Below are 57,671 nucleotides of genomic sequence, written 5' to 3' on the forward strand. Positions count from 1 at the left end.
GCCCATGTCGCCGCCGCCGAAGTCGCCGCCGCCGAACCCACCCGAGTCGAACCCACCAGAGTCGAACCCACCAGCGTCGAAGCCACCAGCGTCGTACCCGCCCGAGTCGTAACCGGAGTCTGTCGCGCCAGCGTCGCCGGTCGAGTCGGCCGCGACCTCGCCGCCTGCGCCTCCCCCGTCGGACTGCGACCCGTCAGACCCGGACCCGTCCGACCCGGACCCGTCCGAGCCAGAGGTGTCCGAGCCGTCGGCCGCCGAGGTGTCGCCCGCCTCGGCGGCCTCCGGCGAGGAGTCGTAGCCGTCGAACAGCGAGTCGGCGATGGCGGAGCCGATGACGACCCCGGCGATGGTGCCCATCATCGAGCCCATGATCGTGCCGCCCATCCCGATCCCTCCGCCGGCCATCCCGCCGCCGAACCGGCCGCGGCTGAAGGTCTGCTCGAGGTAGCCCGGCTGCCGCAGCTCGGCGCGGGTTGCCGCCCGGGCCATCGACTGCGGGTCAGCCGTGGGCGGGGCCTCCCCGGCCGGCAGCCCCGAGGACAGCTCGGCCAGCACCTGCTGGCGCTGCTCTGGGGTCAGGCGCGCGAACGCCTCGGCGTGCACCTGCTCCAACGACTCCGGCGGCGCGGTGCGCAGGAGGTAGCGGTAGCGCGCGATGGCGCGGTCATCTTCGGACGCCGGGCCGGTGGGCGAGGGCCCGGTGGGCGAGGGGGCTGGGCGCGTGGACGGCGACTGGCCGGCATACCCGCCCTGGGTCTGGAGCGGTTCGCGGCCGAGCAGTCGGTCGAGGAAGCCCATGGCACTCTCCGTCGGGAGGTGGGCAGCTGGTTGCCCACGGTCCCACCACCCTGCAACGCGCGGGGGGCGAAAAGCAATCAGGCGCGACCGCGGCCTGAGTGCAGTCAGGAGGTCAGCGGGCTGATCGAGCCTTCGAAGGAGGAGCGGCCACGGCCACTGGCCCGCGACGCGTCGGCGGTGCGGGCCTGGACCGTCGAGACCATTCCGAGGGAGGCGCCCACGCCGTCACGCTGGTCGAGCGCGGAGGCGTCGCCATCCATCAGGGGGACGAAGCGATCGAGCAGCTGCTGCCACATGTCCATCCGGCCCTTCTGTGCCCAGGCCGATCGTTCGTGGAGCCGATCGGCGACCTTGCCGTCTTCTGACGCGCAGCATGAACGATGCCGGACGCCAGGTGGTGGTGGCGCGCCGCAGCATGCCGTCTCATTCGTTGGTCAGGGACCACTGGCCGAACGGCTGACCGGACAGTCCGGGACGAAGCGGGGCGAGTCGGGCACCAGCCGTCGACCGGACGCCGATCTGCGCAGGTCAGCGGGTTCAGGTCGTCCATCCGCCGGTCGCCGCGCTGCTCTCGACGAGCTCCACCGCCACCTCGAACCACACCGTCGCGCCCGCCGACGTGCGGTGCGCCCCGAACGCGTCGGCGATGGCCTTCACGAGGGACAGCCCGCGTCCCCGGACCGCCATGGTGTCGGCGCCGGTGAGCAGCGGCTCCCCGCGGTTGCCGCTGTCTGCCACGGTGACTGCCACGATCCCCGTGTCGAGGTCCATGGTGAGGTGCGACTCGGTGCCGGCGTGGAGCACGGCGTTCGTGATCAGCTCGGAGATCCCGGTCACGATGGTGTGCTGGTCGCCGTCGCCGACCTCCCAGTCGGTCAGCTGCTCACGTGCCCAGTCGCGAGCGGCGCGCACCGACTCGGGCATCGGGGGCACGACGATCGCGGACCTGCGGTGTCCCTCCGGCGAGCGACCGACCGCGATCACCGCACAGTCGTCCTCCTGCCCGGAGGCCTGCACCATGGCGTCCATGATGTGGTGCGCCACGCTCCGGGGACTGCCGGGCGGGAGGTCGGCCAGCACGGCGAGCAGACGGTCCTCGCCCTGGTCAAACGCCTCGCCCCGGCGTTCGAGCAAGCCGTCGGTGAACCCGACGAGCATGTCGCCGATCCCCAGGGTCAGGTGGTGGGCCGGTCGCACGCCCTCGATCCCGAGCGGCGGACCGACCGGCATCTCGACCAGCGTCCCGCGCGGGCGGCCGTCCTGCCGCGAGGCCCGCCCGAAGAGCAGTGCCGGCAGCGGGTGACCGGCGCTGGCCAGCACCACCTCGCCCGTGCCGGGGTCGACCGCGCCGTAGAGCATCGTCACGAAGAGCTCGCCACCGAACGCCATGCCCGGTCGGGCGCGGGGGCTGCCCAGCGGCATGGACGCCGGCCACAGGGCGTCGAGGTCCGAAACCACCCGGTCGAGGGCGGCCATCACCGACGCCGGGTCGCTGTTGGTCAGCGCAGCGCCGCGGACCGCGGCCCGCACCTGTCCCATCACCGTCGCGGCCATCACCCCACGGCCGACGACATCCCCGATGACGATCGCCAACCGGCCGTCTGGGAGGAAGAACGAGTCGTAGAAGTCGCCTCCGGCCACGGTCCCCTCGGAGACCGGCTCGTAGCGGGCGGCGATGCTGATGGCGTCCGACTGCGGGAGGTTCGGCGGGAGCAGGGTCCGCTGCAACAGCTCGGCCGTCGTGCGCTCCGCGTCGTAGACGACAGCGCGACCGAGCGCATCGCCGACCAGCTCGCGGAACGGCACGAGCACCGCCACCACGTCGTGCGGCAGCGGCGCCGCCTCACGCTGGATCACGAGGGCGGCCTGGCTCCTGCCGGTGCGGAACGGGACAGCCACGATCTCGCCGTTGTCCGACAGGTACGGCTCGCCCCGGGCGATGGCCTGGGCGATGAGGGCAGCCATGTCCTCCCCGAGCTCGGACCAGATCAGGGGCAGCCGCTCCTCGTCCGGGGACAGCTGTTCGATGCGGTGCCGCCGGGCCATCCGCCACGACGACGGCGACGGCGACGGCAGGCAGATCGAGACCGACAGACCGTCGAAGGCCACCATGGCCTGGCGCAGCACCACCTTGCACACGTCGTCGACCGTGACCGCCACGGCCAGGAGCGCCGCGAGCTTGGCGACGGCGCGGGCGCGGCCGATCGCATTCGTGGTCTCGACGATGACGTGCAGCACCGCGAGGACCTCACCATCGGATCCCAGGACCGGCGACCCGCTCCTCAGGTAGTAGCCGACGTCGCTGCTGTCGGCGGCACCGAGGGCTCCCGCCCTGGTGCCCGGCCACGCACCACGCCCGCGGTCGAGCCGCAGCTCGACCCCATCGTCGAGGAAGGACTCGGCCTCGCTGAAGGCCCGCTCGAGAAGGGGCCCGACCTTGGGGTCGTCCCAGACCTCGGCGACGACCTTGCGGGCCGACTGGCCGAACGCCGACGGGTGCTTCGTCCCCAGCAGCTCCCGGAACGCGTCGTTGTAGAGCATCGTGAAGTCGGCACCGCACAACAGGGCCACCGGCAGGGGGCACTCGAGTGCGATCTCCCACGCGGCCTCGAGCTGGGTCGGCCACTGCTCCCGCGGACCGAGCGGCGTGGCCGCCCAGTCGCTGTGCGCAGCGAGGCGCCTCGCCTCTCGCGTCCGGCCCTCACCCACGCAGTCCGCCTCTGTCCGCCGCTCGCGCCGCTCCACGTGCCACCAGCGGTTCGCCCTATCCGAAAGGGTATGGCCCCGACCCCGGGTAGAACACGGTCAAACCGCACTCAATCGTGAGAGATCTTCTGCCCGGCCTGCGCCTGGTCGACGAGGAAGGCCCACTCCCAGGCCACCTGGCGCCACGCGTCGTAACGGCCGCTCTTGCCGCCGTGACCAGCGACCATCTCGGTGCGCAGCAGGACGGGCCGGGCGGCGGGGTCGCTCGCGGTGTGCTCGCGCAGCCGCGCGACCCACTTGGCGGGCTCGGTGAAGAACACCCGGGTGTCGTTCAGCGACGTCGTCGCCAACACTGCCGGGTATGCCGCGTCGCGCACGTTCTCGTACGGCGAGTAGGCCTTCATGTAGGCATAGACCTCGGGATCGGCCAGCGGGTTGCCCCACTCCTCCCACTCGACGACGGTCAGCGGCAGCGTCGGGTCGAGGATGGTGGTGAGGGCGTCGACGAAGGGCACCGCGGCGTGGACCGCACGGAAGCGTTCGGGCGCGAGGTTGACGGCAGCGCCGATGAGCAGGCCACCAGCCGAACCCCCTTCTGCCACAAGACGATCCGGCGCGACCCAGCCGCTGTCGACGAGGTGCGCCGCGCAGGTGACGAAGTCGGTGAAGGTGTTCTGCTTCGCCTTGAGCTTGCCCTGGTCGTACCAGGACCGCCCCAGCTCGCCCCCGCCACGGACGTGCGCGATGGCGTAGACGAAACCCCGCTCGAGCAGCGACAGCCTGGCCACCGAGAAGTAGGGGTCGGACGAGATCTCGTAGGAGCCGTAGGCGCTGAGCAGACCCGGGTGGCTGCCGTCCGGCTCCGAGCCGGCCGGAAAGACCAGCGACAGCGGGATCCGGGTGCCGTCGGCAGCGGTCGCCCACTCCCGGCGCTGCTGGTACTGCGACGGGTCGTAGCCGCCGAGCACCGGCTGGCGCTTGAGCAGCTCGAAGTCGCGGGTGGCCACGTCGTAGTCGAAGACCGTCTTCGGCGTCACCATCGACTCGAAGACGACCTGGAGCCGGGTCGTGGCGGTCTCCGGGTTGTCGCCGAGGCCGACCGAGTAGACCGGCTCGTCGAACTCGAGGTCGTGGTGCCCACCGAATCCCGAGCCCTCTGACGCGTCGCGGGCCAGGACCCGCAGGGCGGTGAGCCCGTCGCGGCGCAGGGACAGGACCGCGACGTCGTCGAAGGCGTCGATGCCTTGGAACCGCTCCCCTGGCTGGGACCGCATCATCGTCTGCCACTGGTCGGCCGAGGTGGCGTCGATCGGAGCCCAGGCGAGGTCGGAGTCGAGCGAGTCTGCGTTGTGCACGATGAGGAGACGGTCGCCGGCCGGCTCGACGTCGTACTCGACTCCTTCGCGCCGCGGTGCCACGACCCGGAACTCGCCGGTCGGGTCGGCGGCGTCGAGGATGCGGACCTCCGAGGTCGTCTTCGACCCGAGGCCGATCATGACCCAGCGGTCGTCTCGGGAGGACCCGACGCCCATCCAGAAGCGCTCGTCGTCCTCCTGGTGGACGAGCACGTCGCCCTCCACGGAGGTCCCGACCTGGTGGCGCCAGACCTGGTGGGGGCGCCAGGTCTCGTCGACCCGCGTGTAGAAGACGTGCTTCCCATCAAGGGAGAACACGCAGCCGTAGCCGACCTGGTCGACCGCGGTGTCGATGACCTCGCCGGTGCGAAGGTCCTTGACCCGCAAGGAGAATCGTTCGTCACCCTCGGTGTCCACGGCATACGCGAGCTGCTGGTGGTCAGGGCTCACGGTCAGGGCTCCCAGCGCGAAGAACTCGTGGCCCTCGGCCTCCACGTTGCCGTCGAGGAGGACCTGCTCGCCCTCGACCACCACGTCGGCCGCCGGCATCGGCCGCGGCGCGCCCTCGACCCGTGGAGTGCGGCACTCGACCGAGTACTGCGCTCCCTCGAAGCTGCGGGAGTAGTACCACCACGCCCCGCTCGCCACCGGTACCGACAGGTCGGTCTCCTGGGTGCGCGAACGGATCTCCTCGAAGATCGCGTCCCGCAGCGGCTGCAGGTCGGCCGTCACGGCCTCGGCGTAGGCGTTCTCGGCCTCGAGGTGGGCCCGCACCGCCGGGTCCTCCTTGTCGCGCAGCCACTCGAAGGGGTCGACGACCACGTCACCGTGGTGCTCGCGCACGGTCTCGCGACGCTCGGCGAGTGGCGGGGTCGGCAGGGTTGCCTCAGGCGTGCTCACGCTCGCACCCTACGTGGTGGCTCAGCCCGCGAGGCAGCGCGGGCCGAGGATCACCTTGAGGTCGCCGAAGAGCGCCTCCGTCGCGTTGACCCGGTAGGAGTCCTCGAGCTTCATCAGCACCGACCGGCCGGGCTGGCTCAGCCGCACGTGCACCTCGGTCGAGCCGGGGTGCGAGGAGAGCACCGACTTGAGCTCCTCGACCTTGGTCTGGGTGGCGCGGTTGGTGTCGATGGTGACGACGACCGGGCCCCGAGGACCCTCGGAGATGTCGGGCAGGGTCAGGTCGGACGCGAAGATCGTGGGGGTGTCGTCGCGCCGGTTGACCCGCCCCTTCACCACGACGACCGCGTCATGGGTCAGTGCGTGCTGCACGGTGAGGTAGGCGCTGGGGAAGAACAGGCACTCGATGGCGCCCTCGAGGTCCTCGACGGTCACGATCGCCCAGAGGTCGCCCTTCTTGGTGCGCTTGACCTGGAGCCCGGTGATCAGCCCGGCGATGGTGACGTTGGCCCCTTCGGGTTTGCCGTCCTCGCCCATCAGGCTCGCGATCGAGGTGTCGGCGTGCGAGCTGAGCACGTGCTCGATGCCGAACAGCGGGTGGTCGGAGACGTAGAGCCCCAACATCTCGCGCTCGAACTGCAGCAGCGTCTTCTTGTCCCACTCGACCCCGGGGATGGTCGGGAGCACCGAGAAGTCGACCGACTCACCAGCCGCGTCGTCACCGAACGAGCCGAACAACGAGTCCTGGCCGATCGCCTCCTGCCGCTTGATGTCGACGAAGTTGTCGACGAAGTCCTCGTGGACGCGGTAGAGGCCCTGGCGCGACTCCTGCAGCCCGTCGAAGGCACCGGCCTTGATCAGTGACTCGATGGTGCGCTTGTTGCAGACCACCGCTGGGCACTTGGACAGGAAGTCCTTGAAGGACGTGAACCGGCCCTTGTCCTCGCGTGCTGCCACGATCGCCTCGACGACGTTGTGGCCGACGTTGCGGATCGCCTGCATGCCGAACCGGATGTCGGTGCCGACCGCCGCGAACCGGGCCACCGAGTCGTTGACGTCCGGAGGGAGCACCTTGATGCCCATCCGCCGGCACTCGCCCAGGTAGAGGGCGGACTTGTCCTTGTCGTCGCCGACGCTGGTCAGCAGGGCGGCCATGTACTCGGCGGGGTAGTTGGCCTTGAGGTAGCCGGTCCAGTAGGACACCAGGCCGTAGGCAGCGGTGTGCGCCTTGTTGAAGGCGTAGTCGGAGAACGGGACGAGCACGCCCCACAGGGCCGCGATCGACGCCTCGTTGAAGCCCTTGGCCTTCATGCCCTGGGAGAAGGGGACGTACTCGGCGTCGAGGACCTCCTTCTTCTTCTTGCCCATGGCCCGGCGCAGCAGGTCGGCGTTGCCGAGGGTGTAGCCGGCGAGCTTCTGGGCGATCTCCATGACCTGCTCCTGGTAGATCACCAGGCCGTGCGTGGTGCCGAGGATCGGCAGGAGGGCGTCCACCATCTCCTGCTGGAGCTTGCCAGCCAGCTGCGGGTCGAGGGGGGTGAGCTCCTGCTTGCCGTTCTTGCGCAGCGCGAAGTTGGTGTGGGCGTTGACGCCCATCGGCCCGGGCCGGTAGAGCGCGAGGGCGGCGGAGATGTCCTCGAAGTTGTCGGGCTGCATGAGCTTGAGCAGGGTGCGCATGCCACCACCGTCGAGCTGGAAGACGCCCAGGGTGTCGCCGCGCGCGAGGAGGTCGAAGGTCGCCTTGTCGGTCATGTCCTTGGACAGCGCGTCGAGGTCGATGTCCTCGCCGCGGTTGGCCTTCACGTTGTCGATGGCGTCGTCGAGGATGGTGAGGTTGCGCAGCCCCAGGAAGTCCATCTTGACCAGCCCGAGTGCCTCACAGCTCGGGTAGTCGAACTGGGTGATGACCTGGCCGTCCTGCAGCCGTCGCATGATCGGGATGACGTCGATGAGCGGCTCGCTCGACATGATGACGCCAGCGGCGTGCACACCCCACTGCCGCTTGAGCCCCTCGAGGCCGAGCGCGGTGTCGACGATCTCCTTGAAGTGCGGCTCGGTCTCGACCAGGGCGCGGAAGTCGCCGCCCTCGTTGTAGCGCTTGTGCTCCGTGTTGTAGATCTCGGCCAGCGGCACGCCCTTGCCCATGACGTCAGGGGGCATCGCCTTGGTGAGCTGCTCGCCCACCACGAAGGGGTGGCCCATGACCCGGGCGGCGTCCTTGACGGCCTGCTTGGCCTTGATGGTGCCGTAGGTGACGATCTGGGCGACGCGGTCGGCGCCGTACTTGTCGGTGACGTACTTGATGACCTCACCGCGACGGCGCTCGTCGAAGTCGACGTCGAAGTCGGGCAGCGACGGTCGCTCGGGGTTGAGGAACCGCTCGAAGATCAGGCCATGTGGGATCGGGTCGAGGTCGGTGATCTTCATGGCGTAGGCGCACATCGACCCCGCACCGGACCCACGACCGGGGCCGACCCGGATGCCGTTGGCCTTGGCCCAGTTGATGAAGTCGGCGACGACGAGGAAGTAGCCGGCATAGCCCTTGGAGACGATGACGTCGGTCTCGAAGGCGGCCTGCTTGGTGGCGTAGTCGGGGATCCCGCCGGGGAACCGCTCGACCAGCCCGCGCTGGACCTCCTTGATGAACCACGACTCTTCGTTCTCGCCCGGGGGGCAGGGGAACCGCGGCATGTAGCGGCCCTCGTCCTCGGTGAACGAGATGTCGCACATCTCGGCGATGAGCAGGGTGTTGTCGCACGCCTCGGGCAGCTCGCGCCAGGTGTGGCGCATCTCGGCCGGGCTCTTGAGGTAGAAGTCGTCGGCGTCGAACTTGAACCGGTTGGGGTCCATCAGGGTCGAGCCGGACTGCACGCAGAGCAGGGCGGAGTGCGCCTTGGCGTCCTCCTGCGTCGTGTAGTGCAGGTCGTTGGTGGCCACCAGCGGCAGCCCGAGCTCGCGGGCCAGGCGGAGCAGGTCCTTCTGGACGCGGCGCTCGATGTCGAGGCCGTGGTCCATCAGCTCGGCGAAGTAGTAGTCCTTGCCGAAGATGTCGCGGAAGTCGGAGGCGGCTTGCAGCGCCTCGCGGTACTGGCCGAGCCGCAGCCGGGTCTGCACCTCGCCCGAGGGACACCCGGTGGTCGCGATGAGCCCCTGGCCGTACTGGCCGAGCAGCTCGCGGTCGATCCGCGGCCACTTGGCGTAGACCTGGTCGAGGCTGGCCTGTGAGTCGAGCCGGAAGAGGTTGTGCAGGCCGTTGTTGTTGCGGGCCAGGAGGGTCATGTGGGTGTAGGCGCCGGACCCGGAGACGTCGTCGCCGGACTGGTGGTCCTCACCCCACTTGACCCTCGTCTTGTCGGTGCGGTGGGTGCCGGGCGTGACGTAGGCCTCGACCCCGATGATCGGCTTGACCCCCGTGCCCTGGGCCTTCTTCCAGAACTCGTAGGCACCGAAGACGTAGCCGTGGTCGGTCGTCGCCAGCGCGGGCATGCCCATCTCGGCGGCCTTGGTGAACAGGTCACCGATCCGCGCCGCCCCGTCGAGCATGGAGTACTCGGTGTGCACGTGGAGGTGGACGAACGAGTCGCTTGTGGAGGTGCCTGAGGCGATCTGGGGGGACATCAGAAGTGATCTTAGGTCGGGGGTCCGACGAGACCTAAGGGACGCGCCTGCCTGTGACGGATGAGGTGGGTGGTATGCCGCGAAGTCGGCTTCGCGGCATACCCCACGGCTCGCGCGGGCCGCTCAGAGGCGGTCGAGCGCCTGCGCGAGGTCGGGCGGGTAGGGGCTCTCGAAGGTGACGTACTTGCCCGTGCCCGGGTGGTCGAACCCGAGGCCCACGGCGTGCAGCCACTGCCGGTCCAGGCCCAGCCGGGCTGCCAGCTTCGGGTCCGCGCCGTAGGTGAGGTCACCGGCGCACGGGTGGTGCAGCGCCGAGAAGTGCACCCGGATCTGGTGGGTGCGGCCGGTCTCGAGGTGGATGTCGAGCAGGGAGACCGCCCGGAAGGCCTCGATCACCTCGTAGTGCGTGACGCTCGGCTTGCCCTTCTCCATGACCGCGAACTTGTAGTCGTGGTTGGGGTGCCGACCGATGGGGGCGTCGATGGTGCCGACCACCGGGTCCGGCAGGCCCTGCACCAGCGCGTGGTACTTCTTGTCGACCGAGCGGCTGCGGAACGCCTGCTTGAGGACGCTGTAGGCGTACTCGGACTTCGCGACCACCATGAGCCCGCTCGTGCCGACGTCGAGCCGGGACACGATGCCCTGCCGCTCGCTCGCACCACTCGTCGCGATCCGGTAGCCCGCGGCAGCAAGGCCGCCCACGACGGTGGGGCCGGTCCAGCCGACGCTGGGGTGGGCCGCGACCCCGACGGGCTTGTCGACGACGACGAGGTCGTCGTCGTCGTGGATGATGCTCATCCCCGGCACGGGCTCGGCGATCACCTTGAGGGTCGGGCTCTGCTCGCTGGCCGGCAGCGCGACCTCGAGGAGGTCGCCGGCACTGACCCGGTCGGACTTGCCGGCCTGCTTGTGGTTGACCTGCACGTCGCCCGCGGAGGCCAGGTCGGCGGCCTTCGTGCGCGAGACCCCGAACAGGCGGGCCAAGGCAGCGTCGACCCGCTCCCCCTCGAGGCCGTCGGGGACGAACAGGGTCCTGGCGTCGGTCAGGGAATCGCTCATTCTGCGGCCTCGTGTCGTCCGTGGTGGGGGCGCCGGCCGTCGACACCGATGCCGCGCAGGGCCAGCAGCCCGATCAGCAAGGCGGCGCCGACGATGGCGATGTCGGCGACGTTGCCGATGAACAAGCCGAAGTAGTCGATGAAGTCCACGACGTGGCCCCGACCGGGGCCCGGCTCACGGGTCATCCGGTCGGTGAGGTTGCCCAGCGAGCCGCCGAGCAGCAGGCCGAGCGCCCAGGCCCACCCGCGACTGCCGATCCTGCGGGCTGTGCGGACGATGACCACGAGCACGCCGAAGGCGATCAGGGTCAGCACCCAGGTGGCGTTGTCACCGATCGAGAAGGCGGCGCCGGCGTTGCGGATCAGGTTGAGCCGGATCAGCTCGCCGACCACGTTGACGGGCGACCCGACGTCGAGGGCGGACAGTGCCCAGGCCTTCGTGACCTGGTCGAGGGCGTAGGCCACGACGGCCGAGCCCACGAGCAGGGCGAAGAGGCCGCGGCGGTCGGTGGGGTGTTGAGGGGTGGAGGGGGATTCGTCGGCCGCGATCAGCGGCGCTCCTGCTTCGTCTTGCATGTCACGCATAGGGTCGCACGAGGAGCGGCCTGAAGGCGAAGTTTGCCGATGGGGTTGCCGCAGGACTCGCAGATCCCGTAGCTGCCGTCGTCCAGGCGCTCGATGGCGTGGAGGTTCTGGTCGAGCATCTCGCGGGCGTTGTTGGCCAGCGAGATCTCCTGCTCGCGCTCGAAGGTCTTGGCCCCGGCGTCCGCCTGGTCGTCGCCGGCGCCGTCACCGGCGTCGCGCATCAGGCCGACCAGGTCGGCCTCGGCCACGGTGATCTCCTGGCGCAGGTGCGCGACGTCCGCCTCGATCTCGGTGCGGATCTCACGCAGCTCCTTGGCGGTCCAGGGCGACTCGTCGTCACGGACGCGCAGCGAGCGCGGCGCGGCCTTGGTGGCTGCGCTGGTCCGCTTCACCGGCGCGGCCTTCTTGGCCGGTGCGGCCTTCCTGGCGGGGGCGGCGTTCTTCGCGGGTGCCGCCTTCTTCGCGGGGGCGGCCTTCTTCGCGGGTGCGGCCTTCTTCGCCGGCGCGGCCTTCTTCGCGGGCGCGGCCTTCTTCGCCGGTGCGGCCTTCTTCGCCGGCGCGGCCTTCTTCGCCGGCGCGGCCTTCTTCGCCGGCGCGGCCGTCTTCGCGGGCGCGGCCGTCTTCGCGGGCGCGGCCTTCTTCGCGGGCGCGGCCTTCTTGACTGGTGCGGCCTTCTTCACGGGTGCGGCCTTCTTGGCCGGTGCGGCCGTCTTCGCCGGTGCGGCCTTCTTCGCCGGTGCCGCCTTCTTCGCCGGCGCAGCCTTCTTCGCCGGCGCAGCCTTCTTCGCGGGGGTGGTCCTGGTGGCGCTGGAAGCCTTGCTGGCTGGTGCAGACTTCGTTGCGGCTCTCGCCTTTTGAACCATGATGTGCCCGGCCCCTCGGTCGCATGGCGCTCCTAGACGAGCGCTCACAGGTGCGGTGAGGATAAGCGCTGGACGCTGCGTACTCAACGCCAAAACGCGATTGGTGCCGAATCCGTTGCAGCGGCGGGGCCGATGGACGACGAAGGGCGCCCACCGCGATGCGGTGAGCGCCCTTGGTCAGGCCCTGCTGCCAGTGACCGACCGGCTGACTACTGCTGGTCGGAGTGCTGCTCCTCGTCGCCCTGCGACTCGTCGTCGCCGGCCTCCGCGGGCTCCACACCGGTCTGCTCGAGGTCCGCGAGCTGCTCCTCGATGTAGTGCTTGAGCCGCGCGCGGTAGTCGCGCTCGAAGGTGCGCAGCTCGTCGATCTTCTTCTCGAGCAGGTTGCGCTCGCGGGAGAGCTCCTCGAGGATCTGCGCCTTCTTCTGCTGCGCCTCGTGGACCATCCCCGTCGACCGCTCGCGCGCCTCGGTGATCATCTGCTCGTGCTTGGTCGTGGCCTCGCTGACGAGCTCGTCGTGACGGTTCTGCGCGGTGGCGAGCAGCTCGTCGTGACGGTTCTGACCGACCGAGAGGAGCTCGTCGTGCTTGTTCTGCCCCTCGCCGACCAGCTCGTCGTGCCGTGCCTGGGCCTCGGAGATGAGCCGGTCACGGGTGGACTCACCCTGGCCGACGTGCTCGTCGTGCAGTCGCTGGGCCATCTCGAGCAGGGCCGCCGCACTGGCGCCCCCGCCGGCCGCAGCCGCGCCGAGGGCCACGGGGGCGCTCTGCTCGACCGGGGCCGCCTGCTCCTGCGATGCCTGCTGGGCCGCCTGCGTTGCCTGCTGGGCCGCTTGCGCTGCTGCCTGCTCCGCCTGCGCTGCTGCCTGCGCTGCTGCCTGCTCCGCCTCCTGCTGGGCGGCCTGAGCTGCCGCGACCTGCTCGGCGCTGACCCGCTGGGCCTCCTCGGCCTGCTGGCGGGCCTCGTCAGCCTGGCGCTGGGCCTCCTCGGCCTGACGCTGCACCTCCTCGGCCTGCTGCTGGGCCTCGGTGAGGCGCTGCTCCGCGGCTGCGGCGCGCTCCTCGGCCTCCTTGGCGCGGGCCTCCACGGCCTTGGCGCGCTCCTGCGCACCCTTCTCCGTGTCGGAGATCCGGCCCTGGGCGGCCTGCTCTGCCTCGTCGGCGCGCGCCTGCGCGATCTTCTCGGCCTCCTCCGCCTTCGCGGTGGCCGCGGCGATACGCGCCTGGGCTGCCTTCTCGGCCTCCTCGGCCTTGGCGGCGATCGCGGCGAGCCGGTCCTGCGCCTCGCGGTTCGCCTTGGCCTCGGCCTCCTCGGCCGCCTTCGCGTCCGCGGCCTTGGTGGCGGCGGCGTTCGGGTCGGCCTTGGCGACGGTGGGCATGCCCTTGGTCTGGCGGCAGTCGTTGAGCTGGTCTCGGAGGTCGTCGCCCTCCTTGACGATGCGGCGCATCTCGGCGACCACCTCGTCGAGGAAGTCGTCCACCTCGCGCTCGTCGTAACCACGCCGGAACTGCGTCGGCGTGAAGTTCTTGTTGAGGACGTCCTCAGGCGTGAGCGTCATGTAGTCACCTCGGTTGGCTGGCATGAGCAGAGCAGGTCAAGCAACAGTGCGGGTCGAACAGCAGCACACCGGAACAGCGGTGCGCGTCAAGCATCCCAGAGTCTGGGTCAGGGGCCAGCCTAGAGGATTCGGCGACGACTAGAGGATGGTCATCAGCAGAGAGGTCCCGACCATCAGGACGAGGAAGGCCAGGTCCAGCCGAAGGGTGCCGAGGGTCAGGGGCGGGATGACCCGGCGCAGCGCCTTGAGGGGCGGGTCCGTGATCGTGTAGATGAACTCCGCGACGACCAGCAGCGGGCCACGCGGCCGCCAGTCACGGGCGAACGCCTGCACCCAGTCAAGAACCAGGCGCCCGAGCAGGATGACGAAGAAGAGGAAGACGGCGAAGCGAAGGACGCTCGCGATGATGTTGTCACCCAGCAGCTGCATGGGTTCACCCTGTCATGGCGGGCTGGGCGCGGGCGGTGCGGGTCAGCTCTGGTTGAACAGGCCGCGCGCGGCCGTGGGAGCCGCCGGGCCCTCCTCGGCCGAGACCTCGACGTGGGCCGGCGACAGCAGGAAGACCTTCGAGGTGACCCGCTCGATCTGGCCATGCAGACCGAACACGAGACCCGCGGCGAAGTCGACGAGGCGCTTGGCGTCGGAGTCGTCCATGTCGGAGAGGTTCATGATGACGGGGGTGCCGTCACGGAAGCTCTCGCCGATGTTCTTGGCCTCGTTGTAGGTGCGCGGGTGGATGGTGGTGATGCGGTTCAGGGCACCCACCTCGACATCGCGGACGACCCTGGCCACGGGCGTGCGCTGCGGCAGCGGCGTGACGGCGGCCGAGCGCTCGGCCGGTGCCTCCTGCCGGGCAGGCTCGTCGTAGTCGTACTCGTCGTACCCGTCATAGCGCTCGTCATCCTCGGCGAGCCCGAGGTACACCATCGTCTTGCGCAGCGCCCCAGCCATGTGCGAGCTCCCTTTGGTTTGCGTGCCTACCGTTGTCAGCGTTTCCCCGTGCGACGGACATCGATCCGCGAGGTCACCTTCGTCGGGACTGAAGTTACCGGTGTGACTGGCGAGAACCGAGGATTGCGCTTCCGACACGCAGGTGTGTCGCGCCGTGCGCGACTGCCGCCTCGAGGTCGCCACTCATGCCCGCCGAGACCCACGTCGCCTCGGGATACGCCTCTCGTATGCCGCGGGCCACCTCGGCGAGGCGGGCGAAGGCCGCGTCGGGGTCACCCCCGAGGGGTGCCACCGCCATCACCCCCCGCAGCTCGAGGTGCTCGCAGGCGGCCACCTGGTCGGCGAGGGCCAACGCTCCCCCGGGCTCGACCCCACCCCGCTCGGGTGGTTCGTCGAGCGAGACCTGCACCAGGACGGCAGGCCGGACCCCTCGCGACGCCGCGGCGCGGTCGAGGGCCGCGACGAGCTTGGGGCGGTCGACCGACTCGACGACATCGGCATACGACACGACCGAGGTCGCCTTGTTGGTCTGGAGCTGACCGATGAAGTGCACCTCGAGGTCGGCCCGTCGTCGCAGCTCGGCGACCTTGGCCGAGGCCTCCTGGTCACGGTTCTCGCCGATCGCGGTGACCCCGAGCTCGGCGAGGAGGTCTGCGTCGCGGGCCGGGAAGAACTTGGTCACGGCGACCAGCGACACCTCGGCGGGGTCGCGTCCCGCGAGGTCGCAGGCGGCCTTGATGCGGGCGTGCACGGTGGCGAGGTTGCGCTCGAGCTCGGCGCGGCGACCCGCGTCCGAGCTCACCGCGCACCAGCCACGACGACACCGGCGTACCGTCCCGTGCGACCTTCGCGACGATAGGAGAACAGCCTCTGGTCCTCGCGTGCACATCCCGGAACCCATTGCACCGCAACGTTGTTCGCGACAAGCTGGGCGACCACCCCTGCGGCCACGTCGATCGCGGGCGTGCCCGACCACGAGCGCGCCGAGGCCTCCGGCGCCACGGCCGTGGCCGCTGCCCGCAGCTCTTCCGGCACCTCGTAGCAGCGGGCGCAGATGGACGGCCCGACGACGGCACTCAGGGCTCGGGCGCCGAGCCCACGCATGCGCTCGACCGCGACGTCGACGATCCCCGCCGTCATCCCCGGGCGACCCGCGTGCACCGCACCGACGACTCCGGCGTCGACGTCGGCGAGCAGGACAGGGGTGCAGTCGGCGACCAGCACGGCCAGGGCCAGCCCGGCCGTGGCGGTGACCACCCCGTCGGCGGGAGGCGGACCACCGGCGTCCCATGGTCCGTCGGCCACGACGACGTCCGCCCCGTGACACTGGTGCATGAAGAGCAGGTGGTCGCGTCGCACGCCGGTCGCCGTGGCCACCGCAGCTCGGTTGGCCTCCACCGCCGCCGCGTCGTCACCCACGTGGCCGCCGAGGTTGAGGGAGTCGAAGTCGCCGGCGCTGCGGCCACCCTCACGGTCGGTGAAGGCCCACGACACACGACCAGTCTGCTGGCGCCAGTAGAACACCGGCCCAACCTACGACAGGGGCGCCGGACCAGCTCGGTCCGGCGCCCCTGTCGGCGAGAATGGTGCCTGACTACTTCAGGCTCTGCTCACTTCAAGAAGTCGGGGACGTCGAGGTCGTCGCCCTCGTCGAAGGTGACGGTCCGCGGCGGTCGACCGGCGGGCTCGCGCGGTGCCACCGGCTCGACCCCGTTGGGCTGAGACGTCGTCACCGGGCCGTCCTCGACCGCGCGGGCCGGGGCGGCAGGCTGGGGGGCAGCCTGGGCAGCTTGGGGGGCAGGCGCGGCAGCCGCTGCGGCCGCCGCGGAATGGCCGGCGGTCTCCTGGGCGGCGCGCTGCGAGCCCTGGATCTGGCCGATGGCGCGGTCGTTCTCGCGCTTGAGCGGGGCGCCGCCGTCGAAGCCGGCGGCGATCACGGTCACGCGCACCTCGTCACCGAGGGCGTCGTCGATGACCGCACCGAAGATGATGTTGGCCTCGGGGTGGGCGGCCTCCTGCACCAGTCGGGCCGCCTCGTTGATCTCGAACAGACCGAGGTCGCTGCCACCCTGGATCGAGAGCAGGACGCCGTGGGCGCCGTCGATGCTCGCCTCGAGCAGCGGGCTCGAGATGGCGAGCTCGGCGGCCTGGACCGCCCGGTCGTCACCGCGGGACGAGCCGATGCCCATGAGGGCCGACCCGGCTCCCTGCATGACCGACTTGACGTCGGCGAAGTCGAGGTTGATCAGGCCCGGCGTCGTGATCAGGTCGGTGATGCCCTGGACACCCGAGAGCAGGACCTGGTCGGCGGAGCGGAAGGCGTCGAGCATGCTGACCGTGCGGTCGCTGATCGACAGCAGTCGGTCGTTGGGGATGACGATGAGGGTGTCGACCTCCTCGCGCAGGTTCGCGATGCCGGTCTCGGCCTGGTTGGCCCGCCGACGACCCTCGAAGGTGAACGGTCGCGTGACGACACCGATCGTCAGGGCGCCCAGACCCTTGGCGATCTTGGCGACGACGGGCGCACCACCGGTGCCCGTGCCACCACCCTCACCGGCGGTGACGAAGACCATGTCGGCGCCCTTGAGCACCTCCTCGATCTCCTCCGCGTGGTCCTCGGCGGCCTTCTTGCCGACCTCGGGGTCGGCACCGGCACCGAGGCCACGGGTGAGCTCGCGACCCACGTCGAGCTTGACGTCCGCGTCACTCATCAACAGCGCCTGCGCGTCGGTGTTGATGGCGATGAATTCGACGCCCTTCAGGCCGACCTCGATCATGCGGTTGATGGCGTTGACGCCACCACCGCCGATGCCGACGACCTTGATGACGGCCAGGTAGTTCTGCGGTGCTGCCACGGCGGTGGGCCTTCCTGAATGCGGTGCTGGTGGTGGTCGTCCCTGCGGACGAAGTCCGTGGTGGGGCTGGTGGTGGGGCTAGTGGTGGGGCTGGTGGTGGAGCGATGGGGTGGAACAGTGCGGCGGTGGTGCGAGATCGTGCAGTCGTGGGCGGGTCGCGTTGCCTCGACGTCTAGTTGAGGGTTACCTTGCGTTGAGGTCGGGCCCACCATTCGACGCCGCCGACGCTATGCGCCGCATGGGGTGCAGGCAACAAGGTCGACCGCGTGTCGCAGCACGGATTCACCCGATTTCGCGGTTTCTTCCGACGCGGTCCGGACTGGTCGTCACACCCGTCACACCAGCCTCATTCGCACCATTCTGACACGCCGAGCCGGGCCTGGTTGACGCCCTCCCCCACTGGCCCCTCAGCGGGTCACGGGCGTGCTCGGAGCGCTGACGTCGATGAGCTTCGGGTTGCCCTTGAGCAACGCCGTCATGATGGCCAGCTTGCGCTCGGGCTCGTTCACCCCGCCCCAGACGATCGAGGTGCGCCCGATCTTCAGCGTGACCAGGTTCGCGCTGCTGACCGTCACGTTGCTGACCCGCTTCTGCGTCGTCGCGGGCAGCACCTTCACCACGCTGACGGCCGCCGCGAGGGCGTCGTGCGACAGGGCGGCCTGGGTCGCGGCATTCACCGTCGGCACCCCGGCCGGAGCCTTGGTGACGTGGGCGTACGCGACCCCCGTCTCATCCACAACCTGTAGTTGACCTTGAGGGTTCTTGACCACCAGGAAGGGCTGGCGGGGACTCGCGTGGATGACCAGCGTGCTGGGCCAGGAACGCTCGATCGACACATCGGCGACGGTGGCCCGCTCCGCCACCCGCGCCGCGACGGCGGCGCTGTCGACCCGTGCCAGGGGCTGGCCCACCGGCACCTTCGCCAGCGTGCGGATGGCGGCGACCTCCGACTCGGGGACCCCCACGACCTCGACGGTGCGCACCGACAGGACCGGGCTGAAACCGACCACCCACCCGAGCAGACCGATCACGACGACGGCCGCCGCGGCATACCCGAGGAGCCGGAGGGGACGCTGTCGCACTTCGTGGGCGCGACGCTGGAACCTGGCTCGGGACGACGCGAGCCCGGTGCGCGTGGCGGTCCGGTGACCCGAGGAGCGGGGGTGCTGGCTCATGCCTGGCCGAGGGCGCGCAGGATCTCGGGCCCGATCATCGTCACGTCCCCGGCACCCACGGTGAGGACGAGGTCGTCGGCGCGGACCAGCCCCGCCACGTGGCCGGCCACGGCCGACCAGGAGGAGACGACCGAGACGTCGGCGTCGGGACGGAGCTCGCGCAGGGCGTCCGCGACGAGCTGGGAGGAGACCCCGGGCATCGGGTCCTCCCGTGCGGCATAGACCTCCATCAGGACGACCACGTCGGCGGGCGCGAGGGCCGCGGCGAACTCCCAGGCGAAGTCACGGGTGCGTGAGTAGAGATGCGGCTGGAAGACCACGACGAGGCGGCCCTCACCCACGAGCTCGGCACCGGTGCTGACGACCGCGGCCACCTTGCCGGGGTTGTGCGCGTAGTCGTCGACCACGGAGACCCCGGCCGCCGAGCCCTTGGGCTCGAACCGGCGCCGCGTGCCGGTGAACCCGAACAGCCCGTCGAGGACGCGGGTGGGGTCCTGGCCGAGCCCATCGACGGCCACGGTGTAGGCGGCCGCCGCGTTGAGGAGGTTGTGTCGCCCCGGGATGTTGATCCGCAGGTTGCGGTCGACGCCGTCCTGGCCGGTGACCGTCACGCGGCCCATCAGGCCGCGGAACACCTCGCCCCGCAGGACGACGTCGGCCTCGGTCGACCAGCCGTAGGTGAGCACGCGAGTGCCTGCTGCCCGTGCGAGCCGGGCGAGCTCGCGGGAGCCCTCGTCGTCCTCGCAGGCGACCAAGAGGCCACCGGGCAGGATCGTGGCGGCGAAGGAGGCGTACGCCTCCCTGACCCGCTCGAAGCTCCCGTAGAAGTCGAGGTGGTCGGGCTGCACGTTCGTCACGACCGCGACCTCGGGTCGGTAGACGAGGAACGAGCCGTCGCTCTCGTCGGCCTCGGCGACGAAGACCTCGCCGGTCCCCCAGTGGGCGTTCGTGCCGTGCTTCGCGAGCTCCCCGCCCGCCGCGAACGACGGGTCGATGCCACAGTGCTGGAGCGCCACGGTGAGCATCGAGGTCGTCGTCGTCTTGCCGTTGGCGCCTGCGACGGCGACCCGGCGCGAGTCGGCCATCGTGCTGGCCAGCGCCTGCGAGCGGTGCAGCACCCGGAGACCCGCAGCGCGTGCGGCCAGGAGCTCGATGTTGGACTCGCGGATCGCCGAGGAGATCACCACGGTGTCCTTGCCCTCCACGTATGCCGCGTCGTGGCCCACGTGGACGTCCGCTCCCTCGGCGGCCAGCGCGGCGAGCACCGGCGACTGCTTCGCGTCGGAGCCGCTCACCGAGCAGCCGCGGGCGAGCATCACGCGGGCCACGCCAGACATGCCGGCGCCACCGATGGCGATGAAGTGGATCGCCCCGAGCTCCTCCAGCGGAGGGATGGGCGCGGTGAAGTCGAAGCGGTCGTTGGCGCCGTTCATCGTTGCCCCGCAACGGATTCCGCGTAGGCAGCGAGGACCATGTCGGCAAGGAGCTCGTCGGCGCCCCGCTCCCCCGTGGCGGCCGACGCCGCCGCCATGGCGTCGAGGCGGTCGCGGTCGGACACCAGCGGGACGAGGGTGCTGTCGATCCACGCCGGGGTCAGCGCCGCGTCCTCCACCAACAGCCCACCACCTGCGGCCACGACGTCAGCAGCGTTGAACCGCTGCTCGCCGTTGCCGATCGGCAGCGGCACGTAGACCGCGGGGAGCCCGACCGCCGTGAGCTCGCAGACGGTGTTGGCACCGGCGCGCGCGACCACGAGGTCGGCGGCGGCATAGGCCAGGTCCATGCGGTCGGCGTAGGGCGCGACGACGTAGGGGGCTCCGGGACCACCGGTGGCGACCTCGAACTCCTTGCCTGCGCCGGTCAGGTGCAGGACCTGCACCCCCGACGCCCGCAACGCGTCCACGCGGGCCTCGAAGGCGGTGTTGAGGCGCTGCGCCCCGAGCGAGCCACCGGTCACGAGGACGGTGGGCCACTGGGGGTCGAGCCCGAAGTGCGCGAGCCCCTCGGGGCGGGCCGCGACCCGGTCGAGCTGGGTGATCTCGCGGCGCAGCGGCATGCCGATGGCCGTGGCATGGGCGAGCTTGGTGCTCGCGAACGTGGTCGCGACGAACCGCGTCATCCGCGCCCCGAGGCGGTTGGCGAGCCCGGAGCGGGCGTTCTGCTCGTGCACCACCACCGGGACGTGCCGGCGCCGGGCCGCAAGGTAGGCGGGGGTGGAGACGTAGCCGCCGAAGCCGACGACGACCTGGGCCCCGGTCTCGGCGATGGCCTGCTCGGCCGCAGCCACGGCGGCGCGCAGGTTGCCCGGCAGGCGCAGCAGGTCTCCTGAGGGTCTGCGGGGCAGGGGCACCTTCGGCACGGTCAGCAACGGGTAGCCGCGCTCGGGGACCAGCCGCGCCTCGAGGCCCGACTCGGTGCCGAGCGCGGTGACGCGGATGTCCGGGTCGCGGCGGCGCAGGCAGTCGGCCAGGGCGAGCAGCGGGGAGACGTGACCAGCCGTCCCACCACCGGCCAGCAGGACCGACGAGGGAGAGTCAGCGGACATCAGCGACGTCCCCGACGCCCCGGCAGGACAGCAAGGGAGCGGCGGACCACGGAGGGCTTCGCCGACAGCGCCTCACGGCAGCCGGGCTCCTGGCGTGCGAAGGACAGCAGCATGCCGAGGGCGAACATCGTGGTCATGAGCGAGGACCCGCCGTAGGACACCAGCGGGAGCGGCACACCGATGACGGGGAGCAGGCCGATGACCGCGCCGATGTTGATGGTGGCCTGGCAGACGATCCAGGCCATCACCCCGGCGGTGGCGACCCGGACGAACGTGTCGTTGGAGCGCAACACGATGCGGTAGCAGACCAGCGCCAGGGCGCAGAACAGCCCGAGCAGCACGAGGGTGCCCGGCAGCCCCAGCTCCTCGCCGAGGATCGCGAAGATGAAGTCGTTGTGCGCCTCGGGCAGCCACTGCCACTTCTCGCGGCTGGCTCCGAGCCCGACACCCCACCAGCCGCCGTCGGCCAGCGCGTAGCGGCCGTGGAGGGTCTGGCGGTAGCCGCCGTAGGGGTTGGTGTCCTTGCCGAGCCAGACGTCGAACCGCTGCAGCCGGTTCGCGCTCGTCAGGACCATCGTCACCGCCAGCGCACCGAAGAGCGCCCCGCCGTAGACGAACATCCGGCGCGGCACCCCAGCCGCGAACAGCAGGGCCGCGACGATGCCACCCATCACCATGACGGTGCCGAGGTCGTGACCGAGCAGCACCAAGCCGATCGTGACGGCCGAGACCGGGAACAGGAACGGGACGACCACGTGGGCCATCCGGCCGAGCAGCTTGCGCTTGGCGGTCAGCACCGTGGCCCCCACCAGGACGAGCCCGACCTTGGCGAACTCCGACGGCTGGAGCGAGATCGGACCCACGGCGAGCCAGTTGCGGTTGCCGTTCACCGACACCCCGAGCGGCGTGAAGACGAGGAGCTGGAGGAAGAGGGCGCCCACGAGGATCGGCACCGAGAGCGCCTTCCACGCGCGCAGGGGCACCCGCGCGGCGACGATGATGGCGATCGCGCCCATCGCGGCGAACTGCAGCTGCTTGCGGAAGTAGACGTAGGGCGTCGCGTTGTCGGTCTGCACCAGGGACTTCACGGACGAGGCGGACAGCACCATGATCAGCCCGATGACCACGAGCACGATGGTGACGCTGAGCAGCACGTAGTAGCTCGTCACCGGGGAGTCGAGCCGCTGGAGCCAGCCGCCGACCCGGCCCGGCTCGTCCTGGGTCACCGAGGCGCGCGACCCGGTCCGCGCCCGCGGGGGTGCGGCGGTGGCACTGCTCACGGCTACTCCCCCGTGGACCCGGCGCGGCGGGCGACCGCCGCGGCAAAGGCGTCGCCCCGGGCACCGTAGTTGGGGAACATGTCCATCGAGGCCGCCGCGGGCGCGAGCAGCACGACGTCGCCGGGCTGGGCGAGCTCGGCTGCGCGCGCGACGACGGTCTCCATGACCCCAGTGTCCGTGCTCGGCACCTCGACGACCGGGACATCCGGCGCGTGTCGGGCCAACGCCTCGGCGAGCCTGGCGCGATCGGCCCCGATGAGGACCACGCCGCGCAGCTGCCCCACGGCGTCGCGCACGAGGTCCTCGACCTCGGCCCCCTTGAGCAGCCCGCCGGCGATCCAGACCACGTGCTCGAACGCGTGCAGCGACGCGGCCGCCGCGTGCGGGTTGGTGGCCTTGGAGTCGTCGACGTAACGGACCCCGTCGACCTCACCGCAGTCGGCGATGCGGTGGGGGTCGGGCGTGAACGCGCGCAACCCGTCGCGGACCGCCAACGGCGCGACGCCGTAGGACCGCGCCAGCGCCGCGGCCGCGAGGGCGTTGGCGAGGTTGTGGGGCGCCAGTGTCGCGGCGGCGCCACGGACGTCGTCGAGGGTGGCCAGCTCGGCCGCGGAGGTCTTGCGCTGCTCGACGAAGGCCCGGTCGGCGAGGATGTCGTCGACGACCCCCACCATCGACAGGGCCGGGGTGCCGAGGGTGAAGCCGATGGCACGGCACCCGTCCTGCACCTCGGCGTCCCTCACGAGCTGCTCGGTGACAGGGTCCTGCACGTTGTAGACGCAGGCGACCTTGGTGCGCGCGTAGACCTTGCCCTTGGCCCGCTGGTACTCCTCGAGCGACCCGTGCCAGTCGAGGTGGTCGGGGGCGACGTTGAGGCAGGCCGACGAGTAGGGGGCGATGGAGTCGGACCAGTGCAGCTGGAAGCTCGACAGCTCCACCGCGATGACGTCGTAGGGCTGGGGGTGGAGCACGGCCTCCAGGATCGGCGTGCCGACGTTGCCGGCCGCGGTGGCGCGCAGGCCGGCCGCCCGCAGCATCGAGGCGAGCATCTCGACCGTCGTCGTCTTGCCGTTGGTGCCGGTGATGGTCAGCCAGGGCGCGGGGCCCACCTCGGCACGCATCCGCCAGGCCAGCTCGACCTCGCCCCAGACGGGTATGCCGGCCTGCACGGCTGCGCGGAGCAGCTGCTGGTCGGGGCGCCACCCCGGTGAGGTGACGACGAGGTCGGGCACCTGGCCGGCCGGCATACCGGTCACGTGCTCGGGGCCCAGGCGCACGTCCACGCCGAGGATGTCGAGGATCCGGGCGCGCTCGCCGAGGGCGGTGTTGACCTCGGGGTCCCCACCGTCGACCCCGACCACGCGGGCTCCTCGTTCGTGCAGCGCATCGGCGGCGGCGAAGCCGCTCACGCCGAGACCGGCGACGACCACGTGGATGCCGCCCCAGTCGGCGCCGCCGTTGGTGAGCCCGTCGAGCCGCCCGGTCACGCTGCGCCCACCACCCACTCGGCGTAGAACAGGCCGAGTCCGAGCGCGACGAAGAGCCCCGCGATGATCCAGAACCTGATGACGATGGTGACCTCGTTCCACCCGAGCAGCTCGAAGTGGTGCTGCAACGGGGCCATCCGGAAGACCCGCTTGCCGGTCATCTTGAACGACCCGACCTGGATGATCACCGAGAGGGTGATCGTCACGAACAGCCCACCCAGGATGACGACGAGCAGCTCGGTGCGGGTGGTGATGGCCAGACCGGCCAGCCCCCCGCCGAGCGCGAGCGATCCGGTGTCTCCCATGAAGATCTTCGCCGGTGAGGCGTTCCACCACAGGAAGCCGAAGCAGGCACCCATGGCGGCGGCCGCCACCACCGCCAGGTCTCTCGAGTCGCGGACCTCGTAGCACTTCAGCCCCGGCGTCGTCTGGCAGTTCTGGTTGCCCTGCCAGATGCCGATGAGGACGTAGGCCGCGAACACCATCACCGAGGCGCCGGTCGCCAGCCCGTCGAGGCCGTCGGTGAGGTTCACGCCGTTGGACGTGCCCGCGATCATGATGTTGGCCCAGATGATGAAGAGGATCAGGCCCAGCAGCGTGCCGGCGAACGCCAGGTTGATGGGTGTGTCACGCACGAACGAGATGTGCGTGGACCCCGGCGTGCGGTTCTTGGTGTTGGGGAACTGCAGCACCAGCACCGCGAACACGACCGCCACGAGGGTCTGGCCGGCCAGCTTCTCGCGGGAGCGCAGCCCGAGGCTGCGCTGCTTGGTGATCTTGATGTAGTCGTCGAGGAAGCCGACCAGGCCCAGCCCGGCCATGAGGAACAACACGAGCACGCCGCTCCACGTCAGCGGCGTGCCGGTGATGACGTGCGCGAGCCCGTATGCCGCGAGGCTGGAGCCGATGATGACCGCGCCACCCATGGTGGGCGTGCCGCGCTTGGTGTGGTGCGACGTGGGGCCGTCGTCGCGGATGAACTGGCCGTACCCGCGGCGGACGAGGAACTTGATGAACATCGGGGTGCCGAACAGCGCGCCCACGAGGGAGATGACGGCAGCGAGCAGCACCGCCTTCACGTCGTGCCCTCCTCGCTGTTGTCCGCGCTGTTCCCGGCGCTGGTGTCCGTGCGGCTCGCTGCGCCGGTGGTGTCCGCGCCGTCGCTCGCCAGTCTGTCTCCGAGCCACCGTAGTCCGGCATCGCGGCTGGACTTGAACAACACGACGTCACCGGGACGAAGTTCTTGGGCGAGCAGGGCGTAGGCGGCCTCCGCGTCGGGCACCCAGACCGCCTCGTCGCCCCACGACCCTTCGTGCTGGGCGCCCGAGGCCATCGGTCGGGCGGTGTCTCCCACCACGACGAGCCTGGCGATGTTGAGCCGCACGGCGAGCCGGCCGATCGCGTCGTGCTCGGCCGTGGAGTCGTCGCCCAGCTCGAGCATCGACCCGAGCACGGCCCAGGTCCGGCGGGCCGGAGCGGTGTCAGCGCCGCCGCGTCCGCCGCCCATCGCCACCAGCGCCTTGAGGGCGGCGCGCATCGAGTCGGGGTTGGCGTTGTAGGCGTCGTTGACGACCGTCACGCCGTCGGCGCGCTCGGTGACCTCCATCCGCCAGCGGGAGACCGGCGTCGCCGTGGCCAGGGCGGAGACGATGTCAGGCAGCTCCAGGCCGCACTCGAGGGCGGCAGCGACGACGGCCAGCGCGTTGCCGACGTGGTGCTCGCCGTGCAGCGGCAAGGTCACCTCCGCACTGGCATCCCGGGTCGTCACCCGGAAGGTCGGCCGACCCGACTCGTCGAGCGTGGTGTCCGTGGCCCGCACGTCGGCCTCTGCTCCTGACCCCACCAGCTGCACGCGGGCGACGGTCGTGGAAGCCATGGCTCGGACCGCCGGGTCGTCGACGTTGAGCACCGCGAGGCCGGTGGCCGGGAGGGCTTGCACGAGCTCCGCCTTGGCCACTGCGATCGCCTCGCGCGACCCGAACTCCCCCACGTGGGCTGTGCCGACGTTGAGCTCGATTCCTATGCGGGGCGGGGCGATTCGCGTGAGGTAGGCGATGTGGCCCACGCCCCGGGCACCCATCTCCACGACGAGGAACCGAGTCTGCGGCTCGACCCGGAAGACGGTCAGCGGCACGCCCACCTCGGAGTTGAGCGACCCGACCGGGGCGACGGTCGGCGCGGCGCTGGACAGCACGCTGGCGAGCAGGTCCTTGGTGGAGGTCTTGCCGGACGAGCCGGTGATGCCGATGACGGTGAGGTCGGGGTGACGGTCCACGACGGCGCGCGCGAGGGACGCCAGCCCGTCCTGGATGTCGTCGACGACCACGCACGGCAGCTCGTCGACGGGACGGGTGGTCATCGCCGCCACGGCGCCCAGCCCAGCGGCCGAGGCGACGAACTGGTGACCGTCCAGCTGCTCACCGATGCGGGCGATGTAGAGACCACCGGGCCCGGCCTCGCGGGAGTCGGTGACGACGGGTCCGTCGACGACCAGGGAGGCGGCGGCCCGGTCGTCGAGGCCGTGCAGGCGTCCACCGGTGACCTCGGCGATCTGCGCCAGGGACATCGGGATCATCGCTCTCCCCCGTCTGAGTCGTGCGGGTCCTCGCCCAGGAGGGACTCGAGGGCGCGTCGGGCCTCGTCCCGGTCGTCGAAGGGATGCACCGTGCCGGCGATCTCCTGACCGGTCTCGTGGCCCTTGCCGACGATGGCGACGACGCTGCCCGGGCCGGCCTCGTGGGCGGCGCGGACGGCCTGCGCGATGGCGCTCGCCCGTCCCTCGACGTCCCGCAGCGTGGCGGACCTGCCGGCGGCGCGGGCGCCGTCGAGGACCGCAGCGCGGATCGCCTCGGGCGCCTCGGACCTCGGGTTGTCGTCGGTGACCACGACGAGGTCGGCCCCCTCGGCGGCAGCGCGTCCCATCGCGGCCCGCTTGCCGCGGTCGCGGTCTCCCCCGGCGCCCAGCACGACGACCAGTCGTCCGCTCGTCGCGGGCCGCAACGCCTTGAGCGCCGCGGCGACCGCGTCGGGGGTGTGGGCGTAGTCGACGACGACGAGCGGCAGGTCGGCCGCGGCGCCCTGTGCGGTCGTGGGACCGCCCAGCCGTCCGACGACGACTCGCTCCATCCGGCCGGGCACGTGGGGGTCGACGAGGAGTGCCCGCTGGGCGTCGTCGGCGGGGATCCCTGCGGAGAGCAGGGCCAGCGCGGCCATCGCGGTATTGACGCGGTTGAAGTCACCGGGCAGCGCCGAGCGCAGGTGCAGCGTGGTCGACCCGTCGGACAGCGTGAAGGTGGCCGGGTCCTCCTCCCCCGCCACGAGGCGCCAGTCGGCGTCGACGTCGGCCAGCGAGGTCAGCGTGGTCACGGGCACCGTGGAGATGGTGGCCAGCTCCCGGCCCCACTCGTCGTCGACGCAGACGATGCCGGTGCGCGACCGCTGGGGGGTGAACAGGTCGGCCTTGGCCAGGAAGTAGTCGCGCATCGTCGGGTGGAAGTCGAGGTGGTCCTGGGACAGGTTGGTGAACAGCGCGACGTCGTAGACGACCCCGTCCACGCGGTGCTGGCTCAGGGCGTGGCTCGAGACCTCCATCACGCAGGAGTCGATGCCGCGCTCGGTCATCACGGCGAGCAGGGCGTGCAGGACGGTGGCCTCCGGGGTCGTCCGGACGCTCTTGATCCGCTCGTCGCCGATGCGGGTCTCCACGGTGCCGATGAGGCCGGTCGTGTGACCCAGCGCGAGGAGCGCCGAGTTGACGAGGTAGGCCGTGGTGGTCTTGCCGTTCGTCCCGGTCACGCCGTACATCCGCAGCGGGAGGTCCACCGTCCCGTAGACCAGCGAGGCCACCTGGCCCACGTGGCTGCGGGGGTCCTCGACCACGACCAGCGGCAGGTCGATGCCGTCGGCGTCCAGGGCTTCGGCACCAGCCGCGTCGGTGAGCACGGCGACGGCGCCGGCGTCCCGTGCCCCCGCGGCATACCTCGCGCCGTGGGTGTTGGCCCCGGGAAGGGCCGCGTAGAGGTCTCCCTCGACCACGTCCTGCGACGAGAGGGTCACGCCTGTGACCTCGCGGTCGGGACCCGCCAGCTCACCACCGACCAGGGAGGCCACCGCAGCGAGGGTGGCGTGCGGGGACGACGGACGGGGTGATGACACGGACAGCGAGCCTACCGTCAGCGGGAGGCGCCGGATGCCCCCGACCTCCGGTCGCGGAGCACCGTGGTGTCACTCGCGGGCGGAGTCTTGTCGACGCGGATCTTCGCCACCGGGGAGGTGGTGCCCGTCGGCGGGATCTGGAGCTCCTGGAGCGCGTAGGTCATCACGTCGTGGAAGACCGGCCCGGCGACCACGCCGCCGAAGTAACCCTTGATCGGTCGCTGCAGCGTGACCGCGACGACGATCTCGGGGTCGTCCGCGGGGGCGAACCCGATGAAGCTGGCGGTCTTGCCCGAGTAGCCACCGACCCGCGCGTCGTAACGGTCGGCGGTGCCCGTCTTGCCGGCCACGCGGTAGCCGGGGATCTTGGCCTCGGGCGCGGTGCCCTCCTTGCCGACGACGCCCTCGAGCATGTCGCGCACCTGCTTGGCCGTCTCGGGCGAGACCACCTTCACGGGGGCCGGCTTCTCCGTCGGGGTGAAGCCGCCCTTGCCGTCGCCGGTGGCGGCCACGATCCGCGGCGGGATCCGGACGCCGTCGTTGGCGATGGTCTGGAAGACCCCGGCGGCCTGCAGGGCGTTGACCGACAGGCCCTGACCGAAGAGCACCGTGTAGCGCTGGGAGCCGTTCCAGTCCTTGACGTTGGTCAGCAGACCGGGACCCTCACCGGGGAAGCCCATCCCGGAGGTCTGGCCGAGGCCGAACTTCTTGAAGTAGTCGTACATCGTCGACGCCTTGACCTTCTCGCCAGCCAGGATGGTGCCGATGTTGCTGGACTGCGCGAGGACCCCGGCGAAGGTGAGGTACTCGGTCGGGTGGTCGTGGCTGTCCTTGAACTCCGTGGCGGCGCGGCGGATGCGGTTGGGCACCTCGACCACGGTGGACGGCGTGACCACGCCCTGCTCGATCGCGGCGGCGGCCGTCATTACCTTGCCCGTCGAACCCGGCTCGTAGACGTCGTTGAAGGCCTTGTTGGTCCAGTTCGCACTGGACTGCCCGGGCTGGTTGGGGTCGAAGGTCGGGTAGGACGCGACGGCGAGCAGCTCGCCGGTCTTGACGTTCTCGACGACCACCGTCCCGGAGAGGGCCTGGGTCTCGATCACCTTCTGCGCCACGGCGTTCTGGGCGAACCACTGCAGGTCGGAGTCGATGGTCAGCTGCACCTCGCGACCGGGGACGGGGTTGATCGTCTCCTGGCGGGCGTTGGGGATCGGCCGGCCGTCCTGCGACTGCTCGAAGATGGTCTTGCCCGACGTGCCCTTGAGGGTCTTGTCCATCAGGACCTCGAGCCCGCCACCGGCCGAGCCGTCCGACTGGACGAAGCCGACGAGGGCCGATGCGGCGGTGGAGGTCGGGTAGACGCGGTCGGACGTCGCCTCGGAGTAGATCCCGTTGATGCCGAGCTGGGAGATCTTGCGCCAGTTGAGGGGCGTGACGTTCTTCTGCAGGATGCGGTACTTCGCCTTGCCGTCCAGCTCCTTGGTCAGGCTGGCCACGGGGATGCCGAGCAGCGGTGACAGGTCGGCTGCGGCACCGGCCACGCCCACCGTCGTGAGCTTGCCGTTGACGGTCTTCTTGTAGAAGGGCACCGCAGTCTGGTCGACGGTCACGGTGCGCCGCTCGATGCTCGAGGCGAGGATCGTGCCGTTGCGGTCGGTGATCGAGCCACGCAGCGCAGGCAGGGGGATCGTCGCGGTACGCGACGACTGGGCATCCTTGGAGACCGCCGAGGCGTCGAAGCCCTGCAGGCGCAGCAGCTGCGCGCCGAAGATGCTGAAGATGAACAGGACGGCGACCGTCATGGTGCGCATCCGGCGACGCGGGCTGGACCCGTCGAGGCCGACCTTGCGCCGACCCGGCGGGCGCGGCGGCGAGGCCGGTCGCTGGGCCGCGCGCGCGGGCTTGGTGGCCGTGGCCTTGGGCGGTTTGCTCGACCCGCTGGTCTTGGTGGCCTTGCTCGGCTTCGCCTTGCCGGGGCCGGGCTGCCTGCGCGTGGCCGTGGCGCGGGGGTCGCCGGCCTTGGGGTGCGGTGCGCCGGTGCGGGCACCACGAGGACCCGGGGACGCAGTGGGGCGCGGGGCTCCGGGGCGGCTGCCTCGGGTCTGCGTCACTGGGTACCTCGCGTCCTTGTCCTGGGTGCCGTGGCTGGGGGGTGGTCGAGCAGTGGGGTCAGTGCGCGGCAGTCGGCGTGGGGCCCGGCTTCTTCGCCTTGGTGGTCGTGGTGCTCGTCGTGGTGTTGGTCTTCGCGTTGACACTCGTGACCGTGGTCTGGACCGAGCCGTCGGGCTTGGTCACCACCACCGTCGTCGTCGTCACATCCCCCTTCTTCGTGACGCGGGTCGACGGCTCGCTGGGCTTGGTCGTCCCGGCCCGCAACGCCTTGGCCGACACCACCGCAGGAGCCGTCACCACGGTAAAGCCGCTCTCCTTCTTCGCCGGCTTCGCCACGCCGAGGACCTTGCCGTCCGACAGCCGCAGGAACGCAGCGGAGTCGGCCGGGACCATGCCCAGCCGGGTCGCCCGCGTCGCGAGGTTCGCGGGGCTGCGCTGGGCGTCGATCGCCTGGGTCAGGGCGTCCTGGGTGTCGGCGAGCTCGCCGGAGGTCGACTGCAGGTTGTGGAGGGTGAACGACCCCTCGGCCATGGCGGTGTTGAGCATGAGCAGGCCGAACAGCCCCGCGCACAGCAGGGTCATGCAGAACGCGGCGAAGACGCCGTTGCCCGGGTGCCCCACGGCAGCCGGGACGACCCGCAGCGGTTGCGGAGGGGCGACCCTCCGGGCGGGGGCCCGAGATGCGACCCTCGCCGTCGCAGTCTGCTGCTGGCTCATCGGTGCGTTCCCTTCGTGGTGCTGGGGTTGGTATGGGTGGCAGGAGTGCTTCGGGTGCGCTCGGCGGCGCGCAGGCGCACCGAGGCGGATCGGGGGTTGCTGGCCTGCTCCTCGGCGCTCGCCTCTTCGGCGCCCCGGGTCAGCAGCCGCAGGTATGCCGCGTGCTCGGGCAGCTCGACCGGGAGCCCTTGGGGGCTGCTGCCCTTGGCGCCGGCGGTGAGGACGCGCTTGGTGATGCGGTCCTCGAGCGAGTGGTACGACAGGACCGCGATGCGTCCACCGACGGCCAGCGAGTCGATCGCGCGCGGCAGGGCCGCTGCCCAGACCGACAGCTCCGCGTTGACCTCGATGCGCAGGGCCTGGAAGGTGCGCTTGCCCGGGTGTCCCCCGCTCTTCTGCGACGCCGCGGGGACCACCTTCTTGAGCAGGTCGACGAGTCGCCCAGAGGTGGTGAAGGGCTCGGCCTCGCGCTCGCGGACGATGGCCGCGACGATCTTGCGGGCGAACCGCTCCTCGCCGAAGTCGCGCAGCACGGTCTCGAGGTCGCTGGCGTCGTAGGTGTTGAGCACCTCGGCGGCGGTGAGCCCGGCCGACTGGTCCATCCGCATGTCCAGCGGTGCGTCCTGGCTGTACGAGAAGCCACGGTCGGTCTCGTCGAGCTGGAGCGAGGACACCCCCAGGTCGTAGAGCGCGGCGTCGAGGTGGTCCACCCCCGCCTCGGCGAGGGCGCGCGGCACGTCGTCGTAGACGGCGTGGACGAAGGTGACGCGACCGGCATACGGCTCGAGCCGCTCGGCCGCGAGCGCCAGGGCCTCCTGGTCGCGGTCGATGCCCACGACGTGCGCGGCGGGGCAGCGCTCGAGGATGGCCTCGGCGTGGCCTCCCATGCCGAGGGTCCCGTCGAGGTAGACGGCGCCGGGCGCCTCGAGGGCCGGGGCCAGCAGCTCGACGATGCGGTCGCGAAGAACGGGAACGTGCCGGTCGGCGGCCATTCCTCGTGCGTTCATCGACATCTCCTGCTGGACGGTGCTGGTGCGGTGTGGCTTCGGTGCGGTGCTGCTGGGTGCGGTGCTGGCTGGTGTGGCTTCGGTGCGGTGTGGCTGCGGTGCTGCTGGGGTGGCCCTGCGGTCAGGTCTCCATCCGCTCCAAGGGATGCGGCCCGGGACGGGGGAAGTCGTCCCGGGAAGCGAAGCGGCTGGAGACCTGGCTCCAGGGGCACGGTCAGAGGAGTCCGGGGATGACCTCCTCGGACTGGTCGGAGAAGCCCTGCTCGGTGGACTCGAGGTAGGCGTTCCACGCCGTGGTGTCCCAGACCTCGACGCGTGAGCCGGCACCGATGACGGTGCACTCGCGGGTGAGGCCGGCGTAGGCGCGCAGGGTGGCAGGGATGGTGACGCGGCCCTGCTTGTCCGGCACCTCGTCGGAGGCGCCCGAGAGGAAGACACGGGTGAAGTCGCGAACGGCCTTGCTCGTGGTCGGGGCCGCCTGCATCTGCTGGGTGACCTTGAGGAACTCGTCCATCGGGAAGACGTAGAGGCAGCGCTCCTGGCCCCGGGTCACGACCAGCCCGTCGGACATCCGGTCGCGGAACTTGGCGGGCAGGAAGAGCCGGCCCTTGTCGTCGAGTCGGGGGCTGTGCGTCCCGAGAAACATCACGCCCACCTCCCCTGCCGACCCGGTCGAGGACCCCACGGTCCTCTCGTTTCCCCCACTTTACTCCACCGTCACCCGCCAAGGCAGCCACTTTGCCCAACTTCTCACCCCAAGTTCTATGTTTCTGCAGGTCAGAGTGGTGGTGGAAAGTGGTGCAAGATCCTCACCGTTAGGCCGATCGGGTCTCGGACGACTCCCGAGACGGCCGGCAACAGCCGCGCACCGCCTCCCCGCGCGGCCCCATCCGCCGGCCCAGCGGTGCCGAACGACGGGTGGAGCCGTCTTCACAGGTCACGAGACGGCATACCCCCTGTTTTGGTGGTGCGTTGTGGGGGAAGATCGATCGACCACCCGGAGGGGACGCAACGTGGCGGCCATGGGGACGACGGAAGGACAGCCGGTGCAAGCCAGGCACGAGGACGACGGCACCAAGCAGGCAGCACCCACGACACCAGTGGGCACCACCAAGCCGGAGAGCCTGCTCTCCCTCCCCGCGGGGTCACCCGCCTCCCTGGGGCAGGTGACCGAGGTCGCCGGACGGCTGGCGCGGGCCATCAACACCGTGATCGAGGGCAAGCCGGACGTCGTGCACACGGCGATCACCGTCCTGCTCGCCGAGGGCCACCTCCTGCTCGAGGACGTGCCCGGCGTCGGCAAGACCATGCTGGCCAAGACCCTGGCCCGGTCGATCGACTGCTCCGTGCGACGGGTGCAGTTCACCCCCGACCTGCTCCCCAGCGACATCACCGGCGTCAGCGTGTTCAACCAGGACGTCCGCGACTTCGAGTTCCGGCCCGGCGCGATCTTCGCCAACGTCGTCGTCGGCGACGAGATCAACCGTGCCTCACCGAAGACGCAGTCGGCCCTGCTCGAGTCGATGGAAGAGGGCCAGGTCACCGTCGACGGCCAGACCTACGACCTCCCCAAGCCGTTCATCGTGATGGCCACCCAGAACCCCATCGAGATGGAGGGCACCTACCCCCTCCCCGAGGCCCAGCGCGACCGCTTCATGGCCCGTATCTCCCTCGGGTACCCGTCCTCGCGCGCCGAGGTCGCGATGCTCGACAGCCACGGGCAGGTCTCCCCGCTCGAGACCCTGCAGCCGGTGACCGACGCCGCGACGGTCTCGGCGATGGTCCGGGCGGTGCGCTCGGTGTTCACCAGTGACGCGATCAAGCAGTACATCGTGGACCTGTCGGCCGCCACCCGCTCGAGCTCGGCGCTGCGGCTCGGGGCCTCCCCCCGCGCCACCCTGCACATGCTCCGTGCCTCCCGCGCGCACGCCGCGCTGGAGGGACGCGACCACGTGCTGCCGGACGACGTCCAGTCGATCGTGCTTCCGGTCCTGGCCCACCGCATCATCCCCACGGGTGAGACCCAGCTCGCGCGACGCAGCACCGGGGAGGTTCTGCAGGACCTCATGCGGCGGGTGCCCGTCCCGGCCTCCGGCCGCTGAGGGGCGGCCGTGCGTCGAATCCGAGACCTGCTCACGACCCGCGGTCGTGCGTTCGTCGCGGCGGGAATCACGTTGGTGCTGTGCGGGATCGGGCTCGGCTTCACCGACCTCACCCGGATCGGTGTGCTGCTCGTCGCCCTCCCCCTCCTCAGCGGACTGCTGATGCGCCGGCACGACCTGCGGTTCGCGCTCGAGCGCACCGCCGTGCCGGGACGCATCCAGGTCGACGAGCAGTCCCTGGTCACGCTCGCCATCGAGAACGCCGGCGGTGGGGCCAGCCCCCTGCTGATGGCGGAGGAACAGCTCGACTACGCCCTCGGCGACCGGCCCCGCTTCGTGGTGCCGCGCCTGCGCCGCGGTGACCGGCAGGAGGTGCACTACTCGGTGCGCTCCCACGTGCGCGGGCGGCATCGGCTGGGCCCACTCGGGGTCCGGTTGCGTGACCCGTTCGGCCTGAGCACGCGCGTGGCCGCGATCTCGGGGTCGAGCGACATCCTCGTGCTGCCGAAGATCGTGCCGCTCGGCGGCGGACAGCCCCCGGGCAGCGGGGTCGGCGCCGAGGGCGCCATCCCGCACATGGTGGCCCTGCACGGCGAGGACGACGTGTCGATCCGCTCCTACCGCGACGGCGACGACCTGCGTCGCATCCACTGGCCGGCGACGGCCAAGACCGGCGAGCTGATGGTCCGCCAGGAAGACCGACCTGCGCGTCGCCGCGCCGCGATCGTCCTCGACTCGCGAGCGCGTGGGCACCACGGCTCCGGCACGTCCGGCTCGTTCGAGTGGGGCGTGACCGCGTGCGCCTCGGTCGCCGCGCACCTGCTCGACCAGGGGTATGCCGTGCACCTCATCAGTGACGAGACCGCCGAGGACAGCCGGGCGGCCAGTGCCATGGAGGTCGACCCGATGCTCGACGTCCTGGCGATGGCCGAGACCGGATCGGACGACCAGTTCGGCGACGTCCTCCAGTCCGCCCACCCGGTGACCGCCTTCGGCGGCCTGGTCCTGGCCGTCGTCACCGACCTCGACGAGGAGCTCGCCCGTCGGGTGGCCTCGCTGCGCCAGCCCGGTGGGACCGCGCTGGCCATCGTGCTGGACCCCGACGGCTTCACCGCCACCCGGCGACACCGGGCCGGCAGCAGTGACGAGCTCACCTGCGTGCCCGTGCTCCGCGGTGCGGGGTGGACGGTGGCCGTCGTCGGCGCGGGTGACGACCTGCCCTCGGTCTGGGGAGTGCTCTCCGGGTCGACGAGCCGGGTGGGTGTGGCATGACCCGCGGACGCCTCGCCGACTCGCTGATCGCGGGCGCGTGCTCCGCCGTCGTCGCGTGGCCGTTGACCACCCTCTTCACACCGAACACGTGGATCCGGCCGACCCTGGCCATGGTGCTGGCCGTCGTCGTGGTCGGGGTGGTGGGCCGGATGCTCACCAGCTCCTGGGTCGCGATCGCCACCGCCCAGCTCGTCGGCGTCATCCTGGCCGCCGGCTGGGTCTACGGGCGCGGACACCTCTGGCACGGCCTTCCCTACACCGACACCGTCCTCGCCTTCAACAACCTCCTCGTCGAGGCCCGCGAGACGATCCAGAACTACGCCGCCCCTGCCCCGACCGGCCGCGGGATCACCCTGGCCATCGGCCTGGCCATCGGTGTGGTCGCCGTCGTCGTCGACCACCTCGCGGTCATGCGGCGGTCCCCCGCGTTGGCCGGGCTGCCCCTGTTGACCGCCTTCCTCATCTCGGCCTCCAACTCGGGCAACTCCCTGCACCCCATGTTCTTCGTGGCCGCGGGGGGCCTGTGGCTGCTCATGCTGGGGCGGCAAGGCATCGCCTCGCTCCGGAGGTGGAGCACCACCGTGCCGATGAGCACGACGGGGCGCCGGAACACCGAGGACCACGACGGGGCGTACGGCTATGCCGCGGTGGGCCGGAGCCTGGCCGTCGCCGGGCTCGTGGCCGCGGTCGTCGTGCCGGTGGTCATCCCGCACTTCCCGACCCGTTACCTCATCGACGGCCTCGGCCGCTCCAACGAGGCCACCGGCTTCAGCGACGGTCAGGTGGGGCTGAAGTCCACCCTCGACCTGACCAAGAGCCTCAAGACCTTGTCGAAGGCGCCCGTCCTCAGCTACACCACCAACGCCGCCATCCTGACTCCCCTGCGGGTCGGGGTGCTCGAGGACTACCAGGGCGACACCTGGCGGACCGGGCGCGACGAGGTCGACTACAGCCGGCAGAGCTCGGTGCCCCTGCCAGCAGAGCTCGGTGACGACGTGCCCCGCGAGACCTACCGGATCTCGGTCGAGGACTCGCGCATCGAGGCTCCGCAGATCGCCGCCCCCACCCCCCTCGTGACCGCCGACCTCGGCCGGATCAGCTGGGGCCTGGACCGCACCACCTCGGTCGCCGTCGTCAACCGCTCGGCCAGCTCCTACAGCTTCACCTACCTCGCCCTCAACCCGACCCAGGCATCCCTGGCCCAGTCGCGGCAGGGACCGACGGGTGGGTTCCTGCGCGAGGACCTGCGGGTCGACCCCGACTCGCAGGAGATCGTCAGCAAGACGGTCGGTGAGGTCGTGCCGCAGGACGCGAGCCGCATCGAGGCTGCGCGGGCCATCCAGAAGTACCTGCGCACCGACGGCGGGTTCCGGTACTCCCTCGACCTCCCCGAGACGGTGAAGAACGACCTGGGGCAGGACGAGCGCCCCGACGCGATCTCCCTCTTCCTGCGCAGCAAGGTCGGCTACTGCGTCCAGTTCGCCACGGCCATGGTGATGATGGCGCGCGAGGCCGGGATCCCTGCTCGCATGGCGATCGGCTTCCTGCCCGGCACCGCCGACCGCGGGACCTACACGGTACGCGGGTCCGACGCCCACGCCTGGCCCGAGCTGTACTTCGAGGGCATCGGCTGGCTGCGGTTCGAACCCACGCCGTCTGGCACCCAGAGCACGGTCGCCCCGCCCTACTCGCTGGCGCCGACCACCCCCGGCACCGACCCGACGTCGACCAGCACCGCCACCGGCGGGGCGACCGCGCAACCGACCCGCCCCGACGGCGCCAACGACCCCGGAGCCACCGACCCGACCAAGACCACCGGCAGCGACTCGGGCCTCGGCAGCTGGTTCGGCCCCCAGACCCGCAGCCTCGTGCTGTGGATCCTGCTGGGGATCGTCATGGGCCTCTTCGGGTCGCTGGCTGTACCGCTCGCCGCCCGGAGCCGGTTCCGGCGCAGGCTGCGGCACGCGCCGGACGAGTCGACCCGGGTCGAGATCGAGTGGCAGGCGATGACCGAGCGGATCGGCGACCTCGGCGTCATCCCGCCACGAGGCAGCACCCCACGTCAGGCCGGCCGGTTCTACCAGCGGGAGGCATACCTCGAGGGTGACCAGACCGAGGCGCTGCGCCGCGTCGTGTCCGGGGTGGAGACCTCGCGCTACGCACCTCCCGGGTCGACCGTCACCGACATCCGCACGGACACGCAGACCGTCGTCAAGGCCGTCTCCGGCGTGCGGCGGCGCAAGGACCGGCTGCGCGCCGCCTGGTGGCCGACCGAGGGTCTGCTCGAGTGGCGCGACCGCCGCGCGGCCGTGGCTCGCGTGGTGCGGCGCCCGCTCGACCGGTTCCAGGACTGGCGCGACGCGCGCCGCGACTACCGCGCGTAGCCGCGACGCGGCATACCGGACCCCGGCACACGGCGAAGGGCCCCCGAGACTCTCGGGGGCCCTTCGTGCGTACTGCTCTGCTCTCGGTCCAGCCTCGTCAGTCCAGGTAGTCGCGCAGGACCTGGCTGCGGCTCGGGTGGCGCAGCTTGCTCATCGTCTTGGACTCGATCTGGCGGATCCGCTCACGGGTCACGCCGTAGACCTTGCCGATCTCGTCGAGCGTCTTCGGCTGGCCGTCGGTCAGGCCGAAGCGCATCGAGACCACGCCGGCCTCACGCTCGGAGAGCGTGTCGAGCACCGAGTGCAGCTGCTCCTGCAGCAGCGTGAAGCTGACCGCGTCGGCGGGCACGACGGCCTCGGAGTCCTCGATGAGGTCACCGAACTCGCTGTCGCCGTCCTCACCCAGGGGCGTGTGCAGGGAGATCGGCTCGCGACCGTACTTCTGGACCTCGACGACCTTCTCCGGGGTCATGTCGAGCTCCTTGGCGAGCTCCTCCGGGGTGGGCTCGCGCCCGAGGTCCTGGAGCATCTGGCGCTGCACGCGGGCCAGCTTGTTGATGACCTCGACCATGTGCACGGGGATGCGGATGGTGCGGGCCTGGTCGGCCATCGCGCGGGTAATCGCCTGGCGGATCCACCACGTCGCGTAGGTCGAGAACTTGTAGCCCTTGGTGTAGTCGAACTTCTCGACCGCACGGATCAGACCGAGGTTGCCCTCCTGGATCAGGTCGAGGAAGAGCATGCCGCGGCCGGTGTAGCGCTTGGCCAGCGAGACCACGAGACGCAGGTTGGCCTCGAGCAGGTGGTTCTTGGCCTTCTTGCCGTCCTGGGCGATCCACCAGAGCTCGCGCTTGAGCTTCATCTCGATCTTGTCGCCCGAGTTGAGCCGCTCCTCGGCGAACAGGCCGGCCTCGATGCGCTTGGCGAGCTCGACCTCCTGCTCGGCGTTGAGGAGGGCGACCTTGCCGATCTGCTTGAGGTAGTCCTTGACCGGGTCGGCGGTGGCGCCGGCGGTGACGACCTGCTGCACGGGAGCGTCGTCCTCGTCGTCGTCGCGCAGGACGAAGCCGGCGCCCTCGGACTCCTCGTCCTTCTTGTCGTCGTCCGTCTCGTCCTCGACGACGACGTCCTCGAGCTCGGACTCGACCACCTCGGTGGGCTCGGCCTCCACGACCTCGTCGTCACCAGCCGCGGGGGTGGCGTCGTCTGCGGCGCCCTTGGCGGCCGCCTTGGTGGCGGTCTTCGCCGCGGTCTCGGTGGCCGTCTTCCTGGCGGCCGGTGCGGACTCGCCTGCGGCGGCGGCGGCTGCCTTCTTCGTCGTGGTCGCCTTGGCCGGGGCCGCCTTCGCCGCCTTCGTGGTCGTCTTGGCCGCGGTCGCCTTGGCCGGGGCCAACTCGTCGGCCTTGGCCTCGACCTTGGTCGCGGTCTTGGTCGCGGCGGTCTTCGGCGCAGCCTTCTTGGCCGGCGCGGTGGCCGTCTTCTTGCGGGTGCTGGTGGCAGCCACCGCACGCGAGGCGGTCGCCGAGTCGAGGGTCACGTGGATCCCCTGCTCGTCCAGCGAACGCAGCACAGCCTTCATCCTCTTCGGTGCGATCTCGGCCCCCTCGAGGGCGTCACGCAGCTGCGCGCTGTCGACGGAGCCGTTGGTACGGCCCTGCTTGAGCAGCTTCTGCAGCGCGGGGTGGGAGAACTCCTGGGGGAGAGACGGTGCGGGGCTCGCAGCCTTCTTGGACACAGGCGACACGGACTACCTTTCGTCGCGGACTCGCGGCACGGCGCACGTCATCACAGCCATGCTTTGAGGGGATGTCTGTGACAACAACGGCGGGAGTGGAAGTATTGCGGAGACCGCTCGGGCTGACCCGTCGAGACCTCGTTGATGACATTGTAAAACGAGATGCCCCCATAACCCGCATCGGCGTCACGGATGGCGCCGAACGTCGCGGCGACACCGGTCGCCGACGGCCGCAGCAGGTCGATCGGGCTGCTCGGTCAGGCGTCAGCCTTGACGGCCAGCACCGGGCAGGAGGCGTCGAGCAGGATGCGCTGGGCGTTCGAGCCCAGGATCAGCTTGCCGACCGGGGTGCGACGACGCAGCCCGATGACGATGAAGTCGGCGTTCTCCTCCTCGGCCACCGCGATGAGGTCCTCGGCCGGCTCGTTGCCCCGCACCAGCTGACGCACCTCGTGCTCCAGACCCTCCTCGTCGAGCTCGCCCTGGATGCGCCTGAGCTCGGTCTCGAAGCGGTTGGCCTCCTCACCGTCGAAGTCGCGCCCACCACGCTGGGAGTTGATGACGATGAGCTTCGACTTGCGAAGCAGGGACTCGTCAGCAGCGCGACGCAGGGCCGCACGCCCTTCCTTCGTCGGGACATATCCCACAACGATGGCCACGGGGGACCTCCTACGGTCTGTTCATCGGCCCAGGGTTGGCCGGGGCGGTATTGACCGGAGCCTCGTTGCTCCGACCATGGTGCCCGTGCGGCCGCAGCCGCTGCGCCGACCGTACCGGAAATCCCCCGGTCAGGCAGGCGCAGCCAGCACCTTCGCCACGATCGCGCCGACCTGCTCGATCTCGATGAGGAACCCGTCGTGGCCGTAGTCGGAGTGGACCGTGTGGAGCGCCGTCCCGGGGACCGCGTCGGCGAGCTCGTGCGACAGCCTCGGGGGGTAGAGCCGGTCCGAGTCGACGGCCACCACCACGAGGTCGGCGGTGACCCGCTCGAGCGCTGCCGCCACTCCCCCACGACCGCGACCCACGTCGTGCGAGTTCATCGCCTCGGTGAGGACCACGTAGGAGTTCGCGTCGAAGCGCCCGGCCAGCTTCCCGGCATGGTGGTCGAGGTAGGACTCGACGGCATACCGACCGCGGCCACCCAACGGGTCCTCGGACTGCTGCGGCTCGCGACCGAAGCGCTCGTGCAGCTCGAGCTCGCTGCGGTAGGTGACGTGCGCGATCCGCCGCGCGATCCCCAGCCCGGTCTCGGGTCCGGTGCCGCGCTCGTAGTAGTCACCGCCGTGGAAGTGCGCGTCGGAGCGGATGGCCAGCAGCTGCGCCTGGCACCAGCCGATCTGCTCCGCGGTGGCGTATGCCGTGCTGGCCAGCACGATCGCCGTGCCGATCCGGTCGGGGTGCGTGACCGCCCACTCGATCGCCCGCATGCCACCCATCGAGCCACCGAGCACGGTGTGCCAGCGGTCGACTCCGAGGGCGTCGGCGAGCAGGGCCTCGGTCTGCACCTGGTCGCGCACCGTGATGAACGGGAACCGGCTAGCCCACGGCCTGCCGTCGGGCGCGGGGCTCGAGGGCCCGGTGCTGCCCTGGCAACCACCCAGCACGTTGGCGGCCACGACGAAGTAGCGGTCGGAGTCGAGCGGCTTGCCCGGCCCGACGAGGCCGTCCCACCACCCGGGCGTCGGGTGACCGGGCCCGGTCGGCCCGTCGACATGGCTGTCTCCGGTCAGTGCGTGCTCCACGAGCACCGCGTTGTCGCCGGCGGCGTTCAGCTCGCCCCAGGTCTCGTAGGCCACCCGGACCGCGGGCAGCACCCCTCCGCGCTCGAGCTCGACGGCGCCGAGGTCGACGAACTGGCGGCGACCGACCGGGTCGCCGTCCCGCCAGGCCCCGGAAGTGGCCCGTGGTGGGGAGGTCGTGGTCATCGAAACTGCTCCTGTGGCGCTCGCGCTTGCCGCCCAGGTGAGGGTCGGCCGGGTCTTCACCCGGGGCACCCCACCGCGAGGAGGGTTGCCGCCCAGCAAGCCGGGGCTTGGCGCTGGGACTCATAACCTGCCGCTCATCATACGAGCCGGCCCTCCCCCTGTCCGCTGCGTCCGCTGCGTGGACGTGGTCGCCGTCGTCCACCACGGCTCGGTCACTCACCCCGCCCACGCGTCCTCCCGAGGTCCCGCCCCGCGGCCCGGACGAACCCCGAGATCGAGCATCCGCTCGAGCAGCAGGGCCAGCCGGTAGCCGGGCGAGGCCCCCAGGGCACGCTCCAGACAGGTCCTCGCGAAGGCGCCGTCGCCGAGCCACCACGCGAGGTTGGCCAGCACCGTCAGAGCGGCGGCGGCGTGCTCGTCGGGCACGGCCCTGACCAGGTGCTGCAGCCGGACCAGATGTCGCCTCCCGGCCAGCGTCTCGTCGTGACCGGGGCGGGGCAGGCAGGTGTGGACGGCGTCCACGACGTCGGGCGACAGGCAGTCCCGGGGCAGGGATCCCGGGCACAGCCACGCCACCAGTCCGTCGCGGAGCCCGAGGTCCCGGAGGCTGTCGACGAGCAGCGCGACCTGGTCGGGACGCAACGTCTCGACGATCGGCTCGTCATCCCCTGCGCCCGTGAGCCCCAGCGCAACGGCCCAGACCGACAACGCCTCGAACCGGTGGGCCGCCCGCCCCAGACCACCCGTGCCGGTGCGCTCCTTTCTGGCGGTGCGCTCGGCCCTGCCTGCGCTCTCGGCCCTCCCTGCGCTCTCGGCCCGGGCGGCGCGTTCGGCCAGGGCAGCCGCCACGGGGGCGGTGCGCGCCGGGTCGGCAGCCACGAGTGCCGCGAGCGCTCCCCGACCGGGCAGGGGTGAGACGCCGATCCCGACGAACTCCGCCACCGCCGGCGTGTCGGCCGGCGTGGGGATCGGCGAACCGGCTGCGGGACAGCACCCTTCGACGCAGTCGACCGCGAACCACCTGCCGTCGCGCACCACCATCCGGTCGAGCACCTCCACCCCGGCCCGGACCAGGTGACCGCGGACCGTGTCGAGCCCCGGCCGGCCTGCACCCCTGCGCGTCTCGTAGGCGACGAGCAGGACCGCGTCGGGCTCCTCGCGCAGCAGGGGCGGGATCAGCACCCGGGACGCCTCGTGGGCCTCGGTGGCGGTGGGCAGGTCGACCCGCTCGACCAGGACGACCGCCCGGTCGCGCAGCGCGACCACGACCAGCGAGTCCTCGGGGTGGTAGCCGAGCTGGTAGGGCAGGACGGCGACGACGTCGCCCTGGCTGCGCAACCTGATGGAGTTCATGGGTCCACCGTTCCCGGCCGCGCAGCCCCTCGGCACCGTCGTGCCACCACCCTGTGGACGGAGCGGGTCAGGGCTCACCCCCGTGCACAGTGATGGGGCGGTGCGGCGCCGTATCCGCGCCGGACCGCCCCATCGAGGCTCTGCTGGGGTGGGGCCTCGTCGCCCTCAGACCCGAGGACGGGGGAAGACCTGAGGACCCCGCCGCGCGCTACCGCAGGACGTCGCCCTGGACGGTCTCGTGCGCGGCTGCGCCCTTGCTGGCAGGGTCCAGCCGTTCCCACGCCAGGAAGGACTCCGTCTCGTTGACCACGGTCGCCGCGATCCACGAGACGACGACGGCGTCGTCCGCCAGGCCGAACACCGACAGTGCCAGCTCGGGGATGAGGTCGATCGGGGACACGACGTAGGCGACCGCCCCGAGGACCAGGAGCAGCCGCCCCCGGGTCGTCCCGGCATACTCGCCGCGGAAGGTGGCCGCGAACAGCCTGGGCAGGCTCATCAGCCGTTCCCCCATGCCTGGCGACCCGGGACGGGTGGCGGTGCGCACCGCGGTGGCGATGGTGCGCAGGGCACCGAATCGGTTCATGGGCATGGACGTCCTCCTTGCTCCCGGACGCCAACTGGCCCGGACACGGTGCAAACGACCCGGAGGTCGTGGTGATTCCCTCGCAGCACGGTGACCACGCTCAGATCCCGGTGGCCCTGCGGGGGAACTCGTGCCGGGCGTGGTCGGCGATCTTCTTGAGGAGGAACCCGTCGAGACCGGCTCCGAGGACGCCGCCGATGACCGGGACACCCTTGCCGAACTTCGTCAGCGTCTTCTTGCCGGCGGTCGACAGCAGCCGGAACCCGACCGCCTTGTTGACCACCATCATCGCCGGACCCGGCAGGCGCTGGGCCGCGAGGTTGGCGAGGCGTCCGGTCGAGGCCACCCCGGCCTTCTTGAGCAGGTCGTCGGCATCGGCCCCGACCAGGGTCAACAGCACGGCCGAGCGGATCTCCGGCTGCTTGATGTCGTACCCGCGCAGCGACGCGATGGCCGCAACCATGCGGGTCGCCACGACGTAGAACTCGACGACGTTGGCCGGCAGCGCCACGGGCAGCGTGATGAAGCCGCCGAGACCGGTGACGAACCCACCCGCCGCGGCGAGCTTGAGGTGGCCCCGTACGACGGCGTCGACGGCCTCCTCGGCATCGGGCTTCTCGGCGCGCTTGACGTCGGCGACCTTCTGGGCGGAGTCGAACGGGCCCTTGCCGTCGATGCCCACGTCGAGGAGGCTCTCGATCAGCCCGGTGACGGCGCCGGCGAACATCCCGGAGTCCTCCCGCCCGGCCTTGGCCTGCTCGAGCGCCGAGGTCGGTGCGACCTGCGGCTCGTCCTTGCCCAATCCGAGGAACCCCACGCAACTCTCCCTGATGTCGTCCGGCGCGCTGTCGTGCGTCGGACCGGCCCGGTGACCTGCCCTGACAGCTGTGCTCGCCATCCTGCCACGAGGCCCGATGACCAGCAGGTTTAGCCTTGGAACATGCCTGAGTCCGCTGCCTCGTCCACTGACCGGTCCACCTTCTCCGCCTACGCCCACCCCGACCGGCTCGTCAGCACCGAGTGGCTGGCCGAGCAGGTCGCCGCGGGGCAGGTCGGCGGCCCCGACGGGGTCGTCGTCCTCGAGTCCGACGAGGACGTCCTGCTCTACGACACCGGCCACATCCCCGGTGCGCTCAAGCTCGACTGGCACCAGGACCTCAACGACCCCGTCATGCGCGACTACGTCGACAGCGAGCAGTTCGCGTCCGTCATGTCGGCGCGCGGGGTCGGCCGCGACACGACCGTCGTCATCTACGGCGACAAGAACAACTGGTGGGCGGCCTACGCCCTCTGGGTGATGAGCCTGTTCGGCCACGAGGACGTCCGGCTGCTCGACGGCGGCCGCACCAAGTGGGTCGCGGAGGGCCGCGAGCTGACCAAGGACGTGCCACAGGTTGCCCCGCTGACGGGTGACGCGGCATACCCGGTCGTGGAGCGCGACGACGCACCGATCCGGGCGTTCAAGGACGACGTGCTGGCCCACCTCGGCGGACCGCTCGTCGACGTCCGCTCCCCGGGCGAGTACTCCGGTGAGCTGCTGCACATGCCCGACTACCCGCAGGAGGGGGCCATGCGTGGCGGCCACATCCCCGGTGCCAAGTCGGTGCCGTGGGCGCGTGCGGCCAACGAGGACGGCACGTTCAGGTCCCGCGAGGACCTGGAAGCCATCTACCTCACCGAGCAGGGCCTGTCGCCGACTGACCCCACGATCGCCTACTGCCGCATCGGTGAGCGCTCCTCGCACACGTGGTTCGTGCTGACCCACCTGCTCGGCTTCGACACGGTGCGCAACTACGACGGCTCGTGGACCGAATGGGGCAACGCGGTCCGCGTCCCCGTGGAGAAGTGAGACGCCGGTGAGCCAGGACACGACCCGCGCGGAGCTGCCGGCGGCGATGCAGGAGATCGCCGACGACTTCGCCGATCTCCTTGCGCCGCAACGGTTGGAGCTGCTGCTGGAGTTCAGTGAGGGTCTGCCCCAGCTGCCGGAGAGGTATGCCGGTCGGCTGGGTGAGATGGAACAGGTCCACGAGTGCCAGTCGCCGATCTTCCTGGCGGTGGAGGTCGGGGACGAACCGGCGGACTCCCCGGGAGACCGCCCGGTGCACCTGTACTTCTCCGCACCCCAGGAGGCGCCGACCACGAGAGGCTTCGCCGCGATCCTGCACGAGGGCCTCGACGGGCTCACCGTCGACGAGGTGCTCGCGGTGCCCGAGGACGCGCCCTACCGGTTCTCACTGGGCGAGGCGGTCTCGCCGCTGCGGCTGCGCGGCATGGTCGGGATGCTGAGCCGGATCAAGCGCCAGGTCGCCCTGAAGACCCGCGCCTAGTACCCCCTCACGGCGCCTCCCTCGGCCCCGGTGTCCCGCATTCCTCGGGTGACCCGATGAGTGGTCGTCGGCACGGTCTCCGGGCCCGTCGGTGCGGGGTGCGAGGATGAGCCCGCCATGGCTGCCCTCGTCGCGTTCGTCACCTCCCCGGACGGTCGTGCCGCCCTCGTCGGCGCCGGGCTCGACGCCCCCCTCGAGCACCTCGGGCCGCTGGCCACGCTCGTGCACCGGGCCGCGGAGCTCGAGACCGACCGCCCGACCCGCTGGGTCTGGTGGTCGGCCGCCGTCGACGCGCTCCCCCTGGCGTCGGCGGGCCTCCCCCTGGCGCGGTGCTGGGACGTGGCCGAGGCCCACCGCCTCCTCGTGGGCGGCTGGGAGGCGACTCCCCAGGTGGCCTGGGCCGCAGCTCACGGACTACAGCGGGCGGGCCTGCCCGAGGCGACCCGCGGCGACCTGTTCGACTTCAGCGCCGCCCACCCGACCGACCACGGGCCGGACGCCACGGCGAGGAGCCGCGTGGTGCGGGCACATGGGTACCTCGACCCCGACGCGGGCACCGCGAGCTGGCACCCCGACGACGACACGCTCCTGGCCTGGGGGCGCGCCGCCCTCGACTGTGCCCGCGCGCAGGAGGAAGCCCTCGGCGCGGTCGGAGCCCGCGCGGTGGCGGCGGCCCACTCGGAGTCGGCCGCGGCATACCTCTGCCTCGAGCTCGCCCGCGACGGCCTGCCGGTCGACCGCGCGACGGCCGAGCGGATGATCGCGGAGGCCGCGGGAGCCCGTCCCGAGGACGAGGCAGACGCACGTCGCATCCGGGCCGAGCGCGACCGCGCCGTCCTCGCCCACACACCCGGACGCGAGACCACCGACCTGCGAAATCCCTTGCAGGTCAAGGAGCTCCTCGCCTCGGTGGGGGTCGTCGTGCCCAACACCCGCAAGTGGGTGCTCGAGCCGTTCCGCGACACCCACCCGCTCGTGGAGGCGCTGTTGGAGTGGCGCAAGGCCGAGCGCATCGCCACCACCTACGGCTACCCGTGGCTCGATGCCCACGTCGGCCCCGATGACCGCCTCCGGGGCGGCTGGACCGCGTGCGACGGCGCCGCGGGCCGGATGACCGCCCAGAACGGCCTGCACAACCTGCCCACGTCCCTACGACCCGCGGTGGCAGCCCACCCGGGCCACGTGTTCGTGCGCGCCGACCTCGGTCAGATCGAGCCGCGGGTGCTGGCCGCGGTCTCGGGCGACGAGGCGTTCGCGGCGGCGACCCGCGCCGACGACCTCTACGCACCGGTCGCCGTCGCCCTCGGGGTGGAGCGCCCGGTGGCCAAGATCGCGGTGCTCGCCGCGATGTACGGCCAGCGCAGCGGAGCAGCCGGCGAGGCGCTCAAGGGCCTCGAACGCACCTACCCCGTCGCCATGGGCTACCTCGACGCCGCGTATGCCGCGGGGCTGCGGCGCGAGCCGCTGCGCACCTACGGGGGCCGCCTGATCCGACTCGACGCCGTCCTCGCGGACGTGCCGGCCGAGTCCGTGGCCGCGTACGACGCAGCCCGGGGGCGGTTCGCCCGCAACGCCGTCATCCAGGGCTCGGCGGCCGAGCTCTTCAAGGCGTGGGCCGCGACGGTGCGGGCGACCACGCGGGACCTCGGCGCCCAGATCGTCCTCTGCCTCCACGACGAGCTGCTGGTGCACGTGCCGCAGGCGAACGCCGAGGAGACCCGCCGCAGGCTCGACCAGGCCCTCACCGACAGTTCCCGCCGCTGGACGGGGTCGACCCAAGTCCGGTTCGTGGCCGACGCTTCGGTGATCCACCGCTGGTCGGAGGCGAAGGAGTAACCGGGATCTTGCGCCGACAAACCCCTGACCTGCGGCAACGCATGGTTAGGTGGGGGCATGGATCACCAGGACGTCAAGCAGGCCGCCTCCAGGGCTGCCGACCACCCAGCCCTCGAGGCCGTCGCCCGCGTGGGTTACGCCGTCAGCGGGCTGCTGCACCTGCTCATCGGGTGGATCACGCTGCAGGTCGCCTTCGGCGGAAGCGGCAAGAACGCCGACCAGAGCGGCGCCCTGGCGTCCCTGGCCGGCAACGGCGCGGGCAAGGCCGCCCTGTGGGTGGGCGTCATCGGCTTCCTCGGCCTGGCGATCTGGCAGGTCGCGGATGCCATCGTGGGGCACCCGGGTGACGACAAGGACGCGTGGGGCGGTCGGGCGAAGGCCGTCGGCAAGGCCCTCGTCTACCTCGCGCTCGCCTTCTCGGCCTTCAACTTCGCTCGCGGCAAGTCCAGCAACGGCCGGAGCCAGAGCATCGACTTCACCTCGAAGCTGCTCGACAAGCCCGGTGGTCGCGCCCTCGTCGTGGTGGTCGGCCTCGTCGTGATCGGGATCGGGCTCTACCACGTCTACAAGGGCGCCAAGAAGAAGTTCCTCGAGGACCTCAAGGAGCACCCCGGCACGTGGGCCACCCGCGCTGGGCGGATCGGCTACATCGCCAAGGGCGTCGCCCTCGTCATCGTCGGCTTCCTCTTCGTCGCTGCCGGGGTGCACAAGCAGGCCAAGGAGGCCAGCGGGCTGGACGGTGCACTGAAGTCGCTGCGGGACGAGTCGTTCGGCCCCGTGCTGCTGGTCGTGATGGCGGTCGGCTTCGCCGCCTTCGGCCTCTACAGCTTCGCCCGCGCCAAGCACGCCAAGGTCTGATCGACCCCCGGGTGGTCCGGGCCCAGCTCAGCTGGGGTTGCCCTCGCCGGAGGCCTCGTCGTCGGCGACGTCGCGCAGGAACTGTTCGAACTCGGCCCCGATCTCGTCGGCTGACGGCAGCTCGCTGACGTCGGTGGCCAGCAGGCTCGGCTTCTGACGGCCTTCGCTGAAGGTGTCGTACTGGCGCTCGAGCGCCGCAATCACCTGGGACACCTCGTCGGACCCCTCGATCTCGCGGGCGATCTCGGCCCGGTTGAGCCCGGCCTGCGCGATGAGGTCGTCGATCGGGAGGTTCAGGCCGGTGGCCGCGGTGATGGCGTTGAGGGCCGTGACCGCGCCGTCGGCGAACTCGGCCTGGGCGAGGTAGTGCGGCACGTGCACCGCGAACCCGAGGGCGTCATGACCCGACTCCCCCAGCCGCAGCTCGAGCAGCGAGGACAGGCTCGCCGGCACCTCGACGCGCCCGAACGGGTTGTCCTGCAACGGAATCAGTCGCGGGTCGGTGGCGTGGGAGGTCAGCCCGATCGGCCGGGTGTGCGGGACGGCCATGGGGATGCCGTGCGCGCTGACGACGAGGTTGACCCCGAGCAGCACGACCAGCTGGCGGACCGCCTCGGTCATGCGCTCCCACTGGAAGTCCGGCTCGGGCCCGGTGAGCAGCAGGTAGGGGGTGCCGTCGCGGTCGACCAGCCGGTGCAGGGCCAGGCACGGGTCGTCGTAGCTGAGCCAGCGGTTGGAGTCGAAGACCATCCCCGGGCGGCGGCTGCGGTAGTCGACCATCTGGTCGGTGTCGAAGGACGCGACGACGGTGGACTCGCCGGTGGCCAGCAGGTGGTCGGTGAGCAGTCGCTGCGTGTGGCCGGCGTCCATGAACCCGCCCAGCGCGACGAGCAGGACCGACGCCCGCAGCTCCTGCGGGTCGGTGTCGGTCTCGAAGTGGTAGAGCTCGGACGGGTTCAGCACGGCTACTCCAGCGGTCGGTTCGACGATCTGCGTTCGACCCGGGTCGCTGGGTGCGACCCGGTCGACAGTGCCAACGCTTCAGCATGGCAGGGGATTCCGCCGTCCACCTCCACCACCGTCGGGAGGTCGCCCACCAACTTCAGTGTGACGCCGGTCACATTCGGATATTTTGCGGAATGGCTCGACCGGGCGTACGGTTCGATGAAACGAAACAGTTTCGTTCCATCCCGATGAGCAGGACCGAGGAAGCAGCCGTGACCCCCACCAGCACCGCCACCGCCCCGGAGACGCAGGAGGCGCCCGAGCCGGCGCGCACCCGTCCCCGCGTCGAGGGTGACCGCGAGCGGGAGATCCTCGAGGCCGCGCTCATCACGCTCGCCGACGTCGGCTACGACCGGCTCAACTTCGACGCGGTGGCCAGTGCTGCCAAGGCGTCCAAGGCGACGCTCTACCGCCGTTGGCCGGGCAAGGTCGACCTCGTCGTCGACGCGCTGCAGCTGATGATCGGGGTGGAGGCCGACCGCTTCCCCGACACCGGCACCCTGCGCGGAGACCTGATCGCCCAGGCCTGCGCCAAGGGGGGTATCGGTGAGGACCTCCCCCTGCAGGTCTTCGCCGCCCTGCTCGGCTCGCTGCACCGCGACCCGGAGCTCCGTGACGCCATCATGACCCGCCTGATGGGTCCCAAGATGGCGGTCACGCTCATGGCCTTCCGCGCTGCTCAGCAGCGCGGGGAGATCGGCAAGGACGCCGATCTGGAGACGCTGGCACGCCTGCTGCCGGCGATCACCATCCACGAGGCGATGCTGACGGGTGCGCACCCGTCGCAGGAACGCCTCATCACCTTGGTGGACAGCGTCGTCCTCCCTGCCTGCGCCGCGACGTTGCAGCGCGACTGACCACGCACCACCACCACATCAGCCGCACCACCCACACACCAAGGAACAACCATGTCCTCCACTGCTGTCGTCGAGCCTGTCTCGACGCCGGAATCCGAAGCCGCGACCAGCGGCAAGGGCCGGCACCTGGGCATCGCCCTGACCGTCATCACGGCCGCCCAGCTCATGGTCGTGCTCGACGGCACGATCGTGAACATCGCGATGCCGCACATCATGACCGACCTCGGCTTCACCCAGGAGAACCTCTCGTGGGTCGTCACGGCCTACACCCTCGCCTTCGGCGGGCTCCTGCTGCTCGGTGGCCGCCTCGGTGACCTGTTCGGTCGCCGCAAGGTCTTCATGACCGGCGTGCTCGTCTTCGCGGGCGCCTCCCTCCTCGGCGGCCTCGCCCAGACCGAGGGCATGCTGCTCGGTGCCCGCGCCCTCCAGGGCATCGGTGCCGCACTCGCCTCACCCACCGCCCTCGCCCTGATCACCACCACGTTCCCGGCCGGCCCGGCGCGCAACCGCGCCATGGGCGTGTATGCCGCGATGTCCGGTGCCGGTGCGGCGGTGGGCCTCATCCTCGGTGGCGCGCTCACCGAGATCGACTGGCGGTGGACGATGTTCATCAACGTGCCGATCGGCCTCCTCGTCGCCTTCCTCGCCCCGCGCTTCCTCCCGGAGTCCGCCCGCGGCAACGGTCGGATCGACGTCCCCGGAGCGATCCTGGGCACCGGTGGCCTGGTCTCCCTCGTCTACGGCCTCACGAACGCCGCCAGCGACTCCTGGACCTCCGGCACGACCCTCACCACGCTCATCGCCGGTGTCGCGATGCTGGTCGCCTTCGTCGTCGTCGAGATGCGTTCCACCCACGCCCTCATGCCGATCCGCATCCTGGCCGACCGCACCCGCGGCACGTCCTTCGCCGTGATGCTCATCGTCGGCGCCGCGATGTTCGCGATGTTCTACTTCCTCGGCCTCTACATCCAGCAGGTGCTGGGCTACTCGCCGCTGAAGTCCGGCTTCGCGTTCCTGCCGTTCTCCTTCGGCATCGTCGTGGCGGCGCAGATCGCCTCCACCCTGATGACCCGCGTCGACCCCCGGTGGATCGCCGGCGTCGGCACCCTGCTGGCCGCGACCGGCATGTTCGGCTTCGCCCAGCTCGACGTGGACAGCTCGTACGCCACCGGCCTGCTCCCCTGGATCACCATCCTCGCCGTCGGCATGGGCCTGACCTTCGTGCCGATGACGCTCACGGCGACCGCCGGGGTGGCCTCGGAGGACTCCGGTGTCGCCTCTGCGGTGCTCAACACCATGCAGCAGGTCGGTGGTGCCCTCGGGCTGGCGACCCTCAGCACGGTGTTCGCCAACGGTGCCAGGGACCGTGGTGCCGAGCTCGGCGCCGCCCTGCAGGCCAAGGCAGGCTCCGGCGCACTCTCCCCGGAGCAGATCCAGGCCGCCCAGCACCAGATCGCGCTCCAGGCGCAGACGTTCGGTTCCAGCCACGCCTACTGGGTGGCCGGGATCATGATCATCGTCGGCTCACTGGTCACGTTCGGTTTCCTCAACGTCAAGCACGAGTCGCTGTCGTCCGAGGGCCACGAGAACGTGCACCTCGCCTGACCGTCACCGCACCGACGAGGGCCCCGACCACAGCCGTGGTCGGGGCCCTCGTCCGTCGTGGGTGCAGGGGCGCCCGGCTCAGCCCAGGGCGCCGATGGCTGCGCGGATCCGCTTCTCCGACACCGGGTATGCCGTGCCGAGCCCGTTCGCGAACAAGCTCACCCTCAGCTCCTCGACCATCCACCCCACGTCGCGGACCGGCGCCGAGCGCCGCTCGACGACGGGCAGGGAGTCGAGCAGGTCGGCATACGCGATCTCGACCCGGTCGACGACCTCCTGGTTCGCCGCGTCGCGGGCCAGGGCGGTCGGCGACGAGGGCGCCTTCTCGAGCCGCTGGAGCATCGCCTTGAGGTAGCGGCGCAGGGCCGGCAGGTGCGCCAGCCCCGTGTCGGCCACGAAGCCGGCGTAGACGAGGCTGTCGAGCTGGGCGCGCACGTCCGCGACGAGCGCGGAGGTGGCCGGCGCCGCAAGGCTGTCGAGCCGTACCCGGACCTCGTTGGCTGCCGACAGCACCGGCTCGACCTCGGCGACCACGGTCAGCACCCGGGTCGCGACGTGGGTCCGGACTGCGGCGAGCACCTCGCCGAAGGCGGCGGCGTCACGGACACCCCCACCGCTGGCGGGTCCACCGGCCGAGCGTTCGAGGACGATCGCATCGACCGCGCAGGCGAGGGCGTCCTCCAGCAGGGCAGGCACCGAACCGTGGGGATTGTTGCCGAGGGCCAGCTTCTGCGCGTTGCCCAGCGAGGCCAGCACCCGCTTCCACGGTGCTGTGGTGTTGAGCAGCAGGAGCCTGCGCACGCCCAGGACGGTCGCGGCGTCGGCCTCCCGCTCACCGGTCATCACGACCAGGTCGACCGCGTCGCCGCGGTCGACGAGGGCTGGGTAGCCCTGAACCGTGCGGCCACCGGAACTCGACTCGAAGGTGCGCGGCAGATCACCGAAGTCCCACTGCCGCAGGCCCTTTCGCTCGACTGCAGCGCCGGCGCGTGACATCCGCCGTTGGACCTGTCCGGCGAGCTCGTCCTGCAGCCGGGCCAGCTCCTTGCCGCTGCCCAGCACCCGCCCGTTGCCGTCCTCGACGGCGAACGTGATGCGCAGGTGGTCGGGGACGCGCTCGTCGGCGAACTGCTCCGCGGGCACGGCGATCCCGGTGCGGGCGTGCAGCACCCGAGCGAGCTCGTCCGCCAGCCTGCGTCCACCGCCGGGCTGCGCCTGCGCCAGGGCGGCGGCGGCATGGTCGGGGGCCGGCACGAAGTGGACGCGAGTCGCCTTCGGCAGCGACCGCAGCAGGGCGGTCGCCAGCTCTTCGCGCAAGCCGGGCACCTGCCAGTCGAACCCGTCGTCGGTGACCTGGTTGAGGACCTGCACGGGGATGTGGACCGTCACGCCGTCGGCCGCCGCGCCCGGTTCGAACTGGTAGGTCACCGGCAGCTCGATCCCGCCCTGGGTCCAGCTCTTCGGGTAGTCACGGGCCGAGACGCCCTCGGCGGTGTCGCGGGTCAGCAGCTCCTCGGTGAACGTCAGCAGCTGTGGCGTCTGCCTGCGCGCGTCCTTCCACCACCGGTCGAAGTGGCGCTGGGAGACCACCTCCGCCGGGACCCGCGCGTCGTAGAACGCGATGAGGTCCTCCTCGTCGACCAGGATGTCGCGTCGGCGGGCGCGCTCCTCGAGCTCCGAGAGTCGTTGCAACAGCTTCTGGTTCGCCTTGAAGAACTCGTGGTGGGTGTCCCAGTCACCCTCGACGAGGGCGTGCCGGATGAACAGGTCGCGCGACTCCTCGGGGTTGATCCGTGCGTACTGGACGGTGCGCGCGGCCACGAGGGGCACGCCGTAGAGGGTGACCCGCTCGGTGGCCACGACAGCGCCCTGCTTGCGGGACCAGCGCGGCTCGGAGTAGGTGCGCTTCACGAGGTGGCTGGCGAGCCGCTCGGCCCAGACCGGGTCGATCCGCGCGTTGCTGCGGGCCCACAACCGGGTGGTCTCGACGAGCTCGGCGGACATCACCCAGGTCGGCTGGCGGCGGAACAGCGTCGAACCGGGCGAGATGCCGAACCGCGCGCCCCGGGCACCGAGGTAGTCACGCTTTGCCTCGTCGCGCAGACCGATGTGGGACAACAGCCCAGCCAGCAGGGCCTGGTGGACGAGGTCCGCGTTCGGCGGCTCCCCCGGGGCGGACGTCGCCGACCTCGGGTCGATGTCGAGGTCCTGGCAGGCCTTGCGGAGCTGGCTGTGCAGGTCCTGCCACTCCCGGACCCGGAGGTAGTGCAGGAACTCCGTGCGGCACATCCTGCGGAAGGCGCTGTGCGACAACGCCTTCTGCTGCTCCTTGAGGTAGGCCCAGAGGTTCAGCAGCGAGACGAAGTCGGAGTGCTCGTCACGGAACCGCGCGTGCGACTGGTCGGCCTGCGTCTGCTTGTCGGCGGGGCGCTCCCGGGGATCCTGCATCGACAGCGCGGCGACGATGATGAGGACCTCGCGGGCGCAGCCGAGCTTCCCCGCCTCGATCAGCATGCGCCCCAGGCGCGGGTCCACGGGCAGCCGGGCCAGGGCCCGTCCGTATGCCGTGAGCCGGCGTCCCTCGCGGCGCCCACCCCGGGCCCGTGGTCGGCCGCCCTCGGGCACTGCTTCCGTCCCCGCCGGCCGCTCCGACTCCGCCGCGTCCGGTGCCGAAGGGTCCGCCATGGCGAACGCGCCCAGCTCCTCGAGCAGGCGCACCCCGTCGGCGACCTGCCGCGCGTCGGGCGCGTCGACGAACGGGAACCGGCCGACGTCGCCGAGACCCAGGGCGGTCATCTGCAGGATGACCGACGCGAGGCTCGTGCGCTGGATCTCGGGCTCGGTGAACTCCGGCCGGGCGAGGTAGTCGTCCTCGGAGTAGAGCCGGATGCAGATGCCGTCCGCGAGCCGGCCACAGCGACCGGCACGCTGTTTGGCGCTGGCTTGCGAGATGGCCTCGATCGGGAGGCGCTGCACCTTGGTGCGCTGGGAGTAGCGGGAGATGCGCGCGGTGCCGGCGTCCACGACATACCGGATGCCGGGGACGGTCAACGACGTCTCGGCGACGTTGGTGGCCAACACGATCCGGCGCCCGCTGGCCCGCCCGAAGACCTTGTGCTGCTCCGCGGCGGAGAGCCGCGCGTAGAGCGGGAGCACCTCGGTCTGGGGCAGCTTCATCGACTCCAGTGCGTCGGCCGTGTCTCGGATCTCGCGCTCCCCCGACAGGAACACGAGGATGTCGTGACCGGTGCCGTCGGCGGCGCGCTCGGTCCACAGCTCCTCCACCGCCTCGCAGACGGCGGTGACCTGGTCACGCTCTTCGGCGTCGGGTCGCTCCGGGTCGACGAGCGGGCGGTAGCGGACCTCGACGGGGTAGGTGCGGCCCGAGACCTCGATGATCGGCGCCGGCTCGTCTGCGATCGTCGAAAAGTGCTCCGCGAAGCGTTGCGGGTCGATGGTCGCCGAGGTGATGACGACCTTGAGGTCGGGGCGCTGCGGAAGCAGCTGCTTGAGGTAGCCGAGGATGAAGTCGATGTTGAGCGACCGCTCGTGGGCCTCGTCGATGATGATCGTGTCGTACTTGCGCAGCAGCCGGTCGCGCTGGAGCTCGTTGAGCAGGATGCCGTCGGTCATCACCTTGACGAGCGTGTTGTCGCTGCTCTGGTCGGTGAAGCGCACCTGGTACCCGATCGCCCCCCCGAGCTCGACCTCCAGCTCCTCGGCGATCCGTTCAGCCACGGAGCGTGCAGCGATGCGGCGCGGCTGGGTGTGCCCGATCAGGCCGGCCCGCCCACGCCCGACCTCGAGGCAGATCTTGGGCAGCTGGGTCGTCTTCCCGGACCCCGTCTCCCCCGCGACGATGACGACCTGGTGGTTCCGGATCGCTGCCGCGATGTCGTCCTTGCGCGCCACGACCGGGAGGTCCAGCGGGTACTTCAACTCGGGGACCGGGATGTCCTGCCTCCGAGGCGCCGCTCGCTGCCGCGCTGGTCGCTGCCCAGTGGGTCGCTGCCCCTCCGGCCGCTTGCGCCGACCCCGGTTCCGGGCAGCACGGGGCTGCGGAGAGTCGGCGGAGGACATGGCCGCAGCATACGTTCGGCGTGCTCTCCCCGCGGACGAGGCAGGAACGACCCTTCCTCCTCTAAGGTGACCTGACGATGAACACCCGGTGAACATCTCTCCGCACCCCAAAGACGAGGTTTCCTCCTGTGACATCCCCCGACCTGTCGCCCGAGGCCGCGACCAGCGACCGCAGCGGCTACTGGAACGACTACTACGCCGCCAGGGCAGCCACCCAGCGTCCGCTCCCCTCCCAGTTCGCGGCCTTCGTCGCGGGTGAGCTCCAGGGCCCGACCCGCGTCATCGAGCTCGGCTGCGGCAACGGCCGGGACTCCCTCTTCTTCGCCTCCTACGGTCACGACGTCACCGGCGTCGACGGCTCGCAGTCCGCGGTCGCCGCTGCCAGCGCCACCGCCGAGGCCAATGGGGTCAAGGCGAACTTCCTCGTCTCGTCGATCGACGACCCCGCGCTGCCCGAGCGGCTCGGCGCCGCGTCCGGGCCACTGACGATCTACGCCCGGTTCTTCGTCCACGCGATCACTGATCGCGAGGAGCAGGACTTCCTCACCCTGGCCGCCGGTCTCACCTCGCCCGGCGACCTGCTCGCCGTCGAGTACCGCACCGTGCGCGACCAGACCGGCGCCAAGGTGACCGGTGCGCACTACCGCCGGTTCGTGGCCCCTGCGACCTTCCAGGCCCGCGCCCTGAGCAAGGGGTTCGAGGTCACCTACGCCACCGAGGGCTTCGGCTTCGCCAAGTACCGCCAGGACGACGCGTACTGCGCCCGCGAGCTCTTCACCCGAGTGTGACCCGATGACCGCCGGCGCCCAGCCCCTGGCTGACCTCGAGGACATCATCCGGGCCGGCCGCGCCCTCTTCCCGGACCTCGATGTCATCGCACCCGACGGGCTGCTCGACCTGCAGCTCGCCCATGACGGGATCCGTCGGCTGCGGGTCGAGGGAGCCTCCGAGCAGTTCCTGCACCTGCAGTCGCTGGGCGTGGACACCACGAAGGGCTCCGTCGGACGACGGGACGCCAAGGTGACCACGAGCAGCTGGCACAAGAACTTCGGCGACGCCTTCAACTCGGTGCGACTGCTCGACGTCGAGCACCCGTCCGGCACGGCCCTGCACACCGGGGCCGACAGCCCCGGCTGGGTGGAGCTGGCGTTCAAGAAGCCGGTGGACCTGCGTCGGGTGCGCCTGCGCAACGTCCCAGGAGCCACCGCGCGGCGGCTCAGGGGGGTCCGGGTGCTCGTCGAGGGCCCGGCCGGGTGGGTCGTCGTCTACGACCACCTCGCCCGGGTGGACCAGCTGCGCCAGACCCTCGCCGCGCCCGCCAGCAACGGCGCGTCGGCCGAGCTCAGCGCCTTGCTGCCCATCCTCGGCGACACCTTCGGCGGCTTCTACGAGGAGGCCCGCAAGGCCCTCGACGCCCTGACCGACGTGCCCGACCAGCAGCGCTCGGCCTTCCGCACCGTGGTCACGCACGCCCTCCTCGCCGACCGGGCGATGGAGTGGACGGTCCACGGCCCGCAGCGCTGCTTCCGCTTCTGGACCGAGCAGGAGAAGGTCCGCTACGTCGGGTCCGCGGTCGAGATCACCGACGCGCTGGCCTCCCTCACCCCGCACGTCTGCTTCGGGTTCGGGGCGGCGCTGTCCGTGGTCCGTGACGGTGCACTCATCCCCCACGACGACGACCTCGACATCATCATCGCCTTCGACCCTCACGAGGCGAGCACGCTGGCCGAGGGTCTCGCCCTGGTCGAGCAGCACCTGCGGCCCCTCGGGTTCACGGTGACGGGCAACTTCTCGGCGCACCGCCACGTGCGCAAGCCTGGCGCGAAGCACGTCGACGTCTTCGTCGGGCTCTTCGAGGGCGACGTCGTGTCCTGGTATCCGGGTGCCCGGGGCGCCCTCACCCGGGACATGATGTTCCCGGCCTCGAGCGCTCCCCTGATGGGAGTCACCTGCCCGTTGCCCCGCAACCCGCTCGTCTACCTCGAGCGGTTGTACGGCACCGGGTGGCGGCACCCCG

46 protein-coding genes and 1 riboswitch (2 of these 47 cut by a window edge) are annotated in these 57,671 nt (G+C 71.1%); of the genes, 12 read left to right on the forward strand and 34 right to left on the reverse strand.

The genetic code is table 11. The features are described from left to right. The 8 genes from ACXJKD_RS03645 to ACXJKD_RS03680 all read right to left on the reverse strand — a co-directional run. Positions 1-798: the 5' portion of a hypothetical protein gene (locus ACXJKD_RS03645; RefSeq protein ID WP_457253001.1), read on the reverse strand. 9 nt of this gene lie to the left of the window's left edge; 798 of the gene's 807 nt are visible here — the first part of the coding sequence; the start codon lies at positions 796-798; the stop codon falls past the left edge of the window. A 104-nt stretch (positions 799-902) separates the two neighbouring features. Next, positions 903-1,100, reverse strand: a complete 198-nt coding sequence (locus ACXJKD_RS03650; protein ID WP_457253002.1) for a hypothetical protein — start codon at positions 1,098-1,100, stop codon at positions 903-905. 235 nt (positions 1,101-1,335) lie between these two features. After that, entirely contained in the window at positions 1,336-3,507 is a 2,172-nt protein-coding gene (locus ACXJKD_RS03655) for an ATP-binding SpoIIE family protein phosphatase (RefSeq protein ID WP_457253003.1), read from the reverse strand. Positions 3,508-3,614: 107 nt separating this feature from the next. Continuing rightward, positions 3,615-5,759 (reverse strand): S9 family peptidase, encoded by a 2,145-nt coding sequence (locus ACXJKD_RS03660; protein ID WP_457253004.1) that lies wholly within the window; start codon positions 5,757-5,759, stop codon positions 3,615-3,617. A gap of 21 nt (positions 5,760-5,780) precedes the next feature. Continuing rightward, positions 5,781-9,377, reverse strand: a complete 3,597-nt coding sequence (gene dnaE, locus ACXJKD_RS03665; RefSeq protein ID WP_457253005.1) for a DNA polymerase III subunit alpha — start codon at positions 9,375-9,377, stop codon at positions 5,781-5,783. Between the two features lie 123 nt (positions 9,378-9,500). Beyond that, positions 9,501-10,436, reverse strand: coding sequence for an RluA family pseudouridine synthase (locus tag ACXJKD_RS03670; protein ID WP_457253006.1), 936 nt, complete (start codon positions 10,434-10,436; stop codon positions 9,501-9,503). Beyond that, the gene (locus ACXJKD_RS03675) at positions 10,433-11,011 is read right to left on the reverse strand and encodes a signal peptidase II (RefSeq protein ID WP_457253007.1); all 579 of its coding nucleotides are present in this window, start codon (positions 11,009-11,011) and stop codon (positions 10,433-10,435) included. The genes ACXJKD_RS03670 and ACXJKD_RS03675 overlap by 4 nt, the downstream gene beginning before the upstream one ends. After that, positions 10,984-11,412 carry a TraR/DksA family transcriptional regulator gene (locus ACXJKD_RS03680; RefSeq protein ID WP_457253009.1) on the reverse strand — a complete coding sequence of 143 codons (429 nt, stop codon included), beginning with the start codon at positions 11,410-11,412 and terminating at the stop codon, positions 10,984-10,986. The genes ACXJKD_RS03675 and ACXJKD_RS03680 overlap by 28 nt, the downstream gene beginning before the upstream one ends. On the opposite strand from ACXJKD_RS03680, the gene ACXJKD_RS03685 reads away from it, so the two are divergent. Further along, complete coding sequence (locus ACXJKD_RS03685; RefSeq protein WP_457253010.1) at positions 11,390-11,878, forward strand: hypothetical protein; 489 nt, start codon at positions 11,390-11,392, stop codon at positions 11,876-11,878. The genes ACXJKD_RS03680 and ACXJKD_RS03685 overlap by 23 nt on opposite strands. 214 nt (positions 11,879-12,092) lie before the next feature. Here the strand turns inward: ACXJKD_RS03685 and ACXJKD_RS03690 are convergent, their stop codons facing one another. The 18 genes from ACXJKD_RS03690 to mraZ all read right to left on the reverse strand — a co-directional run bounded on the left by ACXJKD_RS03690 (position 12,093) and on the right by mraZ (position 32,372). Beyond that, the gene (locus ACXJKD_RS03690) at positions 12,093-13,442 is read right to left on the reverse strand and encodes a DivIVA domain-containing protein (RefSeq protein ID WP_457253011.1); all 1,350 of its coding nucleotides are present in this window, start codon (positions 13,440-13,442) and stop codon (positions 12,093-12,095) included. 138 nt (positions 13,443-13,580) lie between these two features. Beyond that, positions 13,581-13,871, reverse strand: coding sequence for a YggT family protein (locus tag ACXJKD_RS03695; RefSeq protein WP_457253013.1), 291 nt, complete (start codon positions 13,869-13,871; stop codon positions 13,581-13,583). Positions 13,872-13,913: 42 nt separating this feature from the next. Further along, the gene (locus ACXJKD_RS03700; RefSeq protein ID WP_056920685.1) at positions 13,914-14,393 is read right to left on the reverse strand and encodes a cell division protein SepF; all 480 of its coding nucleotides are present in this window, start codon (positions 14,391-14,393) and stop codon (positions 13,914-13,916) included. Between the two features lie 94 nt (positions 14,394-14,487). Then, positions 14,488-15,195: a YggS family pyridoxal phosphate-dependent enzyme gene (locus ACXJKD_RS03705; protein WP_457253016.1), complete on the reverse strand. Its 708-nt coding sequence runs from the start codon at positions 15,193-15,195 to the stop codon at positions 14,488-14,490. Further along, on the reverse strand, positions 15,192-15,887 hold the full coding sequence (gene pgeF, locus ACXJKD_RS03710) for a peptidoglycan editing factor PgeF (protein ID WP_457253018.1): 696 nt from the start codon (positions 15,885-15,887) through the stop codon (positions 15,192-15,194). Before pgeF ends, ACXJKD_RS03705 begins: the two co-directional genes overlap by 4 nt. Before the next feature lie 116 nt (positions 15,888-16,003). After that, the gene (gene ftsZ, locus ACXJKD_RS03715; RefSeq protein WP_457253020.1) at positions 16,004-17,248 is read right to left on the reverse strand and encodes a cell division protein FtsZ; all 1,245 of its coding nucleotides are present in this window, start codon (positions 17,246-17,248) and stop codon (positions 16,004-16,006) included. Positions 17,249-17,655: 407 nt separating this feature from the next. Then, positions 17,656-18,423, reverse strand: coding sequence for a cell division protein FtsQ/DivIB (locus ACXJKD_RS03720; protein WP_457253022.1), 768 nt, complete (start codon positions 18,421-18,423; stop codon positions 17,656-17,658). Continuing rightward, positions 18,420-19,856, reverse strand: coding sequence for a UDP-N-acetylmuramate--L-alanine ligase (gene murC, locus ACXJKD_RS03725; protein ID WP_457253024.1), 1,437 nt, complete (start codon positions 19,854-19,856; stop codon positions 18,420-18,422). The genes ACXJKD_RS03720 and murC overlap by 4 nt, the downstream gene beginning before the upstream one ends. Then, positions 19,853-20,968, reverse strand: a complete 1,116-nt coding sequence (murG, locus tag ACXJKD_RS03730; RefSeq protein ID WP_457253026.1) for an undecaprenyldiphospho-muramoylpentapeptide beta-N-acetylglucosaminyltransferase — start codon at positions 20,966-20,968, stop codon at positions 19,853-19,855. The genes murC and murG overlap by 4 nt, the downstream gene beginning before the upstream one ends. Further along, positions 20,968-22,248, reverse strand: a complete 1,281-nt coding sequence (gene ftsW / locus ACXJKD_RS03735) for a putative lipid II flippase FtsW (RefSeq protein ID WP_457253028.1) — start codon at positions 22,246-22,248, stop codon at positions 20,968-20,970. Before ftsW ends, murG begins: the two co-directional genes overlap by 1 nt. A gap of 2 nt (positions 22,249-22,250) precedes the next feature. After that, a complete protein-coding gene (murD, locus tag ACXJKD_RS03740) occupies positions 22,251-23,735 on the reverse strand; it encodes a UDP-N-acetylmuramoyl-L-alanine--D-glutamate ligase (protein WP_457253030.1) in 1,485 nt (494 codons plus the stop codon). Then, a complete protein-coding gene (mraY, locus tag ACXJKD_RS03745) occupies positions 23,732-24,814 on the reverse strand; it encodes a phospho-N-acetylmuramoyl-pentapeptide-transferase (protein ID WP_457253032.1) in 1,083 nt (360 codons plus the stop codon). Before mraY ends, murD begins: the two co-directional genes overlap by 4 nt. After that, positions 24,811-26,310: a UDP-N-acetylmuramoyl-tripeptide--D-alanyl-D-alanine ligase gene (locus ACXJKD_RS03750; protein WP_457253034.1), complete on the reverse strand. Its 1,500-nt coding sequence runs from the start codon at positions 26,308-26,310 to the stop codon at positions 24,811-24,813. Before ACXJKD_RS03750 ends, mraY begins: the two co-directional genes overlap by 4 nt. Next, on the reverse strand, positions 26,307-27,890 hold the full coding sequence (locus ACXJKD_RS03755) for a UDP-N-acetylmuramoyl-L-alanyl-D-glutamate--2,6-diaminopimelate ligase (protein ID WP_457253036.1): 1,584 nt from the start codon (positions 27,888-27,890) through the stop codon (positions 26,307-26,309). The genes ACXJKD_RS03750 and ACXJKD_RS03755 overlap by 4 nt, the downstream gene beginning before the upstream one ends. A gap of 17 nt (positions 27,891-27,907) precedes the next feature. After that, positions 27,908-30,001 carry a penicillin-binding transpeptidase domain-containing protein gene (locus ACXJKD_RS03760; protein ID WP_457253038.1) on the reverse strand — a complete coding sequence of 698 codons (2,094 nt, stop codon included), beginning with the start codon at positions 29,999-30,001 and terminating at the stop codon, positions 27,908-27,910. A gap of 58 nt (positions 30,002-30,059) precedes the next feature. Beyond that, the gene (locus ACXJKD_RS03765; protein WP_457253040.1) at positions 30,060-30,719 is read right to left on the reverse strand and encodes a hypothetical protein; all 660 of its coding nucleotides are present in this window, start codon (positions 30,717-30,719) and stop codon (positions 30,060-30,062) included. Next, positions 30,716-31,726: a 16S rRNA (cytosine(1402)-N(4))-methyltransferase RsmH gene (gene rsmH, locus ACXJKD_RS03770; protein WP_457253042.1), complete on the reverse strand. Its 1,011-nt coding sequence runs from the start codon at positions 31,724-31,726 to the stop codon at positions 30,716-30,718. The genes ACXJKD_RS03765 and rsmH overlap by 4 nt, the downstream gene beginning before the upstream one ends. A 214-nt stretch (positions 31,727-31,940) precedes the next feature. Further along, the gene (gene mraZ / locus ACXJKD_RS03775; protein WP_457254153.1) at positions 31,941-32,372 is read right to left on the reverse strand and encodes a division/cell wall cluster transcriptional repressor MraZ; all 432 of its coding nucleotides are present in this window, start codon (positions 32,370-32,372) and stop codon (positions 31,941-31,943) included. Between the two features lie 376 nt (positions 32,373-32,748). Between mraZ and ACXJKD_RS03780 the strand changes: the two genes are divergently transcribed. The 3 genes from ACXJKD_RS03780 to ACXJKD_RS03790 are packed head-to-tail and all read left to right on the forward strand — an operon-like array spanning position 32,749 to position 37,484. Continuing rightward, positions 32,749-33,828: an AAA family ATPase gene (locus ACXJKD_RS03780; protein WP_457253044.1), complete on the forward strand. Its 1,080-nt coding sequence runs from the start codon at positions 32,749-32,751 to the stop codon at positions 33,826-33,828. A gap of 9 nt (positions 33,829-33,837) precedes the next feature. Further along, positions 33,838-35,100, forward strand: coding sequence for a DUF58 domain-containing protein (locus ACXJKD_RS03785; RefSeq protein WP_457253047.1), 1,263 nt, complete (start codon positions 33,838-33,840; stop codon positions 35,098-35,100). After that, on the forward strand, positions 35,097-37,484 hold the full coding sequence (locus ACXJKD_RS03790) for a transglutaminaseTgpA domain-containing protein (protein ID WP_457253049.1): 2,388 nt from the start codon (positions 35,097-35,099) through the stop codon (positions 37,482-37,484). The genes ACXJKD_RS03785 and ACXJKD_RS03790 overlap by 4 nt, the downstream gene beginning before the upstream one ends. A 97-nt stretch (positions 37,485-37,581) precedes the next feature. On the opposite strand, the gene ACXJKD_RS03795 is transcribed toward ACXJKD_RS03790, so the two are convergent. The 6 genes from ACXJKD_RS03795 to ACXJKD_RS03820 form a co-directional block, all read right to left on the reverse strand. After that, the gene (locus tag ACXJKD_RS03795) at positions 37,582-39,219 is read right to left on the reverse strand and encodes an RNA polymerase sigma factor (protein ID WP_457254154.1); all 1,638 of its coding nucleotides are present in this window, start codon (positions 39,217-39,219) and stop codon (positions 37,582-37,584) included. 257 nt (positions 39,220-39,476) lie between these two features. Then, entirely contained in the window at positions 39,477-39,878 is a 402-nt protein-coding gene (locus ACXJKD_RS03800) for a universal stress protein (protein WP_457253051.1), read from the reverse strand. Between the two features lie 129 nt (positions 39,879-40,007). Then, positions 40,008-41,144 (reverse strand): homoserine O-acetyltransferase MetX, encoded by a 1,137-nt coding sequence (gene metX, locus ACXJKD_RS03805; RefSeq protein ID WP_457253053.1) that lies wholly within the window; start codon positions 41,142-41,144, stop codon positions 40,008-40,010. 17 nt (positions 41,145-41,161) lie between these two features. Next, a riboswitch (SAM riboswitch) is annotated at positions 41,162-41,272 on the reverse strand. 88 nt (positions 41,273-41,360) lie between these two features. Beyond that, positions 41,361-42,497: a DUF4192 domain-containing protein gene (locus tag ACXJKD_RS03810; protein ID WP_457253055.1), complete on the reverse strand. Its 1,137-nt coding sequence runs from the start codon at positions 42,495-42,497 to the stop codon at positions 41,361-41,363. 208 nt (positions 42,498-42,705) lie between these two features. Then, positions 42,706-43,089: a YkvA family protein gene (locus ACXJKD_RS03815; protein WP_457253057.1), complete on the reverse strand. Its 384-nt coding sequence runs from the start codon at positions 43,087-43,089 to the stop codon at positions 42,706-42,708. A gap of 94 nt (positions 43,090-43,183) precedes the next feature. Continuing rightward, complete coding sequence (locus tag ACXJKD_RS03820; RefSeq protein ID WP_457253059.1) at positions 43,184-43,900, reverse strand: EcsC family protein; 717 nt, start codon at positions 43,898-43,900, stop codon at positions 43,184-43,186. A 123-nt stretch (positions 43,901-44,023) separates the two neighbouring features. On the opposite strand from ACXJKD_RS03820, the gene ACXJKD_RS03825 reads away from it, so the two are divergent. The 4 genes from ACXJKD_RS03825 (at position 44,024) to ACXJKD_RS03840 (ending at position 48,107) form a co-directional block, all read left to right on the forward strand. Further along, positions 44,024-44,932: a sulfurtransferase gene (locus ACXJKD_RS03825; RefSeq protein WP_457253061.1), complete on the forward strand. Its 909-nt coding sequence runs from the start codon at positions 44,024-44,026 to the stop codon at positions 44,930-44,932. A 46-nt stretch (positions 44,933-44,978) separates the two neighbouring features. Continuing rightward, positions 44,979-45,413 carry a SufE family protein gene (locus ACXJKD_RS03830; RefSeq protein ID WP_457254155.1) on the forward strand — a complete coding sequence of 145 codons (435 nt, stop codon included), beginning with the start codon at positions 44,979-44,981 and terminating at the stop codon, positions 45,411-45,413. A 117-nt stretch (positions 45,414-45,530) separates the two neighbouring features. Next, a complete protein-coding gene (locus ACXJKD_RS03835; RefSeq protein WP_457253062.1) occupies positions 45,531-47,249 on the forward strand; it encodes a DNA polymerase in 1,719 nt (572 codons plus the stop codon). Between the two features lie 57 nt (positions 47,250-47,306). Further along, entirely contained in the window at positions 47,307-48,107 is an 801-nt protein-coding gene (locus tag ACXJKD_RS03840) for a DUF1206 domain-containing protein (protein ID WP_457253064.1), read from the forward strand. Between the two features lie 27 nt (positions 48,108-48,134). On the opposite strand, the gene ACXJKD_RS03845 is transcribed toward ACXJKD_RS03840, so the two are convergent. Further along, entirely contained in the window at positions 48,135-49,070 is a 936-nt protein-coding gene (locus ACXJKD_RS03845) for a PAC2 family protein (RefSeq protein WP_457253065.1), read from the reverse strand. A 254-nt stretch (positions 49,071-49,324) separates the two neighbouring features. Here ACXJKD_RS03845 and ACXJKD_RS03850 point away from each other — a divergent pair, with 254 nt between their 5' ends. Further along, complete coding sequence (locus ACXJKD_RS03850; RefSeq protein ID WP_457253066.1) at positions 49,325-49,969, forward strand: TetR-like C-terminal domain-containing protein; 645 nt, start codon at positions 49,325-49,327, stop codon at positions 49,967-49,969. 51 nt (positions 49,970-50,020) lie between these two features. After that, positions 50,021-51,574: an MFS transporter gene (locus ACXJKD_RS03855; RefSeq protein WP_457253067.1), complete on the forward strand. Its 1,554-nt coding sequence runs from the start codon at positions 50,021-50,023 to the stop codon at positions 51,572-51,574. A gap of 78 nt (positions 51,575-51,652) precedes the next feature. On the opposite strand, the gene hrpA is transcribed toward ACXJKD_RS03855, so the two are convergent. Then, on the reverse strand, positions 51,653-55,654 hold the full coding sequence (hrpA, locus tag ACXJKD_RS03860) for an ATP-dependent RNA helicase HrpA (RefSeq protein ID WP_457253069.1): 4,002 nt from the start codon (positions 55,652-55,654) through the stop codon (positions 51,653-51,655). A 128-nt stretch (positions 55,655-55,782) separates the two neighbouring features. On the opposite strand from hrpA, the gene ACXJKD_RS03865 reads away from it, so the two are divergent. Both ACXJKD_RS03865 and ACXJKD_RS03870 read left to right on the forward strand, forming a co-directional pair. Beyond that, entirely contained in the window at positions 55,783-56,442 is a 660-nt protein-coding gene (locus ACXJKD_RS03865; protein ID WP_457253070.1) for a class I SAM-dependent methyltransferase, read from the forward strand. 4 nt (positions 56,443-56,446) lie between these two features. Further along, on the forward strand, positions 56,447-57,671 hold the 5' portion of the coding sequence (locus tag ACXJKD_RS03870) for a hypothetical protein (protein WP_457253072.1). Its footprint extends 83 nt past the window's final position; only the first 1,225 of its 1,308 coding nucleotides appear in the window; its start codon is at positions 56,447-56,449; the stop codon falls past the right edge of the window.

The sequence above is a fragment of the Pedococcus sp. P5_B7 genome (assembly GCF_054049895.1).

Excerpts from the sequence above, each read along its gene's own strand:
- ACXJKD_RS03650 (WP_457253002.1), bottom strand. The coding sequence starts at position 1,100 with ATGGACATGTGGCAGCAGCTGCTCGATCGCTTCGTCCCCCTGATGGAT.
- dnaE (WP_457253005.1), bottom strand. The coding sequence starts at position 9,377 with ATGTCCCCCCAGATCGCCTCAGGCACCTCCACAAGCGACTCGTTCGTC.
- ACXJKD_RS03670 (WP_457253006.1), bottom strand. The coding sequence starts at position 10,436 with ATGAGCGATTCCCTGACCGACGCCAGGACCCTGTTCGTCCCCGACGGC.
- ACXJKD_RS03675 (WP_457253007.1), bottom strand. The coding sequence starts at position 11,011 with ATGCAAGACGAAGCAGGAGCGCCGCTGATCGCGGCCGACGAATCCCCC.
- ACXJKD_RS03690 (WP_457253011.1), bottom strand. The coding sequence starts at position 13,442 with ATGACGCTCACGCCTGAGGACGTCCTCAACAAGAACTTCACGCCGACG.
- ACXJKD_RS03695 (WP_457253013.1), bottom strand. The coding sequence starts at position 13,871 with ATGCAGCTGCTGGGTGACAACATCATCGCGAGCGTCCTTCGCTTCGCC.
- ACXJKD_RS03700 (WP_056920685.1), bottom strand. The coding sequence starts at position 14,393 with ATGGCTGGGGCGCTGCGCAAGACGATGGTGTACCTCGGGCTCGCCGAG.
- ACXJKD_RS03720 (WP_457253022.1), bottom strand. The coding sequence starts at position 18,423 with ATGAGCCAGCACCCCCGCTCCTCGGGTCACCGGACCGCCACGCGCACC.
- murC (WP_457253024.1), bottom strand. The coding sequence starts at position 19,856 with ATGAACGGCGCCAACGACCGCTTCGACTTCACCGCGCCCATCCCTCCG.
- murG (WP_457253026.1), bottom strand. The coding sequence starts at position 20,968 with ATGTCCGCTGACTCTCCCTCGTCGGTCCTGCTGGCCGGTGGTGGGACG.
- ACXJKD_RS03750 (WP_457253034.1), bottom strand. The coding sequence starts at position 26,310 with ATGATCCCGATGTCCCTGGCGCAGATCGCCGAGGTCACCGGTGGACGC.
- ACXJKD_RS03765 (WP_457253040.1), bottom strand. The coding sequence starts at position 30,719 with ATGAGCCAGCAGCAGACTGCGACGGCGAGGGTCGCATCTCGGGCCCCC.
- rsmH (WP_457253042.1), bottom strand. The coding sequence starts at position 31,726 with ATGAACGCACGAGGAATGGCCGCCGACCGGCACGTTCCCGTTCTTCGC.
- mraZ (WP_457254153.1), bottom strand. The coding sequence starts at position 32,372 with ATGTTTCTCGGGACGCACAGCCCCCGACTCGACGACAAGGGCCGGCTC.
- ACXJKD_RS03780 (WP_457253044.1), top strand. The coding sequence starts at position 32,749 with ATGGGGACGACGGAAGGACAGCCGGTGCAAGCCAGGCACGAGGACGAC.
- ACXJKD_RS03790 (WP_457253049.1), top strand. The coding sequence starts at position 35,097 with ATGACCCGCGGACGCCTCGCCGACTCGCTGATCGCGGGCGCGTGCTCC.
- metX (WP_457253053.1), bottom strand. The coding sequence starts at position 41,144 with ATGACCACGACCTCCCCACCACGGGCCACTTCCGGGGCCTGGCGGGAC.
- ACXJKD_RS03810 (WP_457253055.1), bottom strand. The coding sequence starts at position 42,497 with ATGAACTCCATCAGGTTGCGCAGCCAGGGCGACGTCGTCGCCGTCCTG.
- ACXJKD_RS03815 (WP_457253057.1), bottom strand. The coding sequence starts at position 43,089 with ATGCCCATGAACCGATTCGGTGCCCTGCGCACCATCGCCACCGCGGTG.
- ACXJKD_RS03825 (WP_457253061.1), top strand. The coding sequence starts at position 44,024 with ATGCCTGAGTCCGCTGCCTCGTCCACTGACCGGTCCACCTTCTCCGCC.
- ACXJKD_RS03830 (WP_457254155.1), top strand. The coding sequence starts at position 44,979 with ATGCAGGAGATCGCCGACGACTTCGCCGATCTCCTTGCGCCGCAACGG.
- ACXJKD_RS03835 (WP_457253062.1), top strand. The coding sequence starts at position 45,531 with ATGGCTGCCCTCGTCGCGTTCGTCACCTCCCCGGACGGTCGTGCCGCC.
- ACXJKD_RS03840 (WP_457253064.1), top strand. The coding sequence starts at position 47,307 with ATGGATCACCAGGACGTCAAGCAGGCCGCCTCCAGGGCTGCCGACCAC.
- ACXJKD_RS03855 (WP_457253067.1), top strand. The coding sequence starts at position 50,021 with ATGTCCTCCACTGCTGTCGTCGAGCCTGTCTCGACGCCGGAATCCGAA.
- hrpA (WP_457253069.1), bottom strand. The coding sequence starts at position 55,654 with ATGTCCTCCGCCGACTCTCCGCAGCCCCGTGCTGCCCGGAACCGGGGT.